The 57,671-nt window shown below is 37.9% G+C and carries 54 protein-coding genes and 1 riboswitch (2 of these 55 only partly in view); of the genes, 46 read left to right on the forward strand and 8 right to left on the reverse strand.

From position 1 onward, the window contains the following. From secA to KHA96_RS13630, 3 genes are all read left to right on the forward strand, one after another. Positions 1-1,504: the 3' portion of a preprotein translocase subunit SecA gene (gene secA, locus KHA96_RS13620; protein WP_213129799.1), read on the forward strand. The gene continues 1,010 nt to the left of window position 1, outside the view; 1,504 of the gene's 2,514 nt are visible here — the last part of the coding sequence; its start codon lies beyond the left edge, outside the window; its stop codon occupies positions 1,502-1,504. Between the two features lie 53 nt (positions 1,505-1,557). After that, a protein-coding gene (prfB, locus tag KHA96_RS13625; protein ID WP_213129800.1) for a peptide chain release factor 2 occupies positions 1,558-2,656 on the forward strand; the annotation gives its coding sequence in 2 pieces (ribosomal slippage) (positions 1,558-1,629 and positions 1,631-2,656; 1,098 coding nt in all). A 109-nt stretch (positions 2,657-2,765) separates the two neighbouring features. Further along, a complete protein-coding gene (locus tag KHA96_RS13630; protein WP_213129801.1) occupies positions 2,766-3,674 on the forward strand; it encodes a nuclease-related domain-containing protein in 909 nt (302 codons plus the stop codon). A 48-nt stretch (positions 3,675-3,722) separates the two neighbouring features. Here KHA96_RS13630 and KHA96_RS13635 read toward each other — a convergent pair whose 3' ends face one another. After that, positions 3,723-3,959: a hypothetical protein gene (locus tag KHA96_RS13635; RefSeq protein ID WP_213129802.1), complete on the reverse strand. Its 237-nt coding sequence runs from the start codon at positions 3,957-3,959 to the stop codon at positions 3,723-3,725. Positions 3,960-3,971: 12 nt separating this feature from the next. Further along, positions 3,972-4,433, reverse strand: coding sequence for a hypothetical protein (locus tag KHA96_RS13640; protein WP_213129803.1), 462 nt, complete (start codon positions 4,431-4,433; stop codon positions 3,972-3,974). A gap of 258 nt (positions 4,434-4,691) precedes the next feature. Between KHA96_RS13640 and cccB the strand changes: the two genes are divergently transcribed. After that, complete coding sequence (gene cccB, locus KHA96_RS13645) at positions 4,692-5,027, forward strand: cytochrome c551 (protein WP_213129804.1); 336 nt, start codon at positions 4,692-4,694, stop codon at positions 5,025-5,027. Between the two features lie 165 nt (positions 5,028-5,192). Here cccB and KHA96_RS13650 read toward each other — a convergent pair whose 3' ends face one another. Further along, positions 5,193-5,429, reverse strand: coding sequence for a hypothetical protein (locus KHA96_RS13650; RefSeq protein ID WP_213129805.1), 237 nt, complete (start codon positions 5,427-5,429; stop codon positions 5,193-5,195). A gap of 73 nt (positions 5,430-5,502) precedes the next feature. Here KHA96_RS13650 and KHA96_RS13655 point away from each other — a divergent pair, with 73 nt between their 5' ends. The 11 genes from KHA96_RS13655 to KHA96_RS13705 all read left to right on the forward strand — a co-directional run bounded on the left by KHA96_RS13655 (position 5,503) and on the right by KHA96_RS13705 (position 18,269). Beyond that, positions 5,503-5,985: an Hsp20/alpha crystallin family protein gene (locus KHA96_RS13655; protein WP_213129806.1), complete on the forward strand. Its 483-nt coding sequence runs from the start codon at positions 5,503-5,505 to the stop codon at positions 5,983-5,985. Between the two features lie 118 nt (positions 5,986-6,103). Then, positions 6,104-6,904 carry a hypothetical protein gene (locus KHA96_RS13660; protein WP_213129807.1) on the forward strand — a complete coding sequence of 267 codons (801 nt, stop codon included), beginning with the start codon at positions 6,104-6,106 and terminating at the stop codon, positions 6,902-6,904. 352 nt (positions 6,905-7,256) lie between these two features. Further along, positions 7,257-7,943, forward strand: coding sequence for a cell division ATP-binding protein FtsE (gene ftsE, locus KHA96_RS13665; protein ID WP_213129808.1), 687 nt, complete (start codon positions 7,257-7,259; stop codon positions 7,941-7,943). After that, positions 7,933-8,820 (forward strand): permease-like cell division protein FtsX, encoded by an 888-nt coding sequence (gene ftsX, locus KHA96_RS13670; RefSeq protein ID WP_213129809.1) that lies wholly within the window; start codon positions 7,933-7,935, stop codon positions 8,818-8,820. Before ftsE ends, ftsX begins: the two co-directional genes overlap by 11 nt. A 75-nt stretch (positions 8,821-8,895) precedes the next feature. Beyond that, a complete protein-coding gene (locus tag KHA96_RS13675; protein WP_213129810.1) occupies positions 8,896-10,221 on the forward strand; it encodes a murein hydrolase activator EnvC family protein in 1,326 nt (441 codons plus the stop codon). Positions 10,222-10,374: 153 nt separating this feature from the next. Then, positions 10,375-11,829 (forward strand): cardiolipin synthase, encoded by a 1,455-nt coding sequence (cls, locus tag KHA96_RS13680; RefSeq protein WP_213129811.1) that lies wholly within the window; start codon positions 10,375-10,377, stop codon positions 11,827-11,829. Positions 11,830-12,116: 287 nt separating this feature from the next. Then, the gene (locus KHA96_RS13685) at positions 12,117-12,647 is read left to right on the forward strand and encodes a hypothetical protein (protein ID WP_213129812.1); all 531 of its coding nucleotides are present in this window, start codon (positions 12,117-12,119) and stop codon (positions 12,645-12,647) included. Continuing rightward, complete coding sequence (locus KHA96_RS13690) at positions 12,640-13,245, forward strand: redoxin domain-containing protein (RefSeq protein ID WP_213129813.1); 606 nt, start codon at positions 12,640-12,642, stop codon at positions 13,243-13,245. The genes KHA96_RS13685 and KHA96_RS13690 overlap by 8 nt, the downstream gene beginning before the upstream one ends. 89 nt (positions 13,246-13,334) lie before the next feature. Further along, a riboswitch (SAM riboswitch) is annotated at positions 13,335-13,448 on the forward strand. Between the two features lie 104 nt (positions 13,449-13,552). Beyond that, positions 13,553-14,851 carry an O-acetylhomoserine aminocarboxypropyltransferase/cysteine synthase family protein gene (locus KHA96_RS13695; RefSeq protein ID WP_213129814.1) on the forward strand — a complete coding sequence of 433 codons (1,299 nt, stop codon included), beginning with the start codon at positions 13,553-13,555 and terminating at the stop codon, positions 14,849-14,851. Positions 14,852-15,430: 579 nt separating this feature from the next. Further along, entirely contained in the window at positions 15,431-16,885 is a 1,455-nt protein-coding gene (locus tag KHA96_RS13700; RefSeq protein ID WP_213129815.1) for a S41 family peptidase, read from the forward strand. 184 nt (positions 16,886-17,069) lie between these two features. Then, on the forward strand, positions 17,070-18,269 hold the full coding sequence (locus tag KHA96_RS13705) for a PDZ domain-containing protein (RefSeq protein ID WP_213129816.1): 1,200 nt from the start codon (positions 17,070-17,072) through the stop codon (positions 18,267-18,269). A 136-nt stretch (positions 18,270-18,405) separates the two neighbouring features. On the opposite strand, the gene KHA96_RS13710 is transcribed toward KHA96_RS13705, so the two are convergent. From KHA96_RS13710 to KHA96_RS13720, 3 genes are read right to left on the reverse strand one after another with little or no spacing between them, the layout of a single operon-like run. Continuing rightward, positions 18,406-19,524: a Ger(x)C family spore germination protein gene (locus tag KHA96_RS13710; protein ID WP_213129817.1), complete on the reverse strand. Its 1,119-nt coding sequence runs from the start codon at positions 19,522-19,524 to the stop codon at positions 18,406-18,408. Next, positions 19,524-20,615, reverse strand: a complete 1,092-nt coding sequence (locus KHA96_RS13715; RefSeq protein ID WP_213129818.1) for a GerAB/ArcD/ProY family transporter — start codon at positions 20,613-20,615, stop codon at positions 19,524-19,526. The genes KHA96_RS13710 and KHA96_RS13715 overlap by 1 nt, the downstream gene beginning before the upstream one ends. Next, on the reverse strand, positions 20,605-22,107 hold the full coding sequence (locus tag KHA96_RS13720) for a spore germination protein (protein ID WP_213129819.1): 1,503 nt from the start codon (positions 22,105-22,107) through the stop codon (positions 20,605-20,607). The genes KHA96_RS13715 and KHA96_RS13720 overlap by 11 nt, the downstream gene beginning before the upstream one ends. 167 nt (positions 22,108-22,274) lie before the next feature. On the opposite strand from KHA96_RS13720, the gene KHA96_RS13725 reads away from it, so the two are divergent. Continuing rightward, on the forward strand, positions 22,275-22,937 hold the full coding sequence (locus KHA96_RS13725; protein WP_213129820.1) for a DsbA family protein: 663 nt from the start codon (positions 22,275-22,277) through the stop codon (positions 22,935-22,937). A gap of 1 nt (position 22,938) precedes the next feature. Beyond that, positions 22,939-23,361 carry a disulfide oxidoreductase gene (locus KHA96_RS13730; RefSeq protein WP_213129821.1) on the forward strand — a complete coding sequence of 141 codons (423 nt, stop codon included), beginning with the start codon at positions 22,939-22,941 and terminating at the stop codon, positions 23,359-23,361. A gap of 58 nt (positions 23,362-23,419) precedes the next feature. On the opposite strand, the gene KHA96_RS13735 is transcribed toward KHA96_RS13730, so the two are convergent. Continuing rightward, positions 23,420-23,629, reverse strand: a complete 210-nt coding sequence (locus KHA96_RS13735) for a hypothetical protein (RefSeq protein ID WP_213129822.1) — start codon at positions 23,627-23,629, stop codon at positions 23,420-23,422. A 192-nt stretch (positions 23,630-23,821) separates the two neighbouring features. On the opposite strand from KHA96_RS13735, the gene KHA96_RS13740 reads away from it, so the two are divergent. Further along, entirely contained in the window at positions 23,822-26,239 is a 2,418-nt protein-coding gene (locus KHA96_RS13740) for a heavy metal translocating P-type ATPase (RefSeq protein WP_213129823.1), read from the forward strand. A 185-nt stretch (positions 26,240-26,424) separates the two neighbouring features. Here KHA96_RS13740 and KHA96_RS13745 read toward each other — a convergent pair whose 3' ends face one another. Beyond that, complete coding sequence (locus tag KHA96_RS13745; RefSeq protein ID WP_213129824.1) at positions 26,425-26,667, reverse strand: indolepyruvate ferredoxin oxidoreductase subunit alpha; 243 nt, start codon at positions 26,665-26,667, stop codon at positions 26,425-26,427. A 269-nt stretch (positions 26,668-26,936) separates the two neighbouring features. Here KHA96_RS13745 and KHA96_RS13750 point away from each other — a divergent pair, with 269 nt between their 5' ends. The 28 genes from KHA96_RS13750 to KHA96_RS13885 all read left to right on the forward strand — a co-directional run. After that, entirely contained in the window at positions 26,937-27,638 is a 702-nt protein-coding gene (locus KHA96_RS13750) for a response regulator transcription factor (RefSeq protein ID WP_213129825.1), read from the forward strand. Between the two features lie 2 nt (positions 27,639-27,640). Further along, positions 27,641-29,419 (forward strand): two-component system histidine kinase PnpS, encoded by a 1,779-nt coding sequence (gene pnpS / locus KHA96_RS13755; RefSeq protein ID WP_213129826.1) that lies wholly within the window; start codon positions 27,641-27,643, stop codon positions 29,417-29,419. 632 nt (positions 29,420-30,051) lie between these two features. Then, on the forward strand, positions 30,052-31,308 hold the full coding sequence (locus tag KHA96_RS13760) for a methyl-accepting chemotaxis protein (protein ID WP_481748241.1): 1,257 nt from the start codon (positions 30,052-30,054) through the stop codon (positions 31,306-31,308). Between the two features lie 135 nt (positions 31,309-31,443). Further along, the gene (locus KHA96_RS13765) at positions 31,444-32,445 is read left to right on the forward strand and encodes a PstS family phosphate ABC transporter substrate-binding protein (RefSeq protein WP_213129828.1); all 1,002 of its coding nucleotides are present in this window, start codon (positions 31,444-31,446) and stop codon (positions 32,443-32,445) included. Positions 32,446-33,142: 697 nt separating this feature from the next. Next, a complete protein-coding gene (gene pstC / locus KHA96_RS13770; RefSeq protein ID WP_213129829.1) occupies positions 33,143-34,090 on the forward strand; it encodes a phosphate ABC transporter permease subunit PstC in 948 nt (315 codons plus the stop codon). Then, positions 34,090-34,968 carry a phosphate ABC transporter permease PstA gene (pstA, locus tag KHA96_RS13775; protein WP_213129830.1) on the forward strand — a complete coding sequence of 293 codons (879 nt, stop codon included), beginning with the start codon at positions 34,090-34,092 and terminating at the stop codon, positions 34,966-34,968. The genes pstC and pstA overlap by 1 nt, the downstream gene beginning before the upstream one ends. Positions 34,969-35,010: 42 nt before the next feature. Beyond that, positions 35,011-35,796: a phosphate ABC transporter ATP-binding protein PstB gene (gene pstB, locus KHA96_RS13780; RefSeq protein ID WP_213129969.1), complete on the forward strand. Its 786-nt coding sequence runs from the start codon at positions 35,011-35,013 to the stop codon at positions 35,794-35,796. A gap of 12 nt (positions 35,797-35,808) precedes the next feature. Continuing rightward, entirely contained in the window at positions 35,809-36,468 is a 660-nt protein-coding gene (gene phoU, locus KHA96_RS13785; protein WP_213129831.1) for a phosphate signaling complex protein PhoU, read from the forward strand. A gap of 107 nt (positions 36,469-36,575) precedes the next feature. Then, positions 36,576-36,977, forward strand: coding sequence for a MarR family winged helix-turn-helix transcriptional regulator (locus KHA96_RS13790; protein ID WP_213129832.1), 402 nt, complete (start codon positions 36,576-36,578; stop codon positions 36,975-36,977). Positions 36,978-36,982: 5 nt separating this feature from the next. Further along, entirely contained in the window at positions 36,983-38,179 is a 1,197-nt protein-coding gene (locus tag KHA96_RS13795) for an MFS transporter (protein WP_481748234.1), read from the forward strand. 163 nt (positions 38,180-38,342) lie between these two features. Next, positions 38,343-38,582 (forward strand): CsbA family protein, encoded by a 240-nt coding sequence (locus KHA96_RS13800; protein ID WP_213129834.1) that lies wholly within the window; start codon positions 38,343-38,345, stop codon positions 38,580-38,582. 76 nt (positions 38,583-38,658) lie between these two features. Beyond that, positions 38,659-38,901 (forward strand): DUF2164 domain-containing protein, encoded by a 243-nt coding sequence (locus KHA96_RS13805; RefSeq protein WP_349305751.1) that lies wholly within the window; start codon positions 38,659-38,661, stop codon positions 38,899-38,901. Between the two features lie 280 nt (positions 38,902-39,181). Beyond that, positions 39,182-41,161, forward strand: a complete 1,980-nt coding sequence (gene uvrB, locus KHA96_RS13810; protein WP_213129835.1) for an excinuclease ABC subunit UvrB — start codon at positions 39,182-39,184, stop codon at positions 41,159-41,161. Between the two features lie 7 nt (positions 41,162-41,168). Continuing rightward, positions 41,169-44,057 carry an excinuclease ABC subunit UvrA gene (gene uvrA, locus KHA96_RS13815; RefSeq protein ID WP_213129836.1) on the forward strand — a complete coding sequence of 963 codons (2,889 nt, stop codon included), beginning with the start codon at positions 41,169-41,171 and terminating at the stop codon, positions 44,055-44,057. A gap of 341 nt (positions 44,058-44,398) precedes the next feature. After that, complete coding sequence (locus KHA96_RS13820; protein ID WP_213129837.1) at positions 44,399-45,598, forward strand: DUF4097 family beta strand repeat-containing protein; 1,200 nt, start codon at positions 44,399-44,401, stop codon at positions 45,596-45,598. 25 nt (positions 45,599-45,623) lie between these two features. Further along, positions 45,624-45,980 carry a phage holin family protein gene (locus KHA96_RS13825; protein ID WP_213129838.1) on the forward strand — a complete coding sequence of 119 codons (357 nt, stop codon included), beginning with the start codon at positions 45,624-45,626 and terminating at the stop codon, positions 45,978-45,980. 498 nt (positions 45,981-46,478) lie between these two features. Further along, positions 46,479-47,414 carry an HPr(Ser) kinase/phosphatase gene (hprK, locus tag KHA96_RS13830; protein WP_213129839.1) on the forward strand — a complete coding sequence of 312 codons (936 nt, stop codon included), beginning with the start codon at positions 46,479-46,481 and terminating at the stop codon, positions 47,412-47,414. A gap of 210 nt (positions 47,415-47,624) precedes the next feature. Continuing rightward, positions 47,625-48,434: a prolipoprotein diacylglyceryl transferase gene (gene lgt, locus KHA96_RS13835; protein ID WP_213129840.1), complete on the forward strand. Its 810-nt coding sequence runs from the start codon at positions 47,625-47,627 to the stop codon at positions 48,432-48,434. A 12-nt stretch (positions 48,435-48,446) separates the two neighbouring features. Further along, entirely contained in the window at positions 48,447-49,385 is a 939-nt protein-coding gene (locus KHA96_RS13840; RefSeq protein WP_213129841.1) for a nucleoside recognition domain-containing protein, read from the forward strand. Beyond that, entirely contained in the window at positions 49,385-50,038 is a 654-nt protein-coding gene (gene ppaX, locus KHA96_RS13845; protein ID WP_213129842.1) for a pyrophosphatase PpaX, read from the forward strand. Before KHA96_RS13840 ends, ppaX begins: the two co-directional genes overlap by 1 nt. Beyond that, positions 50,035-50,577, forward strand: coding sequence for an acyltransferase (locus KHA96_RS13850; RefSeq protein WP_213129843.1), 543 nt, complete (start codon positions 50,035-50,037; stop codon positions 50,575-50,577). The genes ppaX and KHA96_RS13850 overlap by 4 nt, the downstream gene beginning before the upstream one ends. A gap of 164 nt (positions 50,578-50,741) precedes the next feature. Further along, positions 50,742-52,253 carry a tetratricopeptide repeat protein gene (locus KHA96_RS13855; protein WP_213129844.1) on the forward strand — a complete coding sequence of 504 codons (1,512 nt, stop codon included), beginning with the start codon at positions 50,742-50,744 and terminating at the stop codon, positions 52,251-52,253. Positions 52,254-52,343: 90 nt separating this feature from the next. Then, complete coding sequence (gene trxB / locus KHA96_RS13860; RefSeq protein WP_349305752.1) at positions 52,344-53,306, forward strand: thioredoxin-disulfide reductase; 963 nt, start codon at positions 52,344-52,346, stop codon at positions 53,304-53,306. Between the two features lie 725 nt (positions 53,307-54,031). Beyond that, positions 54,032-54,928: an RNase adapter RapZ gene (gene rapZ / locus KHA96_RS13865; protein ID WP_213129846.1), complete on the forward strand. Its 897-nt coding sequence runs from the start codon at positions 54,032-54,034 to the stop codon at positions 54,926-54,928. After that, positions 54,925-55,908, forward strand: a complete 984-nt coding sequence (locus tag KHA96_RS13870) for a gluconeogenesis factor YvcK family protein (protein ID WP_213129847.1) — start codon at positions 54,925-54,927, stop codon at positions 55,906-55,908. Before rapZ ends, KHA96_RS13870 begins: the two co-directional genes overlap by 4 nt. Positions 55,909-55,939: 31 nt before the next feature. Next, positions 55,940-56,884, forward strand: coding sequence for a DNA-binding protein WhiA (gene whiA / locus KHA96_RS13875; RefSeq protein ID WP_213129848.1), 945 nt, complete (start codon positions 55,940-55,942; stop codon positions 56,882-56,884). A 22-nt stretch (positions 56,885-56,906) separates the two neighbouring features. Beyond that, the gene (locus tag KHA96_RS13880; RefSeq protein WP_213129849.1) at positions 56,907-57,164 is read left to right on the forward strand and encodes an HPr family phosphocarrier protein; all 258 of its coding nucleotides are present in this window, start codon (positions 56,907-56,909) and stop codon (positions 57,162-57,164) included. 142 nt (positions 57,165-57,306) lie between these two features. After that, positions 57,307-57,671: the beginning of an ABC transporter ATP-binding protein gene (locus KHA96_RS13885; protein ID WP_213129850.1), read on the forward strand. 1,354 nt of this gene lie beyond the right edge of the window; the window shows 365 of its 1,719 coding nt (coding positions 1-365); its start codon is at positions 57,307-57,309; the stop codon falls past the right edge of the window.

Genomic DNA, 57,671 nt, shown 5'->3' on the forward strand with positions numbered 1-57,671 from the left:
TGAAGCGAAAGAAGGCGTCGAAATTCAAAATGAATCGATGACGATGGCTACTATTACATTCCAGAACTACTTCCGGATGTATGAAAAACTCGCAGGGATGACAGGTACTGCCAAAACGGAGGAAGAAGAATTCCGTAATATTTATAATATGCGAGTTATTGCAATTCCTACGAACAAACCGATTACGAGGGATGACCGTGCGGACTTAATTTATTCATCTATGGATGGGAAATTTCGTGCAGTTGTAGAAGATATAGCCGAACGCCACCGTCTTGGCCAACCCGTTCTTGTTGGTACAGTCGCAATTGAAACATCGGAGCTTATTTCAACGCTTTTATTAAAAAAAGGCGTAAAGCATAATGTATTGAATGCGAAGAACCACGGTCGTGAAGCGGATATTATTGTAGAAGCAGGACAACAAGGCGCTGTTACGATCGCGACAAACATGGCTGGCCGCGGTACTGATATTAAATTGGGAGACGGCGTAAAAGAGCTGGGCGGATTAGCGGTTATCGGTACAGAACGACATGAATCACGAAGGATTGATAATCAGTTAAGAGGACGTTCTGGTCGTCAAGGAGATCCAGGGATCACGCAATTTTATTTGTCTATGGAAGACGAATTAATGAGACGATTCGGATCAGACAATATGAAAAACATGATGCAAAAACTTGGAATGGATGATTCTCAGCCGATTCAAAGCCGAATGGTTTCCAAAGCGGTCGAATCTGCACAGAAGCGTGTTGAAGGTAATAACTTTGATGCTCGGAAACAACTACTTCAATATGATGATGTTTTACGTCAACAACGTGAGATTATTTATCAGCAGCGAAATGATGTAATGGAATCGGAAAATCTTCGTGACATCGTCGAGAAAATGATTGCTTCAGTTATTGGTCGCGCCGTTTCTGCCCATACCCCTTCGCATGAAGAAGAGGAACAATGGAATTTACAAGGTATTATTGATTATGTAAATGCCACTTTACTTCCAGAAGGAGATATTACTGCAGATGATTTAAAGCGAAAAGATCCAGAAGAAATGACTGACTTCATTTTTGAAAAGGTAAAAATTCGCTATGATCAAAAAGAAGAGTATTTGTCACCGGAGCAAATGCGTGAGTTTGAAAAAGTTATTTTACTGCGTTCCGTCGATTCAAAGTGGATTGACCATATTGATGCAATGGAACAGCTAAGACAAGGTATTCATTTGCGTGCATACGGTCAAATTGATCCGCTGAGAGAATATCAAGCTGAAGGGTTTGCGATGTTTGAAAGCATGGTTACAGCGATCGAGGAAGATACTGCCAAATACGTTATGAAGGCGGAAATTCGCCACAACTTGGAGCGTGAGGAAGTTGCAAAAGGTCAAGCTGTAAACCCGAAAGAAGAAGGCGGAGAAGTAAAAAGAAAGCCGGTTCGGAAAGAAGAAAGTATCGGACGGAATGCCCCTTGCCCATGTGGAAGCGGAAAAAAATATAAGAACTGCCATGGAAGATTGGCGTAGTTTTATATAGAAAAAGGTCATCTAAGAAATCCCAAATTTTGAGGTGGTTGTAAATGGAATTATTTGAAGTAAGAATGGAACTAGAAAAAACGGCTAATCGTCTAGCCGATTTCAGGGGGTCTCTTTGACTTAGAAGAAAAGGAGACACGAATTGCAGAGTTGGAAGAAAGAATGCTGGAACCTGGATTTTGGGACGATCAACAGTCAGCCCAAACAGTAATCAATGAAGCAAATTCGCTGAAAGATCTCGTCGGTGAGTACAAAGAATTGCTTGAAACTCAAGAAAATCTCGAGCTCACTCACGAACTCGTAAAAGAAGAAAATGATCCAGAATTAGAAAACGACCTCCAATCAGAGCTGCACGAACTTATCGGACGTTTAAATGATTTTGAGTTACAGCTTTTATTAAGTGAGCCCTATGATAAAAATAATGCCATTCTTGAGCTTCACCCTGGTGCAGGTGGAACGGAATCCCAAGATTGGGGTTCTATCCTATTACGTATGTACACTCGCTGGGCGGAGAAAAAAGGTTTTAAAGTAGAAACACTCGACTACTTGGCGGGTGATGAAGCTGGGATTAAAAGCGTTACGCTATTAATTAAAGGCCATAATGCCTATGGCTATTTAAAAGCTGAAAAAGGCGTGCATCGTCTCGTTCGTATATCACCTTTTGACTCTTCAGGCCGCAGGCATACATCATTCGTTTCCTGCGATGTCATGCCAGAGTTTACGGATGATATTGAAATTGATATTCGAACTGAAGATTTAAAAGTCGATACGTACCGTTCTAGTGGAGCTGGTGGACAGCACGTTAATACAACAGATTCTGCTGTCCGGATTACCCATATTCCTACAGGCACGGTTGTAACATGTCAGAACGAAAGATCGCAAATTAAAAACCGTGAACAAGCAATGAATATGCTGAAGGCTAAACTTTATCAGCGTGAAATTGAACAAAAAGAAAAAGAATTAGCCGAAATTCGCGGAGTACAAAAAGAAATTGGCTGGGGAAGTCAAATTCGCTCATACGTTTTTCACCCGTATTCAATGGTAAAAGACCACCGGACGAACACCGAGGTTGGAAACGTTCATGCAGTAACCGATGGCGATATTGATATTTTTATCAATGCATTTTTAAGATCGAGAATATAATGGATGGAAGTGGCCGTACGTATTGTGCGGCTGCTTTTTATTTTGGAAGCTTGTAAAGTTGGTAAGCATTTCCTACAATTAAGATATTACATAAAAGAGGATGTGGAAAATGAAACCGAGAGTTGAAAGTTTGCCGTTGAAAGTGTCTAGGATTTTAAATAGAAGGAAGGTGTTATCAGCAGAGGAAGCTGCCCGACTGATGAGAGATGAAAAAGGCTATGAAGGTGAGCTGCTTTTTGATGACAGAGTGGAAAAATTATCGAAAGAATGGTTAGTGCTCAACGATTTACAGCTAGAAAGTAATAATACCAACTTTCAAATCGATTCATTCCTAATAACCCAAAAACCAATGCTATTTGAAATCAAAAACCACGAAGGAGACTATTATATAGAAGGTGATAAATGGTACTACATTAATGGTGATGTAGTCCCAAACCCAGTAAATCAATTGGAAAGAACTGAATCACTTTTACAGCGCCTACTTCAGGACCACGGCTTTAATATCCCAATCGAAGCTTATATCATCTTTGTTAATCCTAATTTCCACTTATATAATGCTCCAAGAAATCTACCAATAAAATATCCCGCCCAATTAAATCGTTTTTTCAATAAACTCGATAAAAATCCAATAAAAGTAAATGAATATCATATGAGATTAGCGAAGAAACTAATCTATCTCCATAAAAATGTATCCCCTCGTACAATATTACCAAAATATAGTTACAACGACCTGCGTAAAGGAATAACATGTACCCATTGCCATTCATTTAATCTCGAGAGCAAAAAGATGGCTTTATTTTGTAAAAATTGTGGGACGATAGAAAATATCTCTTCAGCAATTTTACGTAGTGTCGATGAATATACACTTCTTTTTCCAGAACGAAAAATTACGATAAGTAATATTCTTGATTGGTGTAATGGGATAAGAACAAGAAACACAATTCGAAACATATTATTAAAACAGTACACCCTTAAGTACAATGGAAAAGCTTCCTACTATGAAAAAACAAGTAAATAACACCGTTTGACAAGAGAAATCATTATTTACAAATACAGCGCGCAATCATCAGATATGCTCAGTACCAAGTTGATTTGTCACAAATGCAGCGCGCAAGAGTCGGATGCGCTCAGTACCAAGTTGATTTGTCACAAATGCAGCGCGCAAACCTCGGATACGCTCAGAACCAAGTTGGTTTGTCACAAATACAGCGCGCAAACCTCGGATACGCTCAGTACCCAGTTGATTTTTTACAAATACAGTGCACAAACATCGGATGCGCTCAGAACCAAGTTGATTTGTCACAAATACAGCGCACTAACATCGGATACGCTCAGAACCAAGTTGATTTGTTACAAATACAGCGCGCAAGAGTCGGATGCGCTCAGTACCGAGTTGATTTGTCACAAATACAGCGCGCAAGAGTCGGATGCGCTCAGTACCGAGTTGATTTGTTACAAATGCAGTGCGCAAGAGTCGGATACGCTCAGAACCAAGTTGAATTGTCACAAATGCAGCGTGGAAGAGTCGGATGCGCTCAGTACCAAGTTGATTTGTCACAAATACAGCGCGCAAGAGTCGGATACGCTCAGTACCAAGTTGATTTGTCACAAATGCAGTGCGCAAGAGTCGAATACGCTCAGTACCAAGTTGATTTGTTACAAATGCAGCGCGCAAAAGTCGGATACGCTCAGTACCAAGTTGATTTGTCACAAATACAGCACGCAAGAGTCGGATACGCTCAGTACCAAGTTGAATTGTCACAAATACAGCACGCAAGCATACGCCCAGGACAAGCTAATTTTGTCACAACGCTCCGCCCAAGAGTCATGTATGCATCGAATTGATCAACTACCATTTGTTTGCCGATAAATATCCAATATTGTTATTCACACATTTGCAACAAATGCAGGAACCCATAGCATATAAGGGTTATAAAGCAATTTTTCCATTTGTGGCAATGTTTGTGAGCGACTCAATCTGTTTTAAAAATATCGATTGTTGGTATACTAAAATTATTGAAAGGAGTGTTTTAACTTGAAGAAAAAGATACTTGGGTTGTGCATGGGTATTACGTTAGCTCTTGGACTCGCAGCATGTGGTGGCGGAAATAATGCAAACAACAATAATAACAATAATGGTGGTGAAACCGCCACAAATGATGCTGAAGCGATTGTGAAGAAAAACTGTATTTCTTGTCATGGTGAAAATCTTGAAGGTCGAAATGGTCCTGAATTGGCTCACATTGGATCCCAGCTATCAAAGGATGAAATTTTAAAAGTGATTGAAGAAGGTAGACCCGGAATGCCTGGTAATATCATAAAAGGCGATGACGCTGATAAAGTGGCTACTTGGTTATCTGAGAAAAAATAATTTTAAAGGATGCGATATCTTAACCGCATCCTTTTTTCATCGCATAAATTTCTTCACACCGCACAACCGTAGCAGAATTTGTACTCTTTGAATCTTTGGAGTGTCATCTTGGGGACGGTAAACCCCACATTGGCTGCTTACCTCAAGACACCAACCGCCCACTGCTTATCGTAAAGGGATTTTTTGAAAAGAAGCGGGACTATCGATCAAGTCCCGATCATCGACGGCGCTTTTTGTAGCAATGAAGCCGGCATCATCTCCTAAATTTTGTCCGAAGCCCTGTGTTTTTTTATCATAGTTATTCCAATCGGCTAATAAGTTTTGGCCTATATTTACTGCAGAAGCATTTTCAAAGGAATTAATTTTCAATACATAAATATTAATGTTAATAGCACTAGCCAATGGAGTCCACCTCCTCTTAACGAACTATATTCAAAATGATTGGTTTTATGATGCTGAAAAGGAGGGATCGCCTATGGATTTTGATAAATTAAAGCAATGGATGGAACTCGCACAAAAATATCAAACAGGTGATTTTTGGAATAATATGATGAATCAATCCTCTTTTGGCCAATTTATGAATGAGTCCATGGATATGAGTGAAGGTCCCTCTCCATCAGAAAAAACGAACCAACCGCAAAATCCCACCACTTTTCCGAAAATTGATATTTACATAACGGAAACTGAAGTCGTCGTTATAGCCGAACTAGCGGGCTATGAAAAGGAAAATCTTCAAATATCCGTTTCTGGAAACAAGCTGCTGCTCAAAGGGACATCTACGCCGATTATTATCGGTCAGCCCGTTCACCAGGAAAGAAATGAAGGTCAGTTTCAACGGATCATAGAATTGCCAGAACCTACCTATTCAAATCAAATTAGAGCAAAACTGCAAAATGGACTTTTAACATTAATATACAAACGAAATTATTTCCAGGAAGAAAGGGTATCCATCGATTAGCTTTTTTTAGATATATCAATTCTGCCAACTTGAGGAATGAAACATACTAAAATCGCTCTTATGTTCGCCACTATCTGAAAAGTGCTCATCTGTAAAAATATAATTGCGGGGAATACACATGCCTATAAAAGGATTATTCAACCAAAAACAAAATCATGAAATTATAATAGACAAAATAGCAGAGCTCGAAAAAAAACAGAAAAGATTAAATGCAATTGAAGTGCATATTAAAAGGATTTTGAAATGGGAAGAGGAAATAACGCCACTTTTAAAAAAGGGAATTTTAGAAAAAAAGGAAAAACTAACAACAAAAACTCCGGTGAGAAAAGCGACAACAAAAGAAAAGGATAAGGAAAAGATTCGTGAAGAAGCTAGCATTATGGAAACAGCTAAGAAAACAACTCTTTTTTTAAAAGCTGTTCACAAAATGGACAAACAAATTGGAGAGCTTGAAAAAAATGTTACACAGATTCATCAATCGCAAATGGAACTGACAAGTAGACTTAATTTAATGGAAGAACAGCTTTCAAGATTGCAAGAAGAAAACATGAAATCCACAGAAAATTTGCCTCAAGAAAAGGCAATGGTAATTAAAGAAATTCATATCGATAAGTTTTATTTAGATAAATACGAACAAAATAATAATTTTGCTCAGTTAGGCATTAAAGAGTTGAGCGGTGCTTTAAACATTGGAGCAACATACGGCAAAGAAGTGCTCCCTAAGGAACTTTCTGACCAACTAAAAGAGGATATGAATGAATTCAAAGGGATGAAAAAAGAATTTGGTATGGGCGAAGAAGAGTCTTCCAGTATGAATGGGGAGCAAACTTTTAGTGAATCATCGGGTAGTGAGGAAGCTTCGTATGATAATGAAACTTTCACAGAAATCCCGATAGAAGTCGTAGATGACAACGATTAAAAAACAAAACGCGAAATCAAGCTTTCGCATTTTGTTTTTTTTTGACGTTAATGGTAACTTCCTCCTATTCCTTCATAACTAGTAAAAAGGAAAAATTATTCAGTGGGAAGAAAAAAATGAAATGAAACTGTAATATAATTTTCCCTTAACATATTAATATCTGATGTTATAATAGGTTTGGGTTCATTTTTCGCCAGCAAGCGACAGAACGCAGCGGTTTTTTTCGTAATACATATAAATTTTAGCGAAAAAACAGAAAAACTACTAAGTAAACCACATTTTTTGTCTTTAAGAGTTTCCAAATTTAGGACAATTTGGCTATAAAAAGTTGGTTTAGGAACCAGGTGATGACATGATTGAAATGCAGGATGTAGTAAAAAAATACTCGAACGGCATAACTGCTGTTAATGGATTGAACATCCGCATTAACCAAGGGGAATTTATATATGTCGTTGGTCCAAGCGGAGCGGGTAAATCTACTTTCATTAAGCTGATGTATAGGGAAGAAAAGCCTACTTCAGGACAAATCAAAGTGAATGGGATCGATTTATCTAAGCTTAAAAATCGGAATGTCCCTTTTTTGCGTAGAAATATAGGTGTTGTATTTCAGGACTTTAGGCTTCTTCCGACACTAACTGTGTTTGAAAATGTAGCGTTTGCACTTGAAGTTATTGAACAGCGCCCTAAAGATATTAGAAAAAGAGTGATGGACGTACTGGCAATGGTTGGACTAAAGCATAAGATTCGTATGCTACCTACCGAACTTTCTGGAGGCGAGCAGCAACGTGTCTCAATTGCAAGATCAATTGTCAATAATCCAAAACTTGTTATAGCGGACGAGCCTACGGGTAACTTAGATCCAGATACTTCATGGGAGATTATGAGTCTATTAAAAGATATCAACATGAAGGGTACAACGATTATTATGGCAACTCATAATAAAGAGATTGTAAATACAATTAAACATAGAGTTGTGGCTATTGAAAGCGGAAGAATTGTCCGCGACGAACAGCGGGGGGATTACGGATATGAAGGCTAGAACACTTCGACGCCATCTTCGAGAAAGTTTCAAAAGTTTACGTCGAAATGGCTGGATGACGTTTGCCTCGGTTAGTGCTGTCACTGTTACATTACTATTAGTTGGAGTTTTCTTCGTCATTTTGATGAATATGAATAAATTTGCCAGCGACCTTGAACAAGATGTGGAAATTAGAACCCATATTGAGTTAACGGCGAAGAAAAAAGATCAGGAAGCATTAGGAGAAAAAATAAAAAAACTAGATCTAGTAGAATCAGTGGAATTTTCTTCAAAGGAAGATGAACTTAATCATTTAATACAAACGATGGGAAAAGAGTGGAATTTTATCGAAGAGCAGGAAAATCCGCTACACGATGTATTTATCGTAAAAACGAAAAAACCTGCAGATACTCCTATCGTTGCACAACAAATTCGTAAAATGGAATTTGTAAACTCTGCTGAGTATGGTGAAAAGAAAGTCGATAGATTGTTTCAAGTTTTAAAAACGAGTCGGAACATCGGATTAGTACTTATTATTGGGCTCTTGTTTACGGCTATGTTTCTAATTTCAAACACGATAAAAATTACTATTTTTGCTAGAAGGCGAGAAATTGAAATTATGAAACTAGTAGGAGCAACAAATTGGTTTATTCGCTGGCCGTTTCTATTTGAAGGAATGTGGTTAGGGATACTTGGCTCTATTTTACCAATTGCAGTTGTTGCTACAGGTTACTATTATGCATACGACTTTATGGAAATGCGAATACCACGACAATTAATTCAGCCTCTTGAGTACACGCCATTCGTTTATGAAGTTAGCCTGCTCATGCTTCTAATTGGAATCATCATTGGCGGTTGGGGCAGTTTCATCTCCGTAAGACGATTCTTGAAAGTGTGAAACTATTACCATTGTATATAAGCTCTATCTCATAGATAGAAAGAGTGAAGCAAGAGGGAGAAAGGGGAACTATTCTTGAAAAGACGTTCAGTACTCTCGATTACGCTAGCAGTATCATTAGGGTTTGGAGGCATTTTAACAAATGTTAATGGTGCTTCAGCAGCAGACCTTAATGATTTACAAAATCAGCAGTCAGATATTATCAATAAACGATCAAATGTTAATCAATCTATCAACGAAAAAGATAATAAAATTACAGAGATCGGTGATCGTCAAGGTGAGCTAGAAGCTGAAATGAAACAGCTCGAGTTACAAATTGCCGATACAGATCAGAAAATAACTGAAAAGCAAAAGCAAATTGAAGACACAAAAGCGGAAATCGAGAAATTAAAAAAAGAAATTGAAGAATTAAAAGTTCGAATTGAAAAAAGAAATGATTTGCTTAGAGAGCGTGCGAGAAATATTCAACAAAATGGCGGTTCTGTTAAATTTATCGATGTTTTACTAGGAGCTGAGAGTTTCGGAGACTTTATCGATCGTGTTTCAGTTGTCTCAACTCTTGTAAATGCCGATAAAGAAATCATTGTGGAACAAAAGGCAGATAAAGCAAAGCTAGAATCGAATCAAGAAAAAGTAGAAACAGAGCTTGCTAATTTAAATGATATGCTTAACGAATTAGAATCACTTAAGGTAGAATTGAAAAATCAAAATGCTAAAAAAGCTCAAATTATGAAGGAATTAGCCGCACAGAAAAAACATCTCGAAAGTGAAAAGATGTCTTTGGAAGAACAAGCCCAAGTGTTGAAAGCCCAAGAAACTATCATTCAACAAGCGATATCAAAAGAAAAAGCAAGAATTGCTGAAGAGAAAGCAAGGATAGCACGTGAAAAACAGAAAGCAGAGGAAGAAGCGAGAAGAGCTCGGGAACAGCAACAACAATCTAATAGTCAAGGTTCATCGCCTTCTCCAAGTCATGAATCTTCTTCGTCAAACTCTAATGTGAGTAGTGGCGGTAGTGGGGTATTGAATTGGCCAGCATCAGGAAGATTATCATCCGGTTACGGAGGAAGACCCCAATATGGATACCATTTAGGAATTGATATTGCCAACTCAACGGGTACGCCTATTCATGCTGCTGCCTCGGGTGTTGTAACTATTTCGCACTATTCGTCAAGTTATGGCAACGTTGTTTACATTTATCATCCACAACTTAATTTAACTACTGTATATGCTCATATGTCAAAAATACAAGTATCATCGGGGCAAAATGTTAGCTCTGGCCAGCAAATAGGTTTAATGGGGAATACAGGGGATTCGCACGGAAGTCATTTACATTTCGAAGTTCATCATGGAGGATGGAGTTATCGTGGTGGAGTAAATCCGATGCCATTCTTAAAATAAATATTTAACAATCAAATTTACCGCATTGGGAAAGAGATTTCTCAAATGCGGTTTTTTTAATTGCTGATCGGATGCGTTTAATACTTTCATATTGGTAAATATGCTAAAATATAGGAAATTGACAAATGACTAGATAATGCGAGGGGCTTTTATATGACGATTACGTCAATCATGGCAGTTTTATTAAGCATTTTCCTGCTTTTAAATATTATTTTGGCCGGTTTTGTCGTATTTCTCGAAAGACGAGATGCAGGCGCCACATGGGCTTGGCTGCTCGTGTTATTTTTTGTTCCAGTCGCGGGCTTTGTTCTATATTTAATTTTCGGCCAAAATTTAAGCCGAAAGAAGATCTTTGAATGGAGAGACAAAAACAAGATTGGGATAATGGAAATTACAAAATATCAAATAGAGCTGCTGCAAAAAGGGGAGTTTATGTTCAATGATAATAGAACTTCCCAATATAAAGATTTAATTTATATGTTGCTCGTTAATGATAGAGCCGTACTCACACAGGATAATCACGTTGACATTTTTACTGACGGCGAACATAAATTTCGTTCTCTATTAAATGATATTATTTCCGCAAAGGATCATATACATATCGTGTATTATATCGTTCGCAATGATCGGTTAGGCAAGGAATTACTAGATACTCTCACGAAAAAGGCGAAAGAGGGAGTTGAAGTAAAGTTTTTATACGACGCGATGGGTTCAAGGCGGCTTCCTCGGAAATTTTTTAGGCCGCTAATTGAAGCTGGTGGGAAAGTAAGTGTGTTTTTTCCGGCTGTATTGCCCCATCTCAACCTTCAAGTTAACTTCCGCAATCATCGAAAGCTAGCTATTATTGATGGTGAAATTGGCTATACTGGCGGCTTTAATATTGGGGATGAGTATTTAGGTTTAAATAAAAGATTTGGCTATTGGCGTGATACTCATTTGAGAATTTGTGGAAAAGCCGTTTATGCGATGCAAACTCGGTTTATTCTCGATTGGAACCAAGCCTCTTCAACAAAAGTTATGTATGAAGACAGGCTTTTTCCAGAGATTGAAGCTGTAGGAGTAACGGATGTACAAATTGTTTCAAGTGGACCCGATTCAGAGTGGGAACAGATTAAATATGGAATGTTGAAGTTAATCACGTCGGCTAAGAAATATATATATATTCAAACCCCGTATTTTATTCCAGATGCGAGTGTACTGGATGCGATAAAAATTGCTGCCTTATCGGGAGTGGATGTACGATTAATGATTCCAAATAAACCGGATCACCCATTTGTCTATTGGGCAACTTTGTCGAACGTAGGTCAACTATTAAGAACGGGTGCAAAAGTGTATATATACGAAAATGGATTTATCCATGCAAAAACGATGGTAGCAGATGGGAAAATTGCTACGGTCGGAACAGCAAATATTGATGTACGCAGTTTTAAGTTGAATTTTGAGGTTAATGCGTTTTTGTACGATGAAATCTTAGTCGAAAAGCTTGTTGATATTTATGGTAATGATATTAAACATTCACGAGAATTAACTTTAGAAGAATATCAAAATCGTTCATCATTTATCCGGTTTAAGGAATCTCTTTCACGTCTGCTTTCGCCCATTTTGTAAATAAATTCGGCAAAATTCCTTACTGCTATTGTGGCAGGTCGGGAAAGTACTTTTTAAGTTTTAAGAGAGGTAGGAATATAAGCTAAGAACATGACTCCCTGCCGAATATTGATGACCAACGTGTATTAGCCAAAGCCCATTAAAAATATGAGGCAATTCAACCAAGGCCTCATTGTTTATTATAGAAATGAGTTGAATCAATTTTGACTTGGTATACGATAGGAACATTATCATTCCCGGGGACATGGCTCTCTATATTAGTGGCCTTTTTAATAATAGGAGCTTTGTTGTCTATTCGAAAAATGAAAGAAACCGCTAATTGGTATGGGAATGTCGTCTTTATTTTTATCATTACTTGGAAATTAAGTGTCATCCTTTTTCAATTCAAAATGATCGTAACCAATCCACTTTCCATTCTTTATTTTAATGGAGGAATGAAGGGGTTTTGGATTGGAATAGCAGCGGGCATTGTGTATACGTATTTTTATATGAAGCATAATGAAGTAAGAATAGAGCAATTTATTCAGGCTTGGCTTCTATTTATTGTTATATATGAGATTGTTTTTGCATATGTTTCACAGAAATCTCTTATTTGGCTTCTTATTCAATTGATCATTGGAATTCTAGTCATAATATTGTCCTTTTTAAAGGAAAAACAGTGGATTTGGCAACTCCAAATTATGATATTATACATTGGAGTACTGGCAGTTCTTTATTCCTTACAAAATCAGTTGCTATCATTGCCTATGGCTGTATATGTAATAATTGTTATTACATTGAGCCTGCTTGCAAAAATAAGGAGGCCGAACCTTGACTAAAAAAATCTTTGGCTTATCGCTAGTTGCTTTATTAGCAGGTATTTTAATCGTAAATATTGTACAGGATACTCGAGCGAAGAAACATAATACGGTTGAGCAAGAGACGTACTATATTGATTCTGCTGTTGAGGGAGAAAATTCAAGTGTATTAAACGAAGGATTGACGGAAGGAGATATTCCTCCGGATTTTGAACTCATGACGCTTGAAGGTGATAAGATAAGGCTTTCCGATTTTAATGGCAAGAAAGTTATATTGAATTTTTGGGCAACATGGTGTCCTCCATGTAGAGCAGAAATGCCGCATATGGAGAATTTTTATAAAAAGAATGCTGAAAAATTGAATGTAGAAATCATTGCGGTTAATTTGACGGCTGCCGAACGTGGCGGCAATGCTTCGGAAAAGGTAAGGAAGTTTATTGAGGAATACGGGCTTACATTTCATGTCCCATTGGATGAAAAGGGAGAAGTTGGTGATCTGTATAGAATTATTCCAATTCCAACTAGTTTTTTGATTGGTACGAATGGAGTCGTTCAACAGAAAATTTTAGGTCCAATGGATGAAGAAATGATGGAAAAGCTTGTAAAGAATTTAAAGTAAGTAGAAAAATGTATTGACTTTTCGAATCCCATTACTATATACTAGTTTTCAAGAGTTTATAGAAAATTTAAAAATGAATAAAATGATTACTCTTATCAAGAGCGGCGGAGGGAATAGGCCCTGCGATGCCCGGCAACCTTCAGATTATGATATCTGAAAAGGTGCTAATTCCTACGGATCGAAATCGATCTGGTAGATAAGGGGAGGAAACTAATTATAAGCCCTCTTCTTATAGAAGAGGGTTTTTAGTTTATTTTTAAACCAAGTTTTCAAATCAACAAAATCAAATATTAGGAGGCTGGAAAAAATGAGTCAAGAAAATTACAAACAAGAAACGGTTTTACTTCACGGAGGGCAAGCGCCGGATGAAACTGGTGCACGTGCAGTTCCAGTTTATAGAACAACTTCTTATGTTTTTGAAAATACTGAGCACGCACAAAAATTATTCGGTTTAGAAGTGGCTGGTAATATTTATTCCCGAATAATGAACCCTACTGTAGACGTATTTGAAAAGCGCGTTGCCGAACTTGAAGGAGGAACGGCTGCGGTTGCTTTATCTTCCGGCATGGCTGCGATTGCCTTCTCAATCTTGAACATTGCGCGAGCTGGCGATGAAATTATTGCTGCTACAGACCTATATGGCGGTACGTTTAATTTGTTTGCTGTTTCACTTCCGAAGTATGGAATTAATGTGAAATTTGTTGATCCGAAAGATCCTGAAAATTTTAGAAAAGCGATTACTCCTAAAACAAAAGCACTATTTGCTGAAGTGATTGGGAATCCAAGTCTTCATATTTTAGATGTTGAAGCTGTTGCAAACATTGCCCATGATAATAGCATCCCATTAATTGTTGATAGCACTTTTGCTACTCCTGTTTTAAGTAGACCAATAGAGTGGGGAGCAGATATCGTTGTCCATTCAGCTACTAAATGGATTGGCGGCCATGGAACTGCTATTGGCGGAGTCGTTGTAGACAGTGGTAAATTTGATTGGAATAACGAAAAATTCCCTGATTTTATTGAGCCAGATACTACGTATCACGGACTCCGTTATGGGATCGATGTTCCGGGTGCGGCGTTCGCTACGAAGTTAAGAGTGCAGCTGCTTCGTGATTTCGGCCCTTGCTTAAGTCCTGATAATGCCTTTATTTTCTTACAAGGCTTGGAAACGTTGCATCTTCGTATGGAAAAACATATTGCCAATACAAAAGCAGTAGCAAAATACTTACAGGAACACGATGCGGTTGAGTGGGTTTCCTATCCTGGATTAGAGAACCATCCATCATATGAACTTACGAAAAAGTACTTCCCTAAAGGTGCGGGAGCAATTATCGTATTTGGGATTAAAGGTGGTCGTGAAGCAGGAAGAGCAATTATTGATAACGTGAAGCTATTCTCACATGTTGCCAACGTTGGAGACGCAAAATCATTAATTATCCACCCAGCGTCCACGACGCATCAACAGTTAAGTGCTGAAGAATTGAAATTGGCCGGTGTAACAGAAGAGTTAATTCGCTTAGCGGTAGGTCTGGAAGCAATTGAAGACATCACTGCCGACCTTGAGCAAGCTATTGAAAAAGCAGTAGCTGCTACTTCAGTAAAATAAGAGATTAAGAGGACTGAGAATAATGATTCTCAGTTCTTTTGTTTATTTTAGTTGTGGATAGTGGGGCAAGCATGAAACTTCTATTGGTGTTCTTTTTGGAATTGAACAACTACCTCCACTACCTTTTGACGATAAAGTCATACGCTTAGATCATTAATCTCTAACTAAGGACACTATTCTATGTTTCAATCGTTCTTTGTCTCGAGTTTCACCAACTGAGGACAGCAATACCCTTTTTCATAGTTTCTTGTCCTTAGTTCTAGCAACTGAAGACAGCAACTTCTGTTTGAATCGTTTCTTGTCTCCAGTTCTATCAACTGAAGACAGTAATCTCTATTTCAGTCGTTTCCTGTCTCTAGTTCCACCAAGTAACGACAGCTTTACCCTTTTCGATCATTTTCTATCTCTAGTTATTCTTTCATTTCCTGTTCCATTACTTTCCTTCGTGTCTTTAAAAAATTCTAAATAACCGTTCCGCTTTATGTTTTGCACATAACTTGTCCTCTTGCAACATAGGATGTATGGAAAAAACCTTGAGAATGCAATGGCATTTTGCATGAGCGGCGGAGGAGGAAAAACATGAAGAATAGGTGGCTAGTCATCATTTCAATCTGCTCCTTATTATTGGGTGCGGGTGGTACATATGCTAGTTTATTATGGATATTGCCGCCGGGAACGATGGATTTTAGCAAGGAAAAAGCAGGGTCGGAACAAGAGGCTGCAACTGAAAGGGAAATGATTTCCGGGATGGGAAAAGTGGCGGATGCTTTTGAATTGATTCGAAAATCGTATGTAGAGAATGTAAGCGAACGCCAACTTATACAAGGAGCCATTCAAGGAATGGTAGGAACCTTGCAAGATCCATATTCTGTTTACATGGATGAAGAGACATCCGAGAGATTTAATGATAGCTTCGACTCATCCTTTGATGGAATTGGCGCACAGATTGCTATTCAGGAAGGCAAGCTTATCATTATTTCGCCCATTAAAAACTCGCCTGCCGAAAAAGCTGGGCTAAGAGCAAGAGACCGAATCATTAGTATTGATGGGGAAACAGTTGAGGGTCTTGATTTATATGAGGCATCTAAAAAAATTCGCGGGAAAAAAGGAACGGCAGTCAAACTTGAGATCGTTAGAAGTGAATTGACCAAACCAATATCAGTAGAAATAACGAGGGACAAAGTGCCTCTTCTAACTGTTTTTGCTGACATGAAAAAAAGTTCTGATAAACATATTGGCTATATACAAATTACTTCTTTTGCACAGCATACAGCAAAAGATTTTACAGCGGAACTGCAGAAGCTTGAGGAGCAAAATATGTCTGGATTGATTATTGATGTGCGTGGCAACCCGGGCGGAATGCTTTCAAGTGTGGAAGATATCTTGTTTCAAATTGTGACTGATTCTAAGCCTTACGTTCAAATTGAGGAGCGATCAGGAAAAAGAAATCCGCTGTATACCGGTCTTAAAGAAAAGTTGCCATATCCGATTACCGTTCTAATTGACGAAGGAAGTGCTTCTGCTTCTGAAATACTTGCTGGAGCATTGAAAGAAATAGAAGGATATACACTTGTCGGAAAGAAAACCTTTGGAAAAGGAACTGTTCAGCAGGCGCTGCCATTAGATGATAATAGCAATATTAAATTGACGATGTTTAAATGGTTAACACCTGATGGAAATTGGATCCATGGAAAAGGAATAAAGCCGACGATTGAAGTGGAGCAGCCTGCTTATTTTCATGCTCATTCATTACAGCTGGATGAAACACTCGCTCTCGACATGAATAACGAAAATGTAACGATTGCTCAAGAAATGCTTTTGGCTTTAGGGTACGGAACAGGCAGACAGGATGGTTATTTTGATGAACAAACGGAAAGGGCGGTCAAAGCCTTCCAATCAATTAGCAAGATGCCTGTAACTGGTAAAATAGATATAGAGACTGCTGGAAAATTAGAAGCTGAAATCGTAAAAGCCATTCAAAATGAAAAAAATGATTTACAATTACAAGTTGCATTAAAAACTTTTCAAAAATAAATATTAGTATAAAGCGGAGAGCGCCTACGATTAGAAAACTTCAGGCCCCGGGAATAAGTCCAAGGGCCTGAAGTTGTATGTCGACATCAGGTGTTTCCGCTTTTCTAAATTTTTGTCCTTTTTTCCCGACTGTTCTGATAGAATAGTAAGTAACAGTATTTTTTCGGAAAAAGGATGTGGCAGTATGGCAGAAACGTGGTTGCTTGAAATCGCAAAGGGAATTGGTAGATTGTTTCTTCATCCTATCTTATACTTCTCAGTGCTACTTGCTTTAACTGCAGGATATCTCCGAGTCAAAAGGGAGCGTCGCGATTTTCATGTGAGGGTGAATAGCCTTTTTCATGAATTGCGGTATCTATTTCCTGCGGGGATTATAGCGGGGCTGATTGTTTCATTATTGTTCGTTTCAATAGGTATGACTATTCCATTTCCAATCATTGCGGTCATTGCCATAGCGACATTTTTATTAGGTTTAGTTGGGAATGCAAGGTTTTTATCACCAGCCCTTACAATTGGACTGACCGTATTGTTTGTATTCATCGCCAGTTATTTTAGCTTAGACATTCCCTACTTTGAAAATACCTTTAAATCAATAGATTCCAGCTTCTTTATGGGGGCTGCTATATTACTAGGCATTCTCATCATGACTGAAGGAATCCTGATGTTGAAAAATGGTCTAAAGGACGTGTCTCCTAAACTGCGACAAAGCAGAAGAGGGTTGACGATAGGGGCACTTCAGACGAAAAGATTGTGGCTATTGCCAGTTTTTCTTTTCCTTCCAGTCGGCCAAATTAGTCCACCATTCGAGTGGTGGCCAGTCATCCACTGGGGCACAGACACTTATTCGCTCATTTTAGTTCCAATCTTAATGGGCTTCCAACAGCAAATTCAAACGACCCTGCCTGGAAATGTCGTGAAAAGATTAGGGAAGCAAGTGCTTAGTCTTGGAATAATCGTCACTGCCGCGGCCTCCATCAGTTTTTTATTACCAGATTATATTCCGGTGATCACGGCCATCATAGCGATAGTTGGAAGATTATTAATTGCTTATCTCCACAGAGTGCGTGAAGGGTCTGCGTTATATTATTTTACACCGAGAAATAGCGGTATCATGGTACTAGATGTGCTTCCGGGATCTCCGGCAGATAAGATGGGTTTAATAAAGGGAGAAATTATTCAAACGTGCAATAATATGAAAGTGCGTAATAAACAAGAATTGTATGAAGCTTTATTAAAAAATCGTGCGTATTGCAAGCTTGAGGTTTTTGATAAAAATGGGGAGATTCGTCTTGTGCAACGAGCACTTTACGAAGGTGACCACCATGAGCTCGGTATTTTGTTTATCGAAAAAAGAGACATGCAAAAATCTGCAAAAGCTGTTTAATGGCTAGAAATCCTACTTCATTTGAAGTAGGATTTTTTTGTCCGGCTACAGCTCCAACATCTAGGTGCAAGTAAACTTCTTGGATAAGGAATTCCGATTTACCTTGCATGTCCAGGGACAGGCGCCATACACTTTTCTAATTTATAAGCCCTTGCTGGATGATCTCTGTATTAATTTCGGCATGGATCGGTATATCGGGGTAGATTTGATTCCAATCCAATGATTTCCAAATTTGATAATGATGTGCTTTTAGTCTTTGACCTATTCCGAGCGCATCACAATTTGCTTCCTGCATTTTCTTTATCGTGTTTTCCGCAAGCAGGTTTAAATGTCTCTCTATTCTTTTGTTGAGGTCCTCGACTTTACTTTTCTTAGATAAATGGTCTGGTGGGTACTCTTCAACTGCCAACTTTAGATCGATTTTTACTGTTGCTTTTACCAATCCATCTTTGTTATGAAATTTAATTTTCCTTTTAATATTTTGTACTTGGATGCTTACGAAGTTGTCCAGTTCTTGTTTGTGCTTATTACTAATTTTTATATTAAAGGGGAGGTTTTTCTTTTTGTTATCGGATAACACGAGAAGCATGCTGGATTCCTTTAGTCCCAATGTCCCCGAAAATTTATCACTATCGAACATTGCCACCCCAAGCACTTTTGCTTTATTCTCATCCTTCTCTATCGTCAAATATGGAACAACAAAATCCTTCCCTTCTGATAAAGTTATTGGGAATATCTCCTGTACATTTTCATTTTTTGTAATCCCGCCTTGTTCCGATGTATGGAGAAGTTCGGAGTAATAATCACTGATCGTCATTGCTTCACGCACTCTAATGGACAGCCCTTCTTTGGCATTTTCTTTTATGACCACAATCTTGGCATTTAAAGGACCCCTTAAATCTCGATACGTGGAATCCAAAATAGGAAAAATCCCATGAGAAGCTAATTTTTCCCCTATTAATATAACTTTGACCTTTGATAAATCGAATTTCTCGGGTACCTTTTGCTCCATATGGACTTCAGCGTCTCTTGCAGAGGATCCTGTAGAAGATAAAATCTCACTTCTTTGTGGAGCAGAAATTTGATTAGGACCGCCCGATGCAGTAAGAGGGTGGGCAATCGTTGTCATGATTTCATTATCCACTTGGTCATAACCGATCGCCAGTATTAAACTATTATCCCTTAAAAGCCTCTGATCCCAACAACTAGCAAGTATAAGCGATAAAATAGGAATCAATAGAAGACGACGATCCATTAGTAACCTCTCCGTTCTTTTTTCTTGAAAATAATGGAAATGAGGAAGAAAATAATCGGAAAAGCGAAGGCAAAAAATGTAACAAGTTGACTATTGATTTTACCTAGTGCAGCAATTTCAAATTTTCCTTTTGGTATAAATGCTATGATAAAACAAGCAGCAGCTGAGAGAAAAACGAATAATTTATGGTTTTTTTTATTCATTACAGAAGAAAGACCGATGGAGGAAGCAAATAACAGACACATAATGGTCGTAGCAACTAAAACAATCCATAGAGATGTGAAAATTAAATCAGGCCTCTCAATGATTTTAAATGCAAATGATTTAATTAAGTATAGAACGGGTTCGGGAATAAGCTTTAATTCTTGTGGACTAAAGAAAAGTAAACATGTCAAAGTAATAAAAGCATAAAATAGAGTGACAAAAACATTGGCAATCGTAGCTGCTTTTAGTACGCTTTTTTGATCTGCTTGGACAAATGGAAACAATATCATGAATAACTCGAATCCTTGAAATGAAGGAAATCCCGCTTTTACTCCTTTTAAAATAGGCAAAAATCCATTGCTTCCAATTGGCAGGATATACGTATAGTTGGCAAATTTTAATGAATAGGCCGATAAGACGATAAATACAATTAACGATAAAGATGCCAGAAAAAGGAAACGAGCGATGATTTGAAGTTTTTCAATTACCATATAAATCACTGTCAAAATCATAAGTAGCAAAATTAGCCATTGAGGTGTCAACGGCAGCATCCAAACTTTTATCGTAAAAGCAAATTTAGCCATGACCATCCCAGCAACAATAAGAAAATAGCAACAGTATAATACGGAGATTACTTTTCCTACAAATTTTCCAAAAAGGGTTTGCAGGACCATATACAGGTTTTGATTTGGAAATCTCCGCATTAAACCCCACATTAAAACAATCATCACTTGCAACAAGACTCCAGTGACTAAAATAGAGATCCAGCTGTCTCCATCCGCTTCTAGGAACATGACATAAGGCAAAGAAATGATTCCTACACCGATTTGTGCATGAATCAAAACTAAGGTTAGCTGAAATTGGGAAATCTGATGATTACTTTTCATTTTTGTCCCATTCCCTTGACCGACTTTGCTTTATTATTTTCTGAGGCTTGATGTTTTTTGGCCGTTTGTTTAGCATCCAAATAGGAAAACGGACAATAGAATCTTTCAAGTTTGGTATTTTTAATGGCGCAAACGGAGCGAGATAAGGTGTTCCTAAAGATTCGAGTTTACATAAATGAATGACGATAATCATCAAGCAAAAAATGATTCCTACAAATCCAAGCGTTGCAGCAGCTATCATAATAGGCAATGATAAAAGTCGAGCTGTGTTGCTTATCTCATACGAAGGAATTGTAAATGACATAATAGCTGTTAAGGCAATAACAATGACCATAACATTAGATACAAGCCCCGCATTAACAACGGATTCACCGATAATTAGCCCTCCGACTATACCTATTGTTTGTCCAATCGGTGATGGGAGCCTTATCCCAGCTTCTCTTATTAATTCAATCGTAACAGCCATAATTAATGCTTCAATAAAAGGCGGGAAAGGAATATTTTCAATGGAACTTTTCACAACCGTAATCACATCATTCGGAATAAGCTCAAAATGAAAACTAATAACGGCAATATAAATGGAAGGGAGGGTGATGGCACCCCAAAAGCTTAGAAATCTCAGTAAGCGAAACACTGAACCCGCATAAAACCTTATATTGAAATCGTCGGGAGATTGGAAAAAGGCAAAAAAAGATACCGGCATAATTGAAACATCAGAGGTACCCTCGGAAAAGATAGCTATCCTTCCTTCTACTAAGTGGGCTTCGACACGATCTGGTCTTTCCGTATATAAAATTTGTTGAAAAGGTGATAACGGTTTATCTTCAATAAATTCTTCAATATAACCAGGACTAAAAATCATATCGGATGAGATGGATTTAATTCTTTTCCTTATTTCATCGACTAGTTCAGGGTTTGCTATTTCCTCCAAATAGACAATCGCTACTTGCGTATTTGTTTCCCAACCAAGATCGACATATTCTATTTTCAAACAGCGGTTTTGAATCCGCATTCTTATCAAATTTAAATTGATTTTAAGATTGCCTACAAACCCTTCATGGGATCCCCGAACAATTTTTTCATTTTCAGGTTCTTCCGGAGAGCGGGAATGGAGTTGTAAAGTGTTTAATATATAAAACTCTGTCCCATGTTCAAAAAAAAGCACACTATTTCCTTTAAGAATGGTGGTAACTGCGATATTCATATTGCTTGTTTTTGAAAATTGAGAGCTTGTGATAATCGTATCTATACTTTGCTCTGTATTTGCTTGTGAAAGCGGGATAAGTAAACTTCGCTGCAGCTCCTCGGAATTCGCAATTGTCTCCAAATAGATAATAACTCCGGGAATCCCGTTAAAACGGATAGTTCGGGTTTTTAAATCATCAGTATTATATAAAGCATCCCTAAAATAAAGGACATTTTCATCAATGGTCGGAAACATGAAAGTTTCTTTTTTAACATCATTTTTATTCTTTTTTTTGAAAAAAGACATAGCCTTTCTCAACTCGTCTCATTAATAAAATAGGAATTTTCACTTGATTAAACAAAGTATCTGTCAAATATTTCTTTATTATTCAAAGGCTAGTCTATTTTATTTACATACCATCATGGGGTATGATACTATTATGGACATTAACGTTCAAATGCGGAGAGATGTAAATGAATAATAAAAATATTGTCATGATAACCATTGGCGTTTTTGCCATTATCGTGGCCCTCGTATTGGTTTTTAATAATAATGGAAAAGATGATGACCAAACAAAAGTCAGCCTTGATGAGTTAGAAAATCAACCGACGTTAGGTAATGAGAATGCGCCTATTTCAATTGTCGAATTTGGTGATTATAAATGTCCATCTTGTAAGGCTTGGGGAGTAAAAGTATTTCCAAAGTTAAAAGAGGAGTTTATCGATACTGGAAAAGCGAAGCTCACATACATAAATGTCCTTTTTCACGGGAACGAATCAAAACTAGCAGCGCTCGCATCTGAATCTGTTTTCAAACAAGATCCAGAGAGTTTTTGGGCATTTCATCAAGGAGTTTTTGATGCTCAGCCTTCTACACAAAATCACGATGAAGAGTGGGTGACAACAGACTCATTGGTGGAAATTGCAGAAGCGTATGCTCCTAATATTAACTTTGAGCAATTTAAAAAAGACATCGATCAAGAAGGAACACTTGCTGAAGTGGATATCGATAATCAGCTTGTAGAAGATGTAAATATTCAATTCACGCCAACCATTATTATTAACGGAGTAATGTTGGATGATCCATTTGATTATAACGCGATAGCAGCAGAAATTGAAAAGGGTTTGGACAGTTAAAATGAATAAGTCTAAACCACCTTTAACGTTATATTTTGCTTGGTTCGTTTCAGTAGTTGCTACTTTAGGAAGCTTATATTTTAGTGAAATTAAAGGCTATATACCTTGCGAACTTTGCTGGTTTCAAAGAATTTTTATGTATCCACTTACGATTATCCTTGGGATCGCTGCGTTTTATAATGAAAGACATATTAAAAAGTACGTTCTCCCTGTATCATTAATCGGCGGCACGATATCTTTATACCATTATTTAGTTCAAAAAGTTCCAGGTTTTGCTGGAATCAAGCCATGTGTACAAGGTGTGCCTTGCAATGTACAATACATTAATTGGTTCGGTTTTATAACAATTCCATTTTTGGCACTAATGGCTTTTACGTTGATTAGTATATTCATGATTCTACTATATAGACAAGATCGCAAATAATGAGCAAAGAGAACGGAAAGTGGTATAATTCACTTTCCGTTCTTATACGTGCACATGTTTAATTTTCTTTCTCTCCATCAGATTCAATTACCTCAGCTGCTTCTTCAGGAGCCTCCATTGGTCTTCCCCAAAAAAATCCCCATGGATCTCGAGCAGGTGCTTCCCATTCTCTTTCTCTGTTATGTCCTTTTTCCACCACTTCAACATTTTGAGCATGGATAATTAAGTTTTCAACATGAATTTCTTTCGTTCTTTTTTCGTTAGACATTTCTACCCTCCTAGCAGTAACAATAATATTCGTTTTATCTTATTCAAAAGTGACATATGTGTATAGGCATTTTTTGTTTACCCAGATGAAAGTTTTTAAAAATTGTGTAATTGAAAGGATTCTAAGAAGGAGATTTTGACATCTTAAACGAATCTCTTATATACCTTGTGTTGGTATAAGGAGATCTGAAAAATGAAAAATAGTGATGTTTCAGAAAGCCAATTTCAAATTACTGGTATGACGTGTGCAGCTTGTTCAAATCGAATTGAAAAAGGATTGAATAAGCTTGAAGGTGTGAAGGAAGCAAATGTCAATCTTGCTTTGGAAAAAGCAAATATTCTTTACGATAAACAGAAAATATCAGTGGAAGATATTCAAAAAAAAGTGAAGGACTTAGGGTACGATATCGTAACTGAAAAAGTGGAATTAATCATTAAGGGCATGACGTGTGCTGCTTGTTCAACAAGAATTGAAAAAGGTTTGAAAAAAATGGGCGGAGTCCTTCAAGCAAATGTCAATCTTGCACTTGAGCAGGCGATGGTTGAATTTAATCCCTCTGTCTTGACTACAAAAGACTTAACCACACGAGTCAAACATCTAGGATACGGAGCGATCGTGAAAAAGGAGGAAGGCGATAAAGAGACAGTTGATTATCGTGAGAGAGAGATAAAGAACCAAGAAAGAAAATTCTTTCTTTCTTTACTATTAACTCTTCCACTGCTTTGGACAATGGCTTCGCATTTTAGCTTTACTTCTTTTGTCTATGTGCCGAAATGGTTAATGAATCCGTGGGTTCAAATGGCCATTGCGACTCCAGTGCAATTTTATATTGGAAAACAATTTTATGTAGCTGCCTTTAAAGCATTGCGGAATCATAGTGCAAATATGGATGTTCTAGTTGTATTGGGTACATCAGCTGCTTATTTTTATAGCGTGTTTATAGCAATACGCTCCATTGGAAATCCTGGCCACTCGATTGATTTGTATTTTGAAACGAGTGCCGTTTTGATTACGTTAATTATTCTCGGAAAACTATTTGAAGCAAAGGCAAAGGGAAGGTCTTCCCAGGCGATAAAAAAGCTGATGAGATTACAAGCAAAAACAGCGACCGTTGTTCGTCAAGATGCCATCCTTGATATTCCACTTGAAGAAGTGGAAGAGGGAGATATTTTACTCGTTAAACCAGGCGAGAAAGTTCCGGTGGATGGAACGATTATCGAAGGGCAGGCTGCTTTTGATGAATCAATGATTACGGGAGAAAGTGTACCGGTTGATAAAAAGGCCGGTGACACTGTTATTGGTGCAACCATTAATAAAAATGGTTTTATTAAAATACAAGCAACTAAAGTTGGAAAGGAGACGGCTCTAGCACAAATTATCAAAGTGGTGGAAACGGCACAAGGGTCGAAAGCTCCGATTCAGCGATTGGCCGATTATATTTCTAGTATATTTGTCCCTATTGTAGTTGGGATTGCCATTTTAACGTTTATCATTTGGTTTACAAGGGTTGCGCCAGGTAATTTTCCGGAAGCTTTAGAAAAAATGATTTCGGTTCTCGTTATTGCCTGTCCTTGCGCTCTCGGGCTTGCGACGCCAACTTCAATAATGGCTGGATCAGGAAGAGCTGCCGAATATGGTATTTTATTTAAAGGCGGCGAACATTTAGAAACAACGCATAAAGTAGATACCGTTATATTGGATAAGACGGGGACTGTAACGAACGGCACTCCCGTTTTAACGAACATATCTACTTCTTTGAATGAGACAGAGTTTTTATCTTTGATCGGGTCGGCTGAACAGCAATCAGAACATCCTTTGGCAGAAGCAATCGTGGAAGGGATAAAAAAGAAAAAAGTTCTTCTAAAACATCCCTCTTCATTTGAAGCAATCCCAGGGTTTGGCATCAAAGCTGTTATTGGTGGTAAAGAAATTATAGTTGGAACTAAAAGTCTTATGAAAAAAAACAATGTTGTGGTAGAAGAAGCGCTAGACAAAATAAATCGTTATGAAAGTGAAGGGAAAACAGCGATGCTTGCCGCCGTTGATCGTAAGTATGCGGGAATCGTAGCAGTTGCAGACACCATTAAGGATACTTCACGAGAAGCGATCGAGCGTTTGAAAGAAATGAATATTGAGGTCATTATGATGACGGGGGATAATACTCGAACTGCAGAGGCAATCGCAAAAGAAGTCGGCATCGATCGCGTCATTGCTGAAGTATTGCCGGAAGGAAAAGCGGAAGAAATAAAAAAGCTGCAAAATGCTGGCAAAAAAGTTGTGATGGTTGGAGACGGAATTAATGACGCCCCCGCGCTCGCGATTGCTGATATTGGAATGGCAATTGGAACTGGGGCAGATGTAGCAATGGAAGCAGCGGATATTACGCTCATTCGTGGCGACTTAAACAGCATCGCCGATTCCATTTATATGAGCCAAAAAACAATACGAAATATTAGGCAAAACTTATTTTGGGCATTTGCCTATAATACATTAGGAATTCCGATCGCTGCAGCGGGCTTCCTGGCGCCATGGGTCGCTGGTGCAGCAATGGCATTCAGCTCTGTATCTGTTGTATTAAATGCACTAAGATTACAGAGGGTAAAACTTTAAAAAAGACAAGGTTAAGAGATGGAGTAACATCTTTCAACCTTGTCTTTTTATCGTGTCTAGTTCCAGCGCCTATCGCCTATCAAACTTCTTGTCCTTCTCCCTACGATAAGTCAACATCGATGTTTCCTTTACCTCAGTCAAAGGCCCTGAAGTTTGTACGTCGATGAACAGGCGCTTACACTTTTCTATTCCGCTGAAGCAAAAAATTCTTTCGCTTTTTGGATATAAATCTCATCTTCTGGAAGCAAATCTTCCTCATGATATATCGCTTCTACTGGGCATACTGCCTGGCAAGCACCACAGTCGATGCATAAATCGGGATCGATAAAAAACATATCTTCTCCCTCAAGAATACAATCAACAGGACAAACTTCGACACATTCGCCAAACTTCTCTCCAAGACATGGTGCAGTTATAACGTATGACATAAAAAAACCACCTTTAATAATATTATCTTTATAATAATTTCGCCGCTCACAGCAGAGAAATCTTTCAGTCACACTTCGCTTGAATAAGGAACTAAAATAAAAAAATTAGCTCGGTTCATTCTTAATAATAGCAAAATCACTATCCTATTTCAATTGTACGAAAAAAAGAGCGAAAATACATTGTCAAATTTATGAAGTTTGACAGTTTACTTCGAAAACCGTACATTTAAAACAGAATGGACCTGTCCCTAGAAAAAGAAGGAGGTTTGATGGTGGAGAGAGTGCTTGTTGTTGATGATGAGCCTTCAATTGTGACGCTTTTGCGTTTTAACTTAGAGAAGGCCGGGTTTTCAGTTATGACTGCTGCAGATGGAAAGACGGGCTTAGAGATGGCCATGAAGGAGAATCCGGATCTTATTGTGTTAGATTTGATGCTTCCGGGAATGGATGGTATGGATGTTTGCAAAACATTAAGGCAGGAAAAAGTAAAAACACCTATTTTAATGCTAACGGCCAAAGATGATGAATTTGATAAGGTGCTGGGTCTTGAACTAGGTGCAGACGATTATTTGACAAAGCCTTTTAGCCCGCGTGAAGTAATAGCTAGAGTAAAGGCCATTTTACGAAGGTCTAATATGAATGAGGCTTCCGAAGCTACTTCGAAAAATGAAGTGATCGAAATTGGGAAGTTAACTGTTTTTCCTGAAAAATATGAAGCTGTTCTATCTGGAGAAAAGCTTGAGCTTACTCCGAAAGAATTTGAACTTTTACTATACCTTTCCAATAATCAAGGAAAAGTATTAAGCCGTCATCAATTGTTGGATGCGGTATGGAATTATGATTTTGCCGGCGATTCACGAATCGTTGATGTTCATATTAGTCATTTGCGTGAGAAAATTGAGGAAGATACGAAGCAACCCGATTATATTAAGACGATTCGCGGTTTCGGCTATAAATTGGAGAAACCATAAAAATGCATAAACTATGGATTCGCATTACGTTTTCATTTTTATTATTAATGTCATTATTACTACTTATTTCTGGTTTTTTTCTAGCGGAAATGATGAAAAATACATATTATGACCTAAAAGAAAATCAATTGAAGCAAACTGCACATTTAGTATTTAATGCAGTCGAAATGGATCGAACAGGCTTGCATGCGAGCGACCTGCAAAATAAAATCATGATGTTGTCTTCGTCTATACAATCGCGCTTAACCGTGATTGATAAAGATGGCGTCGTTTTAGCAGATACGAAAGATGACCCTGCTAAAATGGAAAATCATCTGAAACGCCCTGAAGTAAAGCAGATCATCAAAGAGAATTTAAAATCAGGACTTTCAATTCGATATAGTGATACCCTCGGGTTTAGCATGATGTATGTATCGATTCCAATTAATGAAAACAATCAAACAGTCGGCGTCATGAGGGTTTCCCTATCAATGGAAAATATAGAGCATGCGATAAAGAGGTTATGGATCAGCCTCACTCTTGTTTTGTTCGCCGCTTTTCTTTTAACAGGACTTATTGGGATGAGATTAGCAAAGGGTATTTCTGGTCCAATCGAGGAAATGATTGATGTATCTGAAAAACTGAAAGAAAAAGATTACTCTGCTCGTGTAAAAATGAAATCTAAAGGGGAGCTAGGCCAATTGGCGAATGCCATTAATGTCCTTGCATCCAGTTTGAAAAATCAAATGGATAAACTCCATGAAAATGAGCAGCGGCTTACAGGCGTCCTAGCAAATATGATGAGTGGAGTATTACTAGTCAATATTGATGGTCGAATTTTATTAGCTAACCGTGCAATGGGACAAATGCTTGGAGAAGACCCAAGAACTTTTACGAATAAGCATCATACTGAGGTAGGCAGAAGTAAAGAACTTAGTCATCTGATCGAACAATGTTTTAAAACAGGAAAAGAGCTTAGAAAAGAAGCACATTTTTATTATCCTAAGGAAAGAACAGTAGATGCTCATTTAGCTCCCTACATACGTGAAAATGGGGAAGTGAGCGGGATTATTGCTGTTCTCCATGATGTGACCGATATTCGCAGACTCGAGAAAATGCGCAGCGATTTTGTGGCAAATGTATCCCATGAATTAAAGACCCCCGTTACCTCTTTAAAAGGGTTTGCTGAAACATTGCTTGATGGGGCAATGGAAGATGAGGAATTATGCCGAAACTTTTTGACGATCATTTATAATGAGAGTGACCGACTGCATCGCCTTATTAAGGACATCCTCTATTTATCAAGCATTGAGCACCACCGCATCCCGCTTGAGATTGAACCTGTTAATGTAACAGATGCTGTATTAAGTACTGCCAATACGATAAAAAAAGAAGCCGTCAAAAAAAACTTACATATCACTCTCCCAGAAAATAAAGAAATATGGATAGAGGGAGAAAAAGACCGCATTCAACAGATTGTTTTAAATCTGCTTTCAAATGCAATTGCCTATACACCAGATGGGGGTGAAATCTCGGTAAAGATAATAGAAGTGGAGAATAAGGTTAAACTTCTCATATCTGATACTGGAATCGGCATTGCTCAAAAAGAACTGCCAAGAATATTTGAACGCTTTTATCGCGTGGAAAAAGCTAGATCGCGCAGTTCGGGCGGAACAGGACTAGGTCTTGCGATTGTGAAACATTTAGTCGACTCGCACCATGGTACAATTGAAGTTGAAAGTGTAGAAGGCGAAGGTACCACATTTATTATCAGCCTTCCAAAAAAACAGGAATATATATAGTGTTTTCATACTCCGTAGTCTTAAATGGCTGCGGAGTCTTTTTATGTTTATTTTCTCTTGAAGTATGTAAAAAATACGTAAATTTTACATGGAATTTACAATAACTATACATAGCGAAGTCATAATAAAAGGAAAGTGAGGGGGAAATATAGATGAGAGAGAAAAAGTCTACTAAACAAAGAGAAAGTAATATAAGTAGTCCGGTAAAACGCAGCGATAAATGGATATTTGCCAGATTATCTTTCAGTACCAGGCTATTATTATTAGTCCTTAGCATTATCGTTTTATTGACTGGAGCGACTAGCTATATAAGTTATGCCCAAGCAACGAGAATGTTAATTGAAACAAATGAAAATAGAGTAGAAAGAGAAATAAAGGTGAGCCGAGAAAGAGCGGAGTATTTAAAACTATCTTACATAAATGATGCAGAAAAATTTGAAAAACAAATGCAATATGGAATCCGAGCTCAATCTGTTGAAATGATTCAAGATGGATTGAATGCGGATTTTTTTCAGATCAATGAAGATGGACAGATTCAACCATTCGATGTTAGTAAAACAACTAACATGACCTTCAATAAAAACTTGATTTCAACTATTTTAACGAAAAAAGAAGGAACACTTTATGAAGAGATGAATGGGGAGGAATATATCATTGCTTTCATATTTGTACAAGAAATTAGGAGTACCTTAATCATTGCCATTCCTACGAAAGACTTTCTCGGAAATATTGATGCTTTAAGAGAGTATGTGCAAATTATATTGATCATTAGCATTTTTGTATCATCCTTCATTATTTTCTTTGCAATTAGAAAACTGACGAAACCATTAGCTACGTTGAGGAATGCTATACATAAAGTCAGCGAGGGAGATTTAAGTCAATTAGTGCCTATAAAGACAACGACTCCAGAAATTGTTTCATTAACTAAAAGCTTTAATCAAATGATGGAGTATATGAAAAGTTTAATAAAAGAGGTGCAAATGACGACCGATCATCTGGCTGATGCAGGGGCGAAGCTGCACAACTCTTCTTCGGCAATTCGAGATAACACATCTCAACTTTTTAATACGATTCAAGTTGTGAATCAAGGGGCAGAACAAACTGCGTCAAGCTCCGAGCAAAATACGTCTCAATTTCAGTTGGTTAAAGGGAATATTAACGATGTAGCTGACCAGGTTTATCTTATAAATACAAGTGCAGAAAATATGAATGGACAAGCTGAAACAGGAAAAGCGTATCTTAATGAAATGATGATATCCATGAATGAATTAAGCGATGAATGTTCAAAAATTAATTCAACCATTTACCAAGTGAAGGAGCATTCCTATGATATTTCTGGGATTGTGAAACTGATTCAAGATATATCTGAACAGACTAAGCTCCTAGCTTTAAATGCAACAATCGAGGCGGCTCATGCTGGAGAGGCAGGAAAGGGGTTCGCTGTCGTTGCAAATGAAGTTCGAAAGCTGGCTGAGCAAACGTCAAAAGCCACTGAAAGTATTGCGATTCCGATTTCAAATATGATGCATATTAGTGACCAAGCAGCAATTGAGTTTAAGCAAATGGAAATGAAAATTAATAATCATATAAAGGTGGCTGAAACGTCTAACGATGCTTTTCAATTTTTGCTGGCAAAAATTAACGAAACAACTGAACACTTGCAAAATATGAAACTATTATTAAATGATTTACAAACAGTCGTTCCAGAAATGGAGCATTTAGCAGAAAGCTTTACAAGTATTTCACAAGAAACATTAGCTAGTACAGAGGAAATGGCCTCCCATTCAGAAAATCAGTTAGAGCTAGTCGATAAAAATCAACACATATCAAATACTTTATATTCGCTTTCCAAAGATTTGAGAATGTTAATAAGTCGATTTATTATATGACATCGTTTTATATTCATAAAAAGCGAACGGAATATTTACATAACCTTTACACAGAGTTAATCGCGAATTTATAAACACTATGTAAGATAAAGAGTGTAAGAAACAAATAAAATGTTCACAGGGGGAAATCTTAACATGAAGTTGAAATCCTTATTTGCTACAGTCACTCTATCATCTGCACTCTTACTTGCAGCGTGTGGAAACGGAGATGGAAGTTCTACAAATGGAAACAGCAGTTCAGCAAATGGAAATGACAGCTCTGCAAAGGTAGAAGAAAATTCTAATGAAAAACTTTCTGGATCAGTAGGTATCGATGGATCGTCAACTGTTTTCCCAATTTTGGAAGCTGTATCTGAAGAATACTTAGCGATACAGCCAGATGTAAAAGCACCTGTTGGCGTTTCAGGCACAGGCGGCGGATTTAAAAAATTCATTGCCGGTGAAACAGATATTAGTAATGCTTCCCGTCCGATAAAAGAAGAAGAAACACAATTATTAGATGATGGCGGTATTCCGTATACAGAGTTTGAAATTGCTTACGATGGTTTATCTGTCGTTGTGAATAAAGATAATAATTTTGTCGACCAACTATCCATTGAAGAATTGAAAAAAATGTGGGTAGAGAGCGGTAATGTGAAAACTTGGGCGGACGTTCGTGAAGGTTGGCCGGAAGAACCAATTTCATTCTTTAGCCCAGGAACAGATTCCGGAACATATGACTATTGGAATGAAGTCATTCTTGAAGATGAGCAAATGCGCAAAGACGCAACATTATCTGAAGATGATAACGTCCTAGTACAAGGTGTTATAGGTGATAAAGGCGGTATTGGATTCTTCGGATTCTCGTACTACATTGAAAATAAGGACAATCTAAAAGTAGTACCTATTGTCAATAGCAAAGGGGAAGCTGTCACTCCTGATCATGACACAATTATGAATGGAGTTTACGAGCCACTATCCCGTCCACTATTCTTCTATGTACGTAATGATGCATTAACTGGTAAACCTCAAGTATATGATTATGTGAAATTTGCACTAGAAAATGCTGGTGAACTAGCTGAGGAAGTAGGATACATCAGTCTTAAAGATGAAGAATATCAAGAAGCACTAACAAAACTAGAAGAAGTTACAAAGTAGATAGAAAAGCGGAAGCGCCTTGCTCATCGACGTACAGGCCCACAGGATGTGGGTCCGTCGACGTTGCCACAGGACGTGGCAGTCTTTAGTCGACGTTCCTTATTTGGCCTTTGACTGAGATAAAGGAAACACGACGAGGAACGAGTCGATGTTGACTTATCGTAGGGAAAAGGATAAGAAGTTTGCTAGTCGATAGGCGCTGGAGCTAGACAAAGAAAAACGGAAGCGCCTTGCTCATCGACGTACAGGCCCACAGGATGTGGGTCCGTCGACGTTGCCACAGGACGTGGCAGTCTTTAGTCGACGTTCCTTATTTGGCCTCTGACTGAGATAAAGGAAACACGATGAGGAACGAGTCGAAGTAGACTTATCGTAGGGAAAAGGATAAGAAGTTTGCTAGTCGATAGTCGCTGGAGCTAGACATTTTAATGAGGCTGGGACATAACTAAAACAATCAAACCTAAAGACGAACAATGATCTAACTTAGCAGAGGAAATATACGAAGACTCCCGTGGGAGGAAGGCATAGGTGAGACCCCGCAGCTCGGGACGAGCGAGGAGGCTCGCCAGCCGCCCACGGAAAGCGAAGTATATTTCCGGAGCGGGTATACACTAATCAACCTATTGTTTGGATTTATCTTTGTCGGAAATAGTTATGTCCAGGTCTTATCTTTGATTAATCGATAAGGAGTTTTCCTATGGATATAAAGGAGCAAAAGATTTCAGTAGCAAAGATAATAGAAGAAAATAAAAGGAAATTTAAGATTAAACAGGCATTGATGGAAAAATCGATACCTGTATTGTTATTTGTGATGGCAATCATTTCAATCATGACAACCATTGGAATTGTCATGACATTATTAGTGGAAACAATTACGTTTTTTAAACGTGTTAATTTTATAGATTTTATTTCTGGAACAGAGTGGTTTCCGTTTTTTGAAGCAGATCCTCAATATGGCATCATACCGCTTATTTCCGGTACACTGCTAGTCGCGATCATCGCAATGCTTGTTGCCATCCCTATTGGTTTAGCAACTGCTATATATTTGAGTGAATTCGCAAATGAACGAGTCCGAAAAATCGTTAAACCGATTTTGGAAGTATTGGCTGGGATCCCTACGATTGTTTATGGGTTCTTTGCATTAACTTTCGTTACTCCGAGCTTACAAAAGCTGATTCCCGATTTAAATTTTTTCAATGCATTGAGTCCGGGAATTGTAGTAGGAATTATGATTATTCCGATGGTTGCATCATTATCTGAAGATGCGATGAGTGCTGTTCCAAGATCAATGAGGGAAGGTGCTTTGGCACTTGGATCTACTAAGTTAGAAGTATCTTTAAAGGTCGTATTGCCTGCAGCATTATCAGGAATCATTGCCTCCTTTGTGCTAGGTATTTCACGAGCCATCGGAGAAACGATGATTGTCACAATAGCCGGAGGTTCCAAACCGAATCTAACATTTGATCCTACTGAGACCATTCAAACGATGACTGCTTATATTGTACAAGTAAGTTTAGGCGATGCTTCGTACGGTTCAACCATTTATTACAGCATATATGCGGTCGGCATGGCATTATTCGTCTTTACACTTCTGATGAATATTATTGCCCAATGGATCTCCAAGCGTTATAGGGAGGAATACTGATGGAATTGATTAATAAAGAGAAAGTATCTCAGAGAATCAGCTCTCGCATTTTTACAAATACAGTAATGAAGTGGCTATTTTTTCTAGCGACATCATTTGGATTACTCGTGCTAGCTGTCCTTATTTACCGAATTTTTAATGATGGATTTAAATTTTTGGATATTGAATTCTTTACAAATTTTGCTTCGAGAAAGCCAGAAAATGCAGGCATTAAATCAGCTATTTTTGGAACGATTTGGCTAATGGCGATAACTGGTCCTGTTTCGATCATACTTGGTGTGGGCTGTGCCATTTATCTTGAGTTATATGCAAAGAAAAATAAATTTACACGTTTTATTCAAATGAACATTTCCAATCTCGCCGGAGTTCCTTCCATTGTTTTTGGTTTATTGGGGCTAACTGTATTTGTTCGGATGATGGAGATGGGTAGAAGTTTGCTTGCAGGTGGATTGACAATGAGTTTGTTGATATTACCCATTATTGTAGTATCGACACAAGAAGCATTGCGGGCTGTTCCAAAAGAACTTCAAGAAGCTTCATACGGAATGGGTGCGACGAAATGGCAAACAATCCGACGTGTTATTTTACCTGCGGCGATACCGGGGATCTTAACAGGGAGTATATTGGCATTATCCCGTGCAGTTGGCGAGACGGCACCATTAATTATGATTGGGGCGTTAACGTTTGTTGCTTTCGTTCCAGAAAATATTTGGTCCGGTTTTACAGTAATGCCAATACAAATATACAACTGGACGAGTAGGCCGCAAGTAGCATTCCATGATGTAGCAGCTGCTGGAATTATTGTACTGCTAGTCATGCTTCTTATCATGAATTCAATTGCGATTATTATTCGAAATAAATTTTCAAAAAGATATTAACCTTGTGATGGAGGGATTATTTTGTTAGCAGAGAAAATAAGAATGGACAAAGTGAAAAATATATCTATAAAAAAATCAAATGTATTTGAAGCAAAAGGGTTTAATCTCTGGTATGGAGAAGATCATGCCTTAAAAAACATTGATTTTGATATTGTCGAAAATAATGTGACTGCAATTATTGGGCCATCAGGCTGTGGGAAATCCACCTTCGTCAAGTCTCTTAATCGAATGGTTGAATTAATTCCTTCGGTAAAAATGTCAGGCGAACTCTTATATAGAGGCAATAATATCCTTTCTAAACAATTTGGAGTTGAGGAACTTAGAACTAAGGTTGGGATGGTTTTCCAAAAACCGAATCCATTTCCGAAATCCATTTATGAAAATGTCGTGTATGGTCCTAAAATTCATGGAATTCGCAATAAAAAAATCCTCGATGAAATCGTGGAAACAAGTTTAAAAGGGGCAGCCATCTGGGACGAGGTAAAAGATCGCTTAAACGAAAATGCCTATGGATTATCAGGAGGACAGCAACAACGTCTTTGTATAGCTAGATGCCTTGCAATTGAACCAGATGTCATTCTTATGGATGAGCCTACCTCAGCTCTTGATCCAATCTCTACATTAAAAGTCGAAGAGTTAGTTCAAGAGCTGAAAGAAACTTACAGTATCGTCATTGTTACACATAATATGCAGCAAGCTGCACGCATCTCAGATAAAACAGCCTTTTTCTTAAGTGGTGAAATCATCGAGTATGACGATACATCAGTAATATTTTCTAATCCTACAGATCATAGAACAGAAGATTATATTACGGGAAGATTTGGTTAAGGAGGAAGGTAAATGGTTGTTAGGAATCAGTTTGAAGAACGGTTGAAGGAATTGCATCAAGATCTGCTTACGATGGGGATAATGGTTGAAGAGGCTGTTTATAATGCGGTCAAATCTCTTGTTTTTAAAGATGTTGATTTAGCTGAAAAAGTAGTGGATGGAGATCGGGCTATTAATGATGCTGAAATTGAAATTGAAAAAAAATGTATGATGTTGATCGCACTTCAGCAGCCGGTTGGAAGTGATCTGCGCAGAATTGCAACAACTCTTAAAGTTTCTTCTGATTTAGAAAGAATGGCGGACCATGCTGTCAGTATATCGAAGACAACAATTCAATTAAAAGATGAAATATATGCTAAGCCGTTGATCGATATTCCGAAAATGAGTGATATCGTGAAAAGAATGGTGCACGATTGCTTGGATGCCTATATTCATATGGATAAAGAAGCAGCAGCTGCTATTGCAAAACAGGATGATCAAATCGATGCTTATTTTAAAACAATATTTACTGATCTTATTGAATTGATGAATAAAGATAATGCTTGGATTAATCAAGCTACCCATCTATTATTAGTAGCTCAATATTTAGAAAGAATAGGCGATTATGTCACAAATGTATGTGAATCGATTGTTTATATGTCGACAGGGCAGGTAGTAGAATTGAATAATTAACTTTCTGAAGCTGTTTCTATAATAGGAGCAGCTTTTATTCTTTACAAATGATTAAATTAGATTTAAAATAATTAATTACCTAGGTAATTAATTTGAGGTGAACAATCATGAATCCACTATTCCATGAAATTTTTCAAAAAACACGCTATTTGAGTAAGGAGTTAAACAATACGTTAAAGGAATATGATTTATTTACTGCACAATGGAGCGTTTTATACACCGTTCAGCAACATGAAGAAATGACGCTGACGCAAATTTGTAAGTATTTAAATGTTGAAGCACCGACTATTTCTCGGACTGTTCGAAGATTAGTTGAGTTGGGATGGCTTATTGAGCAATTTGGGGAAGATCGGCGAGAGAAAATGGTGCGGCTATCAGAAGATGCCGAAAAAAAATTCAAGACGATTGAAGAGTCGGTCATACATTTTGAAAATCAATTTTTAGAGCATCTATCAATAGAAGAACAGCAAAGTTTAATGACATTATTGAAAAAAGTAAAGAAAGGATGACATCATTGGAGAAAAAACAACCAATATGGACGAAAACATTTATAAGTTTATTTTGTACAAATTTAGCGGTCTTTACTGTGTTTTATGGATTAGTCACAACCTTACCCCTTTATGCACTTGAAAATTTAAATAGAACAGATGAAGATGCTGGTTTATTAATGACGATCTTTCTTCTTTCTGCGATAGTAGTAAGACCATTTACGGGTAAGATTTTAGATATATACGGCAAGCGAAAAATGTTATGGATCAGTTTGATTTTTTATTTATTATGTACAATCTTATATGCCTTTGTCACACCATTTTCAGGATTATTAATATTACGATTTATACAAGGGGTTTGGTTTAGTATCGCTACGACAGCAAGTGGTTCCCTCGCTGCTGATAATGTACCGATGTCTAGACGAGGTGCTGGATTAGGCTATTTTACGATGTCCACTAATTTAGCGGTTGTCCTCGGACCAATCATTTCACTGCCGATTGTTCAAATCTTATCATTTAACGCACTGTTTATTTTCTTAAGTATTTTTATGCTCATGGGTGCTTTACTATCCTTAACTATTCCAGCTGATAAAAAGTTTGAAAAAAAGACTTCCTCGAAGCGAACTTTCTCAATACATGACTTGTTTGAAAAAAAATCCGTTCCGATTGCATTGCTAAGTAGTTTAGTTTCCTTCTCATATGCGAGTGTCTTATCATTTTTATCCATATACGCCCAGCAAAAACATCTGTTGCATTTAGCAACTATTTTTTATTTGGTTTACGCTTTGGCCATGCTTTTAACTCGTCCATATACGGGTAGATGGTTTGATGAAAAGGGTCCGAAGTTCGTATTAATACTAGGTTTTATAAGCTTTTGTGGCGGGCTTATTTTATTGGCATTTATCAACTCCTCTTTATTATTTTTATTATCGGGTATCTTTATTGGATTCGGATACGGCGCACTTGTTCCAAGTTTACAAACTCTTTCCGTGCAGGCTACTATTCCTTCAAGAAGTGGATATGCAACAGCAACCTTCTTCACTTTTTTTGATATTGGAATTGCAGTAGGTTCCTATATTTTAGGTCTTATAGCAGTGCATTTTGGTTATCAAAATGTGTATGTATTATCTGGAATATTAATTTTTATTGTTTTAGTGTTTTATTTGCTCGGAGATAAGAAAAAATCAATGGTTAAAAATACGATTGGGGCTAAGGAAATGTAGCTGGTTAATATTTGTTCGCAACGTACAAATACGAGCATGAAAAATGATAGATCTTCCAATCCATTCCAGATTAATAAAAACCCCTTCTTATATAAAAAAATCCTTGCTTTTTACTATTGTTTAAGAAAAACTGTACATATAGCTAGAAGCGAGGTGTTTTCTTTTGATTGATAAAATTATTTCTGCTATTTTTATACCCGCACTGCTCATGATTTTTTTCACGAGAGTGACATATAGTCGTACGGTTGGGTTTCTTTTAACGATAGCGTTAATCATCGTATCGGCGTATAAAGGGTATATTCAAACATGGTGGTTAATTGTGATAGAAGCGGCCTCATTGACCGTAGGTTTGTATTTTTCCAATCAGATGAAGAGAAAAAAGAATAATGGAGCATCAACTTAAATTCGGGGTCAGTCCTCCATCTTGGATGGAAGTCTAACTCCATTTTTTCATTATATTATTAATAGGAGTGGAATGTATGTTAATGCCAAGATTGACAGCTGAAAAAAAGCGGGAATTGATTAAAGATATACAACAATTTTTTTGGGATGAACGTAGTGAGGAGATAGGTGAGCTTGCAGCAGAAGTCTGTTTCGATTTTATAAAAGACCGTTTCGGACCTGTCTTTTACAATGCGGCTATCCGCGATGCCCGTGAAGTAGCTGAACAAAGAATGCAAACTTTAGAAGAAGACTTATATGCGCTTGAAAAACAATTGTAAAATAAACCAAATATATGTTCGCTTTTTACTGGTTTTTGTTATATAGGTTGTGGTAAAATATAATACATGATTATTTGTGTATAAGTGTTGTCAATAATGAAAGTAATCAAGTAAGCTAAGGCTATTTTCTTAAAGTGGTAACAGTCCGGCGATAGGAAAGTTAATCACTTTTTATAAAGCTGGGTTTGAGGACAAAATTTATTTCTCATAATTTATATATAAAATAGCAACTATGTTTGAGAAAAGAGTTTAATCCAAAGTAGAGTAGGAGGCCGCCATTTTGAAAAATCAATTTGAAATCGTTTCGAAATATCAGCCTGCTGGTGACCAGCCGCAGGCTATTGAAAGTCTTGTAGCGGGTATCCGCAATAGGCAAAAATTTCAGACGCTGCTCGGAGCAACAGGTACTGGAAAAACATTTACGGTCTCCAATGTCATCCAAGAAGTCAACAAGCCGACGCTTGTTATTGCACATAATAAAACACTTGCGGGTCAATTGTATAGTGAGTTCAAAGATTTTTTTCCTAACAACGCAGTTGAATATTTTGTTAGTTATTATGATTATTATCAGCCAGAAGCATATGTTCCGCAAACGGACACTTATATAGAAAAAGATGCAAGCATCAATGATGAAATTGATAAGCTTCGACATTCAGCGACTTCTTCCTTATTTGAACGAAAAGATGTCATCATCATTGCAAGTGTTTCTTGTATTTATGGTCTAGGTTCACCTGAGGAATACCGGGAGCACGTTCTTTCATTAAGAACTGGAATGGAGATTGAGAGAAATCAGCTTTTGCGTAAACTCGTTGACATTCAATATGCTCGAAATGACATTGACTTCCAGCGTGGAACATTCCGGGTTCGCGGCGATGTCGTAGAAATTTTTCCGGTTTCGCGAGATGAACATTGTATTCGAGTCGAATTTTTTGGCGATGAAATTGATCGAATTAGGGAGGTGGATGCTCTTACGGGTGAAATCATCGGAGATCGCGAACATTCCGCTATATTCCCGGCGTCCCACTTCGTTACCGGTGAAGAAAAGTTATCCATCGCCATTGAAAATATTGAAAAGGAACTGGAAGAACAGCTCGCGATCATGCGTGAAAATAATAAACTACTAGAAGCTCAACGTCTTGAACAGAGAACACGCTATGACTTGGAAATGATGCGTGAAATGGGTTTTTGTTCAGGAATTGAAAACTATTCCCGTCATTTAACATTGAGACCACCAGGTGCTACTCCATACACTTTAATAGACTATTTTCCAGACGATTTTCAAATTATCATAGATGAGTCTCATGTTACACTGCCGCAGATTCGTGGTATGTACAATGGTGACCAAGCCAGAAAACAAGTGCTTGTCGATCATGGTTTTCGTTTACCATCCGCTCTTGATAACCGTCCGTTAAAATTTGAAGAATTTGAGAAACATATTCATCAAGCTATATTTGTATCAGCAACACCTGGGCCATTTGAGCTTGAACATACTCCTGAGATGATTGAGCAAATTATTCGGCCAACAGGATTGCTTGATCCAGAGATTGAAGTCAGGCCAATTGAAGGGCAGATTGATGACTTGCTTGGGGAAATCAATGAGCGTGTTGCACGTAATGAGCGTGTACTCATTACGACGCTAACAAAGAAAATGTCGGAAGACCTGACCGATTATTTAAAAGAAATTGGGGTAAAAGTGCAGTATTTACACTCTGAAATTAAAACGCTTGAACGAATTGAAATTATTAGAGAATTAAGGATGGGTACGTATGATGTGCTTGTAGGCATCAACTTATTAAGAGAAGGGTTGGATATTCCTGAAGTATCCCTCGTTGCGATTCTTGATGCAGATAAGGAAGGATTCCTTCGTTCAGAGCGCTCGCTTATCCAAACGATAGGACGTGCTGCACGGAATTCCAATGGACATGTCATTATGTATGCAGATAAAATGACTGATTCTATGGAAAAAGCTATTTCGGAAACGAAACGTCGCCGTGCTGTTCAGGAGGCACATAATCTTCAACATGGCATAACACCGACAACGATACAAAAAGATATCCGCGATGTCATCAGAGCAACAATGGCCGCAGAGGATACAGAAGACTATGCAGCTTCAGTAAAAAAGAAAAAATATACGAAAAAGGAAAAAGAAAAGCTGTTGGCTTCGATGGAAAAAGAAATGAAGGAAGCAGCAAAAGCGCTTGATTTTGAAAGAGCAGCCGAGCTTCGCGATGCGATCTTGGAGTTAAAAGCGGAAGGATGAACAAAGAATGGCACAAGATAAAATAATCGTGCAAGGTGCAAGGGCCCATAATTTAAAAAATATAGATGTTACTATTCCAAGGGATAAACTTGTCGTATTAACCGGATTATCAGGTTCGGGTAAATCTTCCCTTGCCTTTGATACCATATACGCTGAAGGGCAACGCAGATATGTTGAATCTTTATCTGCGTACGCCCGCCAATTCCTCGGTCAAATGGATAAGCCGGATGTAGATGCGATTGAAGGTCTTTCACCTGCCATCTCAATCGATCAAAAGACGACAAGTAGAAACCCGCGTTCCACTGTCGGTACTGTGACCGAGATTTATGACTATTTACGTTTGCTTTATGCTCGGGTTGGCAGACCGATTTGTCCTATCCATGGCATTGAAATAACATCGCAAACGATTGAACAAATGGTCGATCGAATCATGGTCTACCCGGAGCGGACGAAGCTCCAAGTTTTAGCCCCTATCGTTTCAGGAAGAAAAGGGACACATGCAAAAGTCTTCGAAGATATTAAAAAGCAAGGTTTTGTTCGTGTGCGGGTAAATGGAGAAGTATATGATCTTGGAGACGACATTGTTCTAGAAAAAAATAAAAAACATTCAATTGAAGTTATTATTGACCGGATCGTCGTAAAGGCTGGAGTCGAAACGAGACTAGCGGATTCATTGGAAACGGCGCTTGGATTGGGAGAGGGTAAAGTAATCATTGATGTAATCGGGGAAGAAGAATTACTATTCAGTGAAAATCATGCCTGCCCAGAATGTGGATTTTCGATCGAAAAGTTAGAACCGAGGATGTTTTCTTTTAATAGTCCATTTGGTGCTTGCCCTGATTGTGATGGTCTCGGTTCGAAGCTTGAAGTTGATCCTGAACTTGTAATTCCTGATTGGACGCGATCACTTAAAGACGATGCGATTGCTCCGTGGACGCCAATCAGTTCTCAATATTATCCACAACTTTTAAAAACAATTTGTCATCATTACGGCATTGATATGGAAGTACCTGTCCAGGATTTACCTAAAAAGGATATTGATACGATTTTGTACGGTGGTAAGGGTGAAGTCATTAAATTCCGCTATCAAAATGATTTTGGCCAAGTACGTGAAAGCAATATTAAATTTGAAGGTGTCATCCGCAACGTAGAGCGTCGTTTTCAAGAAACAAGTTCCGATTATATCCGCGAACAAATGGAAAAATATATGGCGCAGCAGCCATGTCCTCGTTGTAAAGGGCATCGTTTAAAAGAAGAAAGCCTTGCTGTTAAAATTGATGGTCGCCATATTAGTGAAATTACTGGGCTATCTGTTGTAGAAGCTGACCAATTTTTCGCTCAGTTGAATTTATCGGAAAAAGAAATGCAAATAGCAAAATTAATTTTAAGAGAAATTGAAGAACGTTTGGGCTTCCTCGTCAATGTTGGGCTCGACTATTTAACATTGAGCCGCGCTGCTGGAACATTATCCGGCGGGGAAGCACAGCGGATTAGATTGGCTACACAAATTGGCTCAAGATTAACGGGTGTTCTATATATATTGGATGAACCATCTATTGGATTGCATCAAAGGGATAATGACCGCCTCATCAGCACTTTAAAAAATATGCGCGATATCGGCAATACGCTCATCGTCGTTGAGCATGATGAGGATACCATGCTTGCAGCGGATTATTTGATTGATATCGGCCCAGGAGCTGGAGTTCACGGTGGGGAAATTGTCGCTTTCGGTACACCTGAAGAGGTGATGCATGACAATACATCACTCACTGGTCAATATTTATCTGGTGAAAAGTTTATTCCTCTTCCATTAGAAAGGAGAAAAGCTAATGGAAGATATCTCGAAATAAAAGGTGCGAAGGAAAACAACTTAAAAAATGTAAATGTTAAATTTCCTTTAGGACTATTTATTGCGGTTACAGGTGTTTCGGGATCTGGGAAGAGTACATTAATTAATGAAATTCTCCATAAAACACTTGCTCAAAAGCTTCACAAAGCAAAAGCAAAGCCGGGAGCACATAAAGATATTATTGGCATCGACTTACTGGAAAAAGTAATCGATATTGATCAATCACCAATCGGCAGAACACCAAGATCGAACCCAGCCACTTATACTGGCGTGTTTGACGATATTCGTGATGTGTATGCAACTACAAACGAAGCAAAAGTTCGTGGTTATAAAAAAGGACGTTTTAGCTTTAACGTAAAAGGTGGACGGTGTGAGGCATGCCGTGGTGATGGGATTATAAAAATTGAAATGCACTTTTTGCCTGATGTTTATGTACCATGTGAAATATGCCACGGTAAGAGGTATAACAGAGAAACACTGGAAGTAAAATATAAAGGGAAAAATATTGCTGATGTGCTCGATATGACAATTGAAGATGGGCTAGAATTTTTCGAAAACATTCCGAAAATCAGCCGAAAATTACAAACGATCGTCGACGTTGGTTTAGGGTATATGAAGCTAGGTCAACCTGCCACAACATTATCCGGCGGGGAAGCGCAGCGTGTAAAGCTCGCATCTGAATTGCACCGTCGATCAAATGGTCGTTCCTTATATATTTTAGATGAGCCGACTACTGGTCTTCATGTCGATGATATTGCGAGGCTGCTTACTGTGTTGCAGCGTCTTGTAGATAATGGTGATACTGTACTCGTTATTGAACATAATCTAGATGTAATTAAAACGTCAGACTATATCGTCGATCTTGGTCCAGAAGGTGGAGACAAAGGCGGAATGATCATCGCAAAAGGGACACCTGAAAAAGTTGCAGAAAATCCTGAGTCTTACACTGGAAGATATTTAAAACCTATATTAGTTCGTGATAAGGATCGTATGAAAAAACGTATTGCTGAACAAGAACATGCAGAAGAATTGGTCGGAAAACATTAAATAGTGAAACTAAATCTGCTTCGTACCCGTATTACCTTTTAAAGAAAAGTATATAGACTTCAAAAGGTTAATATTTTGAAATTAGACTTTTGCTGTTCCAGCGCCTATTGGCTAGCAAAACTTTTGTCCTTTTCCTTGGGATAAGTCAAATCGGCAGGAAGACGTCTTCCGTTTTCCCAGCCTAGCTGTGTTTCTTTATCGCAAGTTTTAGGACAAAAAGAACATCGACTATAACTGCCGCCTCCTGTGGCAAGTCGAAGGACTCGCATTGTATGAGCCTATATGTCAATGAGTTAGGCGCTTTCGCTTTTCTTTGTAAAACCGATAAGGAGGAAGTCGAGATGAATCAGGAAAGAAAAAGAATACTTGAATTGGTGCAAAAAGGAAAGTTATCTGCACAAGAAGCGATTATCCTACTAGAAGCGTTAGACGAAGCCGGTGAAAAGACAGACGCTACGATCAACGAAGCCGAACAAACTAATACTCCAATAAACGAAGCGGAACAAACAAAGGAAGCAGAACCGAAGCAAACTGAAACACCAAATGATGAGGTATTTCAAGGGACCCACACAGAAGAAAAGCAAGAAGAAGAAAAAATGAACAAGGACGATACCTTCTATTCCCAATTGGAAAGTGCTGGGGAGAAAATTTTTGATTTTGTCAATAATGCTTTGAATAAAATTAAGCATTTTGATTTTCAATTTAATCAATCGGTAGACGTTCCACATACTTTCCAACAAGCTGATTCAGATATTGAAAGAATTGAACTAGACATCGCGAATGGCCCTGTTAGACTTGTAAGTTGGGATCAATCTGAAGTTCGAGTAGAATGTCAAGCAAAAGTGTATCGATCCGAAGACAGGGAAGATGCAAGAAATTATTTTATTGACAACACTGTGTTTTCAGTTGAAAATGGATTGCTTATTTTTGCTTCTCAATCGAAATGGATGAGAGTGGAAACGGTCGTTTATATTCCTAAGAAGGATTATAAAAAGATCTCAGTACGGATTTTTAACGGTGGACTTACAGGTGAGCAATTAGAGGCCCAATACTTAACAGTAAAAACAACGAATGGGAAAGTAGAGTTATCTAATGTCGATGGTGAGAAATTCGATATTGATACAGTAAATGGTCAAATTAAATTGACGAATTCAAACGCATCCCAGCTTGATGCAGAGACTGTAAATGGTGCCATCGAAGCCTTAGGGTTATTTGAAAATGTTGAGCTGCAATCCTTTAATGGCAATATCACATGTACATTAACAGAAAATAAAACAAATAAGTTTGAAGCGAAAGCTGTTACAGGCAATATTAAATTGATTGTGCCGGGGAATTCAAGTATAGATGGAGATGTCCGCTCCAATTTAGGAAATTATAAGCTTGATCTTGATGGCATTGATGTCATGCATGAAAAGAAAGAAATCATTCAGAAACAGGTGAAATTCAAGCGTACCTCGACTGACGATCATGTTATCCATGTCCTTGCGGATACAAAAACAGGATCAGTCCATATAGGAGAAACAAAAACGGCTGTTGTCTGATGGTGGAAAGAGTGGGGATTAACAGATGAAATGGATCATAGGAATATTGATTAATGCTCTCTTATTCATTGCATTTGCAGGATATTTCGAGGGTTTTCAAGTATCAAGTTTTGGAGCGGCTGTTGGAGCAAGCATCGTTTTGTACCTAATTAATATGCTCGTAAGACCGCTCCTCATCATCTTGACTCTGCCAGTCACTCTCCTTTCACTTGGGTTATTTTTATTCGTTATAAATGCATGTACGTTATTAATGACGGATGCCTTGATGGGGAGTAAATTTGAAATATCCGGATTTGGGCTTGCCCTTCTCATTGCCATCATCATGTCAATCGTCAACCTAATCATTCAAAAAACGGTAATTGACCCTAAAAAAAGAAAGTAGAAACGAAGCTTTCCTTCGCAAAAGTTATGGGTTCTCTTTTGATAAGTCAGGTTAAATAACTAACAAATAAGCATGGTAAATTCGTAAAGGAATTTGCCATGCTTTTTATATTTATGCTTTGTTATTATTAATTGTTGAATTTCGTGTAAGTTTAAGAGTTCATATAAGCGGAGAAATTCCGGCTAATGTATATAAGCTGGGATTAAGTAGCAAAGATAAGCGGAGTTTTTCCGATTAACTGCTCTTAATAAGACCAAATTCAAGGAAATGGATAATATAAACGGAAAAACTTCCCTTATTATTAAGAAAATATGGGTATTTTCTAATATAACCGGAAATTTTCCGTTTATTTTCAACATCTCAAAAGAGAACCCGTTATTCACCAAAGGAAGAGCTTTTTAATGTAAAAATAAACCGAAGGGTAGAGATTACGTTTAAAGAAGTGATAGAATAATAAAATGAGTGTAAGCTTTTCATTATGCATCGGGAGTGATTGAGTTGGCAAAAGTCGTAACAGAAGACATCATAAAGCAATTTGACTTAGAATTGATTAGTGGAGAGGAAGGCATCCATAAACCAATCACCACTAGTGATATTTCACGCCCAGCCTTAGAACTAGCTGGTTTTTTCAATTATTATCCTGCTGAGCGTGTTCAACTTCTTGGAAGAACGGAAATCGTTTTTAGTGAAGGGCTTCCACAGCATGTAAGAAAAGAACGTATGGAGATACTTTGCAGCGATACTACTCCAGCTATTGTCGTATCACGCGGCCTTGAAATTCCTAGTGAATTAATCGAAGCAGCTGAACGAAATAGCGTACCTCTTATGCGGACAAAAATGAAAACAACACGTTTTTCAAGTAAATTAACGAATTATTTGGATGGGAAATTAGCTCCTACGACAGCTGTCCACGGGGTTCTAGTCGATATTTACGGGATAGGAGTTTTAATAACTGGACAAAGTGGTGTTGGAAAAAGCGAAACCGCGCTTGCTCTTATTAAGCGTGGGCATCAGCTTGTAGCCGATGATTGTGTTGAAATTCGTCAAATCGAAGAAAATCTACTCGTTGGAACACCGCCTGATTTACTTGAACAACTTTTAGAAATTCGTGGTTTAGGCATTATCAATGTTATGACTTTATTTGGCGCAGGGGCTGTTCGACCAAGCAAAAAGATTTCACTTACGGTCCATTTAGAATCATGGGATGAAAATAGGCATTATGATCGTGTAGGTCTTGACGAAGAAACCATTAAAATCATTGACACTGAAATTACAAAACTAACTGTTCCTGTCAGACCAGGACGTAACTTAGCGGTTATTATTGAAGTTGCCGCAATGAATTTCCGTCTGAAAAGAATGGGTGTGAATGCTGCACAACAATTTACAGAGCGTCTTGCACAAGTGATAAAGGCCGGCGAAGACGGCATCGTATAAATCGATAAAAAAGGTTGTTTGCTTAAATTTCGTTGTTTTTGTTAAAAGCCCCAAAGCCGGCTTTTTCGCCTGTTTAGAGGGTTTAACGGTACTAATGAAGTTACAAGCTCTTTTCTCAGGCGGAATATACATTTTGAGAACAAAATCCATTTTTAAAAGTTAAAATTCATAGAATTAACAACATACTATGAGAAAAAAGGAGTTGACTATATGGGGATTGAACCGATTAATCCAATTGCAATTAAACTTGGACCCATTCCGGTTCATTGGTATGGGGTCATTATAGGGATTGGGATTGCCGTTGCCTTATTTTTAGTTATCCGTGAAAGTGAAAAACGAGGCCTTCATAAAGATACTTTTCCGGATCTATTAATATGGGCGATTCCCATTGCAATTATTTCAGCAAGGATTTACTATGTGATTTTTGAATGGCAGCATTATTCACAACATCCAGAGCAAATCATTCAAATATGGGAAGGCGGAATCGCGATTCATGGTGCGTTGATTGGTTCCGTATTAACAACGATTGTTTTTGCGAAAAGAAAAGGTTTATCTTTCTGGAAATTAGCTGATATTGCCGCGCCAAGTATTATCATTGGACAGGCGATTGGACGCTGGGGTAATTTTATCAATCAAGAGGCACATGGTGATGTCGTATCTAGAACTTTTCTAGAAAATTTACATCTCCCTCAATTTATTATTGATCAAATGTACATAAATGGTGAGTATTATCATCCAACCTTTCTATATGAGTCTGTTTGGGACTTCCTTGGCTTCGTTCTCTTAATCCTATTGAGAAAAGTAAACCTTCGTAGAGGCGAAATGTTCTTAACGTATATTATTTGGTATTCGATCGGTCGATTTTTTATCGAGGGACTACGGACCGACAGTTTGATGCTGACAAGCGGTTTAAGAATGGCACAAGTACTTTCTCTCACATTAATCATTGGCTCTATAATCATATGGATTTATCGCCTGAAGAAGGGTCTTGCCGATAAGAGGTATTTAGAAGAAGGATAAGGGGAATACATCATGTGGAAGTCTTCGATAAAAACTGGCGGCTTAACAGGGCTAAAAACAACTTGGACTTTAGGGAAAGTTATTTTTCCGATTACCTTGATTGTAGTTGTCCTTCAGCATACACCAGTTTTGCCGTGGTTAATAAAATTGATCGAGCCTTTAATGGGGGTTCTTGGTTTATCAGGAGATGCTGCCATTCCACTCGTATTAGGAAATTTTTTGAACTTATATGCTGGAATCGCAGGGATTTTATCGCTCGATTTAACAGTGAAGGAAGTTTTTATTATTGCCGTTATGATGTCATTTTCCCATAATCTTCTTATTGAGTCAGCAGTTGCTGCGAAGGTAGGAGTAAAATTGTGGATTATGATTGTCGTTCGATTAGGTTTGGCAATATTCTCCGCCATTTTGATTCATTTAGTATGGAGCGGTGGCCAAGATATAGCCCAGTATGGAATCATGCATGTTCAGGAAGAACAAGTGACTGGGATTTGGTCGATTGCGTTACTCGCACTATCAAAGGCTTTTTATGGAGTCATTCAGCTTGCTATCATTGTCATTCCGCTTATGATCGGAATCCAGTTTTTAAAGGATTACAAATGGCTAACTGTGTTTTCAAAGTGGATGGCTCCTGTTACAAGGTTATTAGGAATGAAAGAAAATACATCAACGACGATGGCAGCAGGTTTAATTTTTGGTCTAGCATATGGAGCAGGCGTAATGATCCAAGCCGTAAAAGAAGATGGAGTAAGCAAAAAAGATGCTACATTAGCATTTATTTTTCTAGTCGGATGCCATGCCGTTATAGAGGATACGTTGATTTTTCTTCCCCTCGGTATTCCTGTTCTGCCACTCCTCATTATTCGCTTAGTAACTGCGGTGATCTTGACATTAATTGTGGCGGCTGTCTGGAAGCGTCTTGATGTGAAGCATGAAAGGGGAATTGCCTAATGGATAAAAAAATAACTACATTATTATTCGACTTAGATGGTACGTTAATTGATACGAATGAACTCATTATTACTTCGTACTTACATACTCTGGAGCAATATTATCCTGGTCGTTTTGGCCGGAATGACGTTTTGCCTTTTATGGGACCGACATTGGAAGATGTATTTATGGGAATCAATCCCGAAAAGGCAGATGAAATGATTAAGGTTTATCGGTCATTTAATATAGAGCAGCATGATCTTTTAGTAAAAGAGTTTAATGGGGTATTCGAGACAATACGAACCCTTCATGAAAATGGATATAAGCTGGCAATTGTGTCCACGAAGGTTCGCGATGTCGTGTTGAAAGGGCTCGTGCTAACAAATCTCGATCAGTTTTTTGATGTTGTGATTTCCCTCGATGAAGTGGTTCATGCTAAACCTGATCCCGAGCCTTTGGAAAAAGCGTTGCAAATATTAGGTTCTACTCCGGACGAAGCCATTATGATTGGCGATAATCATCACGATATTTTAGGCGGGAAAAATGCCGGAACTTATACGTGTGGAGTTTCTTGGTCACTAAAAGGGAGAGAATATTTAGAGCAATTTGAGCCTGATTTTATACTTGATCAAATGGCCGAATTATTGGAAATCGTCGGAGTCGGAGCAAAATGAGGAGGACCGAGCGTTTTCCGGTTTCAGGAGCAAATTCTCTTTGGCACGTATATAAAACAGTGCCGTTCTGGAAGGTCGTTCGCAACTTTATCGTCATACAACTGGCAAGATATACTCCATTTCTTGGCATGAAGAATTGGCTGTATCGGACTTTTTTACGAATGAAAATTGGTGAGCACACATCGTTTGCTTTAATGGTTATGTTGGATGTCATGTTTCCGGAAAAAATTTCCGTAGGAAAAAATACTGTAATAGGCTATAACACAACGATCCTAGCTCATGAATATTTAATAAAGGAATATCGTTTGGGTAATGTGGAAATTGGCGATGAAGTGATGATTGGCGCCAATTCAACCATTTTGCCTGGAATAAAAATCGGCGATCAGGCAATCGTTTCAGCAGGGACGCTTGTCCATAAAGATGTACCAGCTGGGTCATTCGTCGGTGGCAATCCAATGACAATTATTTATACAAAAGAAGAACTCATTGAAAGATGGAAAGACGATTCTATATATGGAGTTAAGAAAAAAGAAACCTGATGCCTCTACTGCAGCATCAGGTTTCTTCATGATTCGACGCTTTTCAGCCGAATTGAAAAATGTCTAATTTCTAGAATTCTCCTGTAACGACGTCACTTCAAACAATTCCACTAGTATGATATACTACAAAAAGCGACATAGGAATTAAGCAACGGAGGATCTAGATGAAAGACTCAAAGGCACAATTCAAGAGGGCCAAAATATTCCCTTTCATTCCGACTGGAGAATATTATTTTAATAAAGGTGTAAAAGCGTATGACCGTTTTGATATAAATAAAGCAAAAAAATATTTAAAAAGAGCGTTGGAACTAGAACCGGATGAGGCGATGATTGCATGTCAGCTTGCAATTGTTCATACTGAAGCAGGTGAATATACAGATTCTAATAAACTATTATTTATGATTCTTAGTGATTTAGATGATAAAATGTCAGAATGCCATTATTTTATTGCCAATAATTTTGCGCATTTAGGTATGTTTACCGATGCATATAAGCATGCTCAGCTGTATCTAGAACAAGACCAAATTGGTGAATTTTCGGTAGAGGCCGAAGAACTGATGCAACTTATTGGACTTGATGAAGATGAAAATTTTGATAGCTTAGTAGAGCAAGACGAGCTTATTGATAAATTGGAAACTTCTAGAGTTTTGCTGGAATCGGGAGATTTTAAAGAAGCTATAAGAATGTTAGAGGCAGCCGTTGAGGATTATCCTGAATTTTGGCCAGCTTATAACAATCTAGCTTTAGCGTATTTTTATGAAGGTGATTCAGGCAAAGCAGCAGGCATTTTAGAAAAGGTGCTGGAAAATAACCCTGGGAACTTACATGCACTTTGTAATTTAGCTGTTTTCCTTTATTATGAAAAGGAAACCGAGCAGTTATCGGAGCTATTGGCTGCATTGGATAAAGTGCAGCCAATGTTGTTTGAACATCGATACAAGCTGGGTGCGACTTTCGCTTTAACTGGAAAATATGAACAGGCTTATTTCTGGCTTCGTCAAATTCAAAAATATGGCTATGACGGTGACCCAGGATTTTATTATTGGCTCGCAAAAGCAGCTTATTTTACCGAAAATAAAAAAGTCGCCAACCAAGCTTGGCAAATTCTTTCTAAGATGAATCCTGAACAAAACCAAATCGAGCCTTGGAATGTTGAAAACCATCCAGATCCAAGAAATCTTAAAAATGATTCCGCGATTTTAAAAATGTTAAGAAGTGAGCTGTTTGAAGAAAGACTATATGGAATTTTTCTCATTTCTGTAACAGACCATATGCAGGATATTTTCTCGCATCCAGATTTCAAGCGACTGGAGGATTTTTCATACGCTGAGAGGATTTACTTAGCGCATATATTAAGAGATCGGCTAAATGCTCCTATACCTGAAGAGGATTACGTTGCACTTATTCACGAGGCCGCCGTAATATTATACGAGCGATTCAATGAAGCAGGTTTAAATACACATAATATACTATTACAGTGGTTTTCTTTCTTTATTCTTGGATTGGGAGAGAGTATTTCTATAGCTAACCCAGATGCGTTTGCAGCTGCGGCAGAGTATATTTACTTTAAACAGAGTCATAATAAAAAAACACAAAAGCAAGTAGCGGAGGAGTACGGAATTTCCGAGGCAACTTTACGCAAATATATTAAGATAGTGGAAAAGTATTGGGAATAAGCATATATTTGGACTTGAAGAAGATTGTTTATTACGATGAATGTAGGAAATTAGAAACAAAAATAAAGATTTTTTTCATTCATTAAAGGGGTGTTTACGACGATGTCGGAAAATAATATATATGATGTAATTATCATTGGAGCAGGTCCTGCCGGGATGACTGCAGCAGTCTATACATCACGTGCCAATTTATCAACATTAATGATTGAGCGCGGAGTTCCTGGTGGGCAAATGGCCAACACAGAAGATGTAGAAAACTATCCTGGTTTTGACAATATTCTTGGACCAGAGTTATCTACAAAAATGTTTGATCATGCAAAAAAATTCGGTGCTGAATATGCCTACGGTGATATTAAAGAAGTTGTAGATGGAAATCCATATAAAATTGTTAAAACAAGTACAAAGGAATATAAAGCCTTTGCTGTTATCATTACAACAGGTGCCGAATATCGAAAAATGGGTGTACAAGGTGAAAATGACTTGACCGGTCGCGGTGTTTCATATTGTGCAGTTTGTGATGGTGCTTTCTTTAAAGGAAGAGATCTTGTCGTAGTCGGAGGCGGGGATTCTGCGGTTGAAGAAGGCGTATATTTAACTAGATTTGCCAATAAAGTAACGATCGTTCATCGCCGTGATGAATTGCGAGCTCAAAAAATCTTGCAAGATCGTGCATTCGCCAACGAAAAAGTTGAATTTATTTGGAATCACACTGTTAAAGAAGTAAATGAAGAAAATGGAAAAGTAGGTTCCGTGACGCTCGTTTCAACAAAAGATGGAACGGAGCAAGAGTTTAAAACGGATGGAGTCTTTATCTATATTGGAATGGATCCTTTAACAGAACCATTTAAAAATTTAGGTATTACAAATGCTGCTGGCTATATTGATACAAATGAAAATATGGAAACCAATATACCAGGTATTTTCGCAGCAGGAGATGTGCGCGATAAACTTTTACGTCAAATTGTAACGGCTACAGGCGACGGGAGCATCGCTGCTCAAAGTGCTCAAATTTATATTGAAAATGTAAAAGAACATGTAGCAGTTCAAAAGTAAATAGTGGAAAAGATATACAAAGGGGACAAACAAATATCAAATAAAAAAAGTAATCACTACTTAATAAAACTGTAACAGTAGTGAAATGATTTTCGGGTACAGTAGAAGCATGAGATATTGACCCCCTTTTTATACAATATCCCTTTCTTGCAGCATAGGCCTAGCCTGTGCTATTTTTTTGTTTACAAAATCCTTTTACGTGTAGGTCAAGCACCTACCAACGAGCAAGCCTCATGTCCTTTCCACTACGATAAGAATGCCAGTCTTGTCTTGTCAATCGCCATACCTACTGGCTTAAATATCTGGATCGTTATCTTTATTTGACTAAGCTTGTCAGAGTCTGGAAAGATGCGGGACAGGGAGGCGTTGAGAAGCACGAGGGTGTGCCGGTACATGTGAAGGGCAGGTCTTTGCAGCCTAAGCCTGCCATAGGATGCTGTGTCCTATGCTTACTTCCCCTTCAAGCAACTTCCACTATTCCAACTTTGTCAGTTTCCTTTATCCTGAGTATTTGTTCAAAAGGGGAAAATGGAAAATCTACTAAAACAACCACTTTCTAATGTATTGGTCAATGAACTCGCTTCCTGCTGCTTGTATGTCGAGGGCCAAGCCCTACCGCTTTTGTTATAAAGAAGCACTATTATTTCGTAACTGTAAATAGTATAATAATATGAATGGAAACATCGTAAAAAATACGTTTCGTGAGAAAACAGGAGTTGGGAAACATGAATCCAGCAAGTGTAACGGATGAAATACAGTTAGTCATTATTACAGGTATGTCTGGAGCAGGAAAAACTGTTGCAATCCGCAGTTTTGAAGATTTAGGTTTCTTTTGTGTTGACAATTTACCGCCGGCGCTTATGCCAAAATTCCTAGAATTAATGAAGGAATCTGGCAATAAAATGAACAAGGTAGCTCTTGTAATGGATTTGCGGGGACGGGAATTTTTTGATACTTTGGTACGCATTATCGATGAATTATCGACTTATACATGGGTGACGCCACAAATTCTTTTTCTTGATGCGGATGATGCCACATTAGTAAGAAGATATAAAGAAACACGCCGATCTCATCCACTTGCGCCATCAGGATTGCCATTGGAAGGGATTGAACAGGAGCGGAATTTACTTAATGAATTAAAAGGCCGCGCCCAATCAATTTATAATACATCGACGATGAAGCCAATGGAGCTGCGTGAAAAGATATTAGTTGAGTTTTCAGCAAACAAACAAACTATTTTTACAGTCAATGTCATGTCTTTCGGATTTAAACATGGCATTCCTATAGATGCGGACCTTGTTTTTGATGTGCGGTTTTTGCCGAATCCCCATTATGTTGATCATATGCGTCCAAAAACAGGGCTTGAAGAAGAAGTATCAAGCTATGTTTTAAAGTGGAATGATACACAAAAATTTCTAGCAAAAACAACAGACTTATTAACATTTATGCTTCCACTCTATAAACGAGAAGGAAAAAGCCAGCTTGTTATTGCGATAGGATGTACAGGTGGACAGCATCGATCAGTAGCGTTAGCTGAATATATCGGCGAGTTTTATAAGAAGGATTATAAAATCCAAGTGATCCATCGTGATATACAAAAGAGAAAGGGATTAGCTAAATGAAGCAAAAATCAAAGCCGAAAATTGTTGTGATAGGCGGCGGTACTGGTTTGCCTGTCCTTTTAAGAGGATTAAAAAAAAGACCGGTTGATATTACAGCAATTGTTACAGTTGCCGATGATGGCGGAAGTTCAGGTAGAATTAGAAATGAGATGGAAATTCCCTCACCAGGTGATATCAGGAATGTTTTAGCCGCATTATCCGATGTTGAACCGCTTGTCGAAGAAATGTTTCAGCATCGATTTAATACAACAAACGAGCTCTCTGGACACTCGCTTGGCAACTTAATTATCGCTGCCTTAACTTCAATTACGGGAGATTTTGTGCATGCTGTACAAGAAATGAGCCGTGTACTTAACGTTCACGGTAAAGTTTTGCCTGCAGCCAATCAAAGCGTCGTATTGCATGCAGAAATGGAAGATGGCTCGATTGTAAGCGGCGAGTCAAAAATCCCTTTTTCCGGTAAAAAGATAAATCGTGTATTTTTAACACCAGAAATGATTAAGCCGCTACCTGAAACAATTAGATCAATCCGTGAAGCAGATTTGATTGTGATAGGGCCAGGAAGCCTTTATACTAGCATTCTTCCAAATTTATTAGTACCGGGTCTCGGTGAAGAAGTGTGCAATGCAAAAGCGAAAAAAGTGTATATTTGCAACTTAATGACTCAAGCAGGGGAAACTCTAGGATTTACCGCAAGCAACCATGTAGAAGCATTGTACAGTCACATGAAACGTTCATTTATAGATATCGTACTTGTGAACAACGAAGAAATTCCTAGAGATATCCAAAACCGTTATAAGGAAGAGCTTGCTCAGCCTGTCAAATTTGATGTGGATCGGTTAATTTCCCTCGGTGTTGAAGTTTTATATGATGAATTCATTAGTTTTGAAAATGGATATATTCGTCATAATACAGAAAAAGTGGCAAGCATGATCTATTCATTACTGGGCAGCGGTCCAGATCAAATTGCTCAAACATAGGTAATCAGTGCAGTAAAGGGGGTGAGAAGGGATGTCGTTTGCTTCAGAGACGAAGAAAGAGCTGACAAACCTTGATGTGAAAGATTGCTGTGCCAAGGCTGAACTTTCAGCACTCATTAAGATGAACGGGTCCATTTCTTTTTCAAACCGAATACTGATCGTCAATGTTCAGACTGAAAATGCAGCAATCGCAAGGCGGATATATACGTTGATAAAAAAGCTATACGAAGCAGACGTCGAATTGCTTGTCAGAAAAAAAATGCGGTTGAAAAAAAATAATGTATATATTGTACGATTAAAAAAAGATGCGGAGAAGATTCTGCGTGAATTGAAAATTCTTGGGGACGGACTTACTTTTATACATGACATTCAGAAAGAATTAGTGAGGAAGAAATGTTGTAAGAGATCGTATTTACGTGGAGCTTTCCTAGCAGGAGGTTCAGTCAATAACCCTGAAACGTCATCTTATCACCTTGAAATATCTTCACTTTATAAAGAACATAATGACTCGCTTTGTGAACTTATGAACGACTTTGGTCTAAATAGTAAGACACTGGAGAGAAAAAATGGCTTTATTACGTATTTAAAAGAAGCGGAGAAAATTACAGAATTTCTCAATGTGGTAGGGGCCCATAACGCGCTCCTTCGTTTTGAAGATGTGAGAATTGTAAGGGATATGCGCAACTCAGTGAATCGTCTTGTCAATTGCGAGACGGCCAATTTAAATAAAACAATTGGAGCGGCACTTAGACAGGTTGAAAATATTCGCTATATAGAAGAATCGGTTGGACTGGATATTTTACCCGATAAGCTTAGGGAAATAGCTGTGCTCCGTGTTGAACATCAAGATGTTACGTTAAAGGAATTAGGGGAAATGGTTTCTAGCGGCACCATTAGTAAATCAGGGATTAATCACCGTTTGAGAAAAATTGATGCTATTGCAGAAAACCTCCGTAAAGGAGTTCAAGGTGAATAAACGAAAAAAAGGAGAGATATAGTTGGCAGAAAAAGAAGTAGAAGTAAAACTAAATACAGGATTACAGGCGCGTTCTGCCGCACAATTTGTGCAAGAGGCTAGTCGGTTTACATCAGATATATTTATAGAGAAAGATGGCAGAAAAGTAAACGCAAAAAGTATAATGGGATTAATGAGTCTTGCAATTGGACCAGGTGCGACCGTTAAGCTTTACGCTGAAGGTAATGATGAAGATGAAGTGCTTGATACATTAATAGCATTTGTAGAGAGCGAAAGTTAAACATCATTCTAGGCGGCAAATGCAATCCGCAATTGCCGTCTAGTTGTTTTTTATTGGCTCGCTTTTGAATCTATCGACAAGCAATCGCACATCGCAGGTAGATGTGCAAGACACTTACGCTTTCTAAATCGAGGTGACATATATGTTAAAAAAGTTTTTCTCATACTATAAACCGCATAAACGTTTATTTATTATAGACTTTTCAAGTGCTGTAGTTGTAGCCATTCTTGAATTGGCCTTTCCGGTAGCAGTACAGTGGTTTATTGATAAGCTCTTGCCAGGTGGTGATTGGAATAAAATTGTTACTATCGGCATCCTTTTATTAATTGTCTATTTATTAAGTACCGTTTTGCAATATATCGTCAGTTATTTAGGTCATAAGCTGGGAATCAATATTGAGACGGATATGAGGGAACAATTATTTACTCATGTTCAACGTCAATCTTTTCGCTTTTTTGATAATACAAAAACAGGGCATATTATGAGCCGAATCACGAATGATTTATT

The organism is Bacillus sp. FJAT-49711, assembly GCF_018343715.1.
In the GTDB taxonomy this organism is placed as follows: Bacteria; Bacillota; Bacilli; order Bacillales; family Bacillaceae_C; genus Lederbergia.

Excerpts from the sequence above, each read along its gene's own strand:
- KHA96_RS13750 (WP_213129825.1), top strand. The coding sequence starts at position 26,937 with ATGGTGGAGAGAGTGCTTGTTGTTGATGATGAGCCTTCAATTGTGACG.
- KHA96_RS13850 (WP_213129843.1), top strand. The coding sequence starts at position 50,035 with ATGAGGAGGACCGAGCGTTTTCCGGTTTCAGGAGCAAATTCTCTTTGG.
- pstA (WP_213129830.1), top strand. The coding sequence starts at position 34,090 with ATGGAATTGATTAATAAAGAGAAAGTATCTCAGAGAATCAGCTCTCGC.
- KHA96_RS13715 (WP_213129818.1), bottom strand. The coding sequence starts at position 20,615 with ATGAAAAGTAATCATCAGATTTCCCAATTTCAGCTAACCTTAGTTTTG.
- whiA (WP_213129848.1), top strand. The coding sequence starts at position 55,940 with ATGTCGTTTGCTTCAGAGACGAAGAAAGAGCTGACAAACCTTGATGTG.
- pnpS (WP_213129826.1), top strand. The coding sequence starts at position 27,641 with ATGCATAAACTATGGATTCGCATTACGTTTTCATTTTTATTATTAATG.
- KHA96_RS13735 (WP_213129822.1), bottom strand. The coding sequence starts at position 23,629 with ATGTCTAACGAAAAAAGAACGAAAGAAATTCATGTTGAAAACTTAATT.
- phoU (WP_213129831.1), top strand. The coding sequence starts at position 35,809 with ATGGTTGTTAGGAATCAGTTTGAAGAACGGTTGAAGGAATTGCATCAA.
- KHA96_RS13700 (WP_213129815.1), top strand. The coding sequence starts at position 15,431 with ATGAAGAATAGGTGGCTAGTCATCATTTCAATCTGCTCCTTATTATTG.
- KHA96_RS13760 (WP_481748241.1), top strand. The coding sequence starts at position 30,052 with ATGAATGGGGAGGAATATATCATTGCTTTCATATTTGTACAAGAAATT.
- ftsE (WP_213129808.1), top strand. The coding sequence starts at position 7,257 with ATGATTGAAATGCAGGATGTAGTAAAAAAATACTCGAACGGCATAACT.
- KHA96_RS13840 (WP_213129841.1), top strand. The coding sequence starts at position 48,447 with ATGTGGAAGTCTTCGATAAAAACTGGCGGCTTAACAGGGCTAAAAACA.
- KHA96_RS13740 (WP_213129823.1), top strand. The coding sequence starts at position 23,822 with ATGAAAAATAGTGATGTTTCAGAAAGCCAATTTCAAATTACTGGTATG.
- KHA96_RS13655 (WP_213129806.1), top strand. The coding sequence starts at position 5,503 with ATGGATTTTGATAAATTAAAGCAATGGATGGAACTCGCACAAAAATAT.
- KHA96_RS13805 (WP_349305751.1), top strand. The coding sequence starts at position 38,659 with ATGTTAATGCCAAGATTGACAGCTGAAAAAAAGCGGGAATTGATTAAA.
- ppaX (WP_213129842.1), top strand. The coding sequence starts at position 49,385 with ATGGATAAAAAAATAACTACATTATTATTCGACTTAGATGGTACGTTA.
- KHA96_RS13745 (WP_213129824.1), bottom strand. The coding sequence starts at position 26,667 with ATGTCATACGTTATAACTGCACCATGTCTTGGAGAGAAGTTTGGCGAA.
- KHA96_RS13695 (WP_213129814.1), top strand. The coding sequence starts at position 13,553 with ATGAGTCAAGAAAATTACAAACAAGAAACGGTTTTACTTCACGGAGGG.
- uvrA (WP_213129836.1), top strand. The coding sequence starts at position 41,169 with ATGGCACAAGATAAAATAATCGTGCAAGGTGCAAGGGCCCATAATTTA.
- KHA96_RS13730 (WP_213129821.1), top strand. The coding sequence starts at position 22,939 with ATGAATAAGTCTAAACCACCTTTAACGTTATATTTTGCTTGGTTCGTT.
- KHA96_RS13710 (WP_213129817.1), bottom strand. The coding sequence starts at position 19,524 with ATGGATCGTCGTCTTCTATTGATTCCTATTTTATCGCTTATACTTGCT.
- KHA96_RS13630 (WP_213129801.1), top strand. The coding sequence starts at position 2,766 with ATGAAACCGAGAGTTGAAAGTTTGCCGTTGAAAGTGTCTAGGATTTTA.
- lgt (WP_213129840.1), top strand. The coding sequence starts at position 47,625 with ATGGGGATTGAACCGATTAATCCAATTGCAATTAAACTTGGACCCATT.
- KHA96_RS13765 (WP_213129828.1), top strand. The coding sequence starts at position 31,444 with ATGAAGTTGAAATCCTTATTTGCTACAGTCACTCTATCATCTGCACTC.
- KHA96_RS13720 (WP_213129819.1), bottom strand. The coding sequence starts at position 22,107 with ATGTCTTTTTTCAAAAAAAAGAATAAAAATGATGTTAAAAAAGAAACT.
- KHA96_RS13790 (WP_213129832.1), top strand. The coding sequence starts at position 36,576 with ATGAATCCACTATTCCATGAAATTTTTCAAAAAACACGCTATTTGAGT.
- KHA96_RS13825 (WP_213129838.1), top strand. The coding sequence starts at position 45,624 with ATGAAATGGATCATAGGAATATTGATTAATGCTCTCTTATTCATTGCA.
- rapZ (WP_213129846.1), top strand. The coding sequence starts at position 54,032 with ATGAATCCAGCAAGTGTAACGGATGAAATACAGTTAGTCATTATTACA.
- pstC (WP_213129829.1), top strand. The coding sequence starts at position 33,143 with ATGGATATAAAGGAGCAAAAGATTTCAGTAGCAAAGATAATAGAAGAA.
- ftsX (WP_213129809.1), top strand. The coding sequence starts at position 7,933 with ATGAAGGCTAGAACACTTCGACGCCATCTTCGAGAAAGTTTCAAAAGT.
- KHA96_RS13870 (WP_213129847.1), top strand. The coding sequence starts at position 54,925 with ATGAAGCAAAAATCAAAGCCGAAAATTGTTGTGATAGGCGGCGGTACT.
- KHA96_RS13725 (WP_213129820.1), top strand. The coding sequence starts at position 22,275 with ATGAATAATAAAAATATTGTCATGATAACCATTGGCGTTTTTGCCATT.
- KHA96_RS13705 (WP_213129816.1), top strand. The coding sequence starts at position 17,070 with ATGGCAGAAACGTGGTTGCTTGAAATCGCAAAGGGAATTGGTAGATTG.
- pstB (WP_213129969.1), top strand. The coding sequence starts at position 35,011 with ATGGACAAAGTGAAAAATATATCTATAAAAAAATCAAATGTATTTGAA.
- cls (WP_213129811.1), top strand. The coding sequence starts at position 10,375 with ATGACGATTACGTCAATCATGGCAGTTTTATTAAGCATTTTCCTGCTT.
- KHA96_RS13820 (WP_213129837.1), top strand. The coding sequence starts at position 44,399 with ATGAATCAGGAAAGAAAAAGAATACTTGAATTGGTGCAAAAAGGAAAG.
- KHA96_RS13855 (WP_213129844.1), top strand. The coding sequence starts at position 50,742 with ATGAAAGACTCAAAGGCACAATTCAAGAGGGCCAAAATATTCCCTTTC.
- KHA96_RS13660 (WP_213129807.1), top strand. The coding sequence starts at position 6,104 with ATGCCTATAAAAGGATTATTCAACCAAAAACAAAATCATGAAATTATA.